Source organism: Vibrio sp. 10N.247.310.24 (assembly GCF_041467175.1).
GTDB lineage: Bacteria > Pseudomonadota > Gammaproteobacteria > Enterobacterales > Vibrionaceae > Vibrio > Vibrio tasmaniensis_A.
Genome location: NZ_JBFSUD010000009.1, coordinates 1 through 57,671 on the forward strand (window position 1 = coordinate 1; position 57,671 = coordinate 57,671).

Genomic DNA, 57,671 nt, shown 5'->3' on the forward strand with positions numbered 1-57,671 from the left:
CCGGTGCTTTCGACCACTCAGCCATCCCTCCAGTGGCGTGAATAATATAAGGGGCAGAGGGTCTTGTAAACCCTTAATTTTCATAATTTTGTTTTGTTGCTTGTTTTCTAATCATTCACGGCAATAAAAAAGGGAAGCCATTGGCTTCCCTTTTCTTTTTGATGATCATTTAGTCATTTTTGGTATAGAACCGCTGTAACTCAGTAAGGCCTTGCATCAACACTGGCAAGCGAGGGCTTACATCTTTCAGACGTTTGTAATTCTGATCGTACAATTTGTAGTTACCAAACTTATCTAACACCGTTGTTTGTTGGTCAGTAACAAGAGCAAGTTCACGTGAGTCTCCTGCAAGAATCCATTTTCTTCTACGCTCATCAAACAGGCTACGTCCACTACTAAAATCTGTAGGGTTCGAAGATACACCTAATAGCTCTTGCATTAGCGTGACTGACACATCTAGGTGACTAGAACGGTGAGTATATTCAGATGCTGACTTACCTGGCCATTTGATGAAAAGAGGCACTTGTAGTTGGTAACGACTGTAATTGGAGTTTGCACCCCAACTGTTGGTTTTCGTCTCGTTAAATTCAGTACCATGGTTAGAGGTAATGATAACCACTGTGTTGTCTTGAAGATCTAGGCGCTCCAACTCTGCGTAGATTTTCGCTAACTGAACATCAGCCGCTTGAGTCGATTTTTGGTAGTCTGCAGTAAAACGTTCAGCGGTAGTCAACGTTACATCTGTTTCGTAACTAGAGAAGTTATCGAGCGTTGTTAGTTCAATAAAGTTAAACCAAGGGCTTTTTGCTTGTGGTGATTGAACCCATTCAGACCAAGCTTGTATTGCGCTTTGGTCATCATCTGTTGCTTGCTCTGGGAGCGCATCACGGCCTCGGAAGATGACTTCCGGGTAAAGGGCGTCGTCAAAGTCATCACCGCTAAAAGCGGCAAGTGTATAATTGTGATGATCTAGCACATCGAGCAGTACTGCGCTCGAACCTTGTGCTTTGATGCTGCTTGCGTAGCTGCTAGGAAGGCCATAGAACAATCCGAAAATACCAAACATGTCGTTACTTGAACTGTAGTGATTGGTGAAGTTGATCGATTGTTGTGCATAGGCATAGCTGCTTGGCATCGCAGTGCTATTGAGTGCATCAGCGCGAAGATTATTCACACTCACAAGCAGAATATTAAGATCAGCACTGCGGCGGTTGTATTGAATTTTTTCTAGCGGGTAGCTAACTAAGTTTACGTTCTCTTGGTTCGCTTCTAAACGCTGTAAATACTCTTCACGGTCTAATAGACCATGCTTTTCCATAAAGCTTTTTGCTGTCATAGGATAAGACAGTGGGAAATTCGCTTTCTGGCTTGTAATTGGGTTGTAGAAATACGCATCAGCCCACATGTAGGTCAAGTGGCTGCTGATGAAACACAAGAAGAAGACGGCAGTAATAGGACGGCCAATGTGTTTATGAGACAGTTTACGTTGCTTACGCCAAACCCACTCAGACAGACCTAGCTGCAATAAGAAGATTAGTGGCATTACAATGAAGAGGTGCTGCAAATCAGAAGTGAGTGCAGACTCCTCTCCACTGAATAAAACCTCCCACACGACAGGTGTCAGGTGGAGGTTTATATTTTGATACGTTTGGGTATCAATCAGTAGGACAGTTAAACCTATGGTTGCGAAGATAACGGCAACCAAACGTAATAACTTCCTCGACGGAAGAATAAAAGTGAGTGGGAACAGCACTAATAGATAGAGCGCGAACACCAAAAATCCAAAATGACCAACCCATGATGCAGCCAAATAGAATTGACCCAATAGGGTTTCTGGCCAAGCAGATTGAGTAATATAACGAGTACCAATCAACATCGCAGCAATGATGTTGAAAAATGCAAACCAGTGGCCCCAACCTACCAGTCGAGATACACGATCGCTATATGAGTTTGCGCTGTCTACCATTTATAATTCTTTTTCCGTCAATCAAACTTAGTGAGACTTTTTATCTTCAAGAGAAGAAATTAAAGCTTCGGCAAATTTTTCAGCAATTCCTTTGCGTTGTGAAGCAGCAACGTTCTGATTTAAGACATTGGTTGCGATATTTCCAGCGATCATCAATGAAAGCTCAGGTGAAGCTTTGTGCTTAGTCAGTACAGCACCTACTTCAGCTAGGATTTTTTCAACTTGATCATCTGTGTATTTAGATATAATCGGCATAAGGACTCTAATAATGATAGTAAAAGCGGCTTATGATAACCTACTATGCACAACAACTGAAACCTGAACGGTAATATTTTCACTATGAGCCTTCACCTTTCCAACGTAATTTTACACCAGCTAAGCAAGAACGATCAGGAAGAGCTGATTGTTAACTATCGTGCTGAATCTCTAGAAAACGATACTGCATCTGAAAACCTAGTCGCTGAACTTCACCGAGTTTTTGATTCAAAAGCAGGTAAAGGATTTGGTTCTTTCAAATCCGACAGCGAATTCCAGCAGTCGTTGCATGAATTTCGAGCTGGAGAACAAAGTTTTTATGATTTCTCTCAAAAAAGTGCGCTACGTCTAAAAGATGAGCTTTCAAAGTATCCTTTTGCTGATGAAGGTACTTTGGTACTGGCTGAATATCAATCACTGGCGACAGACTACCTTTTCATCGGACTACTGCCTTCTAACCAAAGTTTGAAAGTGACCGAAGGGCTAGATATTAGTGCGACGGATTACCTGGATATCTCGAAGATGGATATTGTTGCGCGCCTTGATCTTTCAACATACGACACAGACAAAGAGTCAAACCGTTACCTTACTTATATTAAAGGGCGCGTTGGTCGTAAAGTCGCTGACTTCTTCTTAGACTTCCTTCAAGCAGAAGTAGGCTTGGATGCTAAGCAGCAAAACCAAGTATTGATGCAAGCGGTAGAAGACTTTGTTTCTGACTCTAAGTTAGAGAAAGAAGAAGCGATCAGCTATAAAAAACAAGTTGCGGATTACTGTAACGAACAGCTTAAAGCGGGTGATGAAGTTCAAGTTCGTGAACTTTCTGGAGAATTGCCAGCAAGCACAGATGGTACAAGCTTCTTTGACTATACTAGTGAGCAAGGCTACGAGTTAGAAGACAGCTTCCCAGCAGACCGCGCAACTATGCGTAAACTAACAAAATTTGTTGGTGCTGGTGGCGGTTTGAATGTTAGTTTTGATAGTCTGCTTTTAGGTGAGCGTATCTTCTACGATCCAGAGACAGACACGCTAACCATTAAAGGGACGCCACCGAACTTACGTGATCAACTGACTCGCAATAAGTCATAGTCCGAAGTTATTAGGTAGCAAGCGACAGCAGGTTGTTGTCGCTTGTTTATGTTTAGCAACATAATGGTTTAGAGTTCGCATGAACAAGGAATATCGATGGAACAATCAGTAGCAAAGCCCAATCGCTTTAAAAGACCCGCAACTTTTTTGGTTGCACTCTTGGCTCTGTGGCTACTTCCTTCACTGGCTCTCCTTAATCTAAGCCGTTCTTACTCTCACTCGCTCGCTCAAATTGAAGAACTCGGTATTCGCGTTAATGAATTGAGGCAATCGCTTTATTTCTCTGAGCCGCTGCGAGTCTCTCGCATTAATGATTTAGCACTCGATGCTCAATTGGTTTATTCGATCCGACTGCAGATAGAATCTGATTTCCAACACGCCTTGTTTCGTCCTGATGTGAACCAACTGCTTTACGTTGCCGATCAATTTTTAGAAAAATTTGATGAATTCATTCCGATAGAAAGTCAGGTGCAAGATATCGTCGATAACATCAAAGTGTTACGCACAGATACACAACTTTCCCCTAAGTTAAAGCCGCTACTCAACGAATTTGGTGTCGTCGTTTTTGAAGCGATGTATTCCGATAACCAAAGTTCATCAGCAACTTATCGCGCCTTTGATTCTATACTTGAAAAATCTTATTCATTAAAATCCGAAGAGCAAGATGCACTCCAACAATTACTGGCTGATGCTTCAGCATTGCTGAGTGATTACGCTCAGCTCAATTATTTAGTCGATAAAATTAAGAAGAATTCAGTAAACGAACAGATCATTAAACTTGAAGCTGAGTTCCATGATCGTCAATACAACCTATTATTGATCATGCTAGGTTTAAGCTTAGTGGCAATGATTGCGTTACTGTTGTGGAGCGTTAGGTCCCAAAAATCGAAGAAAGAAGTAGACCAAGCACTCAAACAGGAACCAGTCATCGATTCAAGTCAGGACGATGCTCTCTCTACTTCCAACAAAGATACGTCTTCTCGTAACGATACTGCTTCTCGCAATAATATTGTTTCTCATAGCGATACTGTTTCTTCCGCGGTGACGCCACCAAGTAATCCCCCATCAGTATTAGATATTACGCAAGCGAGTCAACATTCTGATACCCAACCTCAGCAGAGTATTTGTGCGACAAGCCCGCAAGCTATTTCACAAGAACCGATTTTGCAAGAACCTATTCCACATGTTCCGGTTCAGCAAAACTCTATTCAGCAACCCCCAACTCAGCGGACACCAGAACAAGTGCAAGAGCCAGAGAAGCACATTGCCAGTGTGACGGATTCAAAGCCAGCGATTGATATTGAAGAGATGCTAGAGACTCTTGATGGCGATACCGAGTCTGTTGAATTGTTGCTAGGGGTCTTTGTCGAAGATCACGCAGATGACTATACCAGATTCAAATCTCTGCTCACTAAGGATGAAACCTCTGCTGCTCGCATTGTGCACAGCTTAAAAGGTGTGGCTGGCAGCATCAAAGCGTCTCGGCTAGCGATCATTGCAGCGACTATTGAAATGACAATGAAGCAGTCCAGAGCCATCAGTGAGCACGATTTAGCTGAACTAGAGCTAGCGATAAAAGCCTCTGTAGATTCTGCTCATGACTATTTAAATACCCAACGTTAACTTTTACAGGTTTTTTGACAATACTCTGACGAAGCGCTCATACAATCCGCGCCCTTAGTCTTTGTCAGAGGTTTATATGTCACGAGTTTCGAGTCGAAATTGGATCGTGTTGGTGCTTAGCATTGTGCTAAGTGGTTGTTCTCTCTTGGAAGTTAAGCTAGACAGTCAAACGACGCCTCTTACTCAGCAAGAGTTACAGGCTCGGATCATGACGCGTGAATACGCCAAGATTTTTTTTACACGAGTAGAAGACTCGGCCGATCTCATTGCGCAATCTTACCCTGCTGATGACACCTTACATCAATCTTATGTGTTGCTTTGGAAGATCCATGCTGAGCAGGGCTTACAACAAGCGGCGTACCAAACTTCCCCAATGTCAGCATTAATTGACTCATGGGTTTTCACAACACAAATGAATCAGTTTTATAGCCAAGGCGATGGCGCGGATCTGTTCGTGACGGATAATGCGGTAGAGACTGCTCGTTCTCTTGACCAAGAAGCTGAGAAGCTAGCAAAGGGTGTATTGAGCTCGAGTGATTTCAAGAACAGCAAAGCGTTCGTCGAAGAGTTTGCCGCGAGTAATCCTTTTAAAGATCTTACCTTCAGAAGCACACCCGCTTACCGTGAATGGCTAAGTTACCTTGGTAAAGACGAATCTCAAATCGTTCAAAGCCTAGGTACCATGCCGGAGGCGATGGGCGATGCATCAGACCGTTTAAGCCTAATGGCTGACCAAACACCGAAATTGATGACGTGGAAAGCTGAGTTGGTGGCGATGAATAGCTCGCTAACGGGTGAAGACCTATCTATGACGCTGGAAAGCCTTCGTCAAACATCAGCAAGCATGCAGGACTTCATTGAGAATAACCCTGAGTACATGCAAACATTGGCTTCTATTATGTCGACAGAAATGCAGCCTCTGCTCAACGACCTAAGTGATAAGACAGATCAAAAATTGGCGATGCTCACTGAAGAACGTGTAGCCTTAGAAAAAATGGTGACACGAGAGAGAGAAGCTCTGGTCGCGATGATTGCGAAAGAGCGTATTGAAATTGCAGGCATTGTGACTTCTGAAAGGGAACTGTTTACACAAGATCTTGATCGCGTCTCTCAAGAGGTGGTGGTACTCGCTATTGATAAACTGATGGACTTGATCAAAGGTGTGATTATTTACTTCATCCTGTTTATCTTGGTGGTGTTCTTTGCACCGTTAGGCATCGGTTATTGGTTGGGTAAACGAACCGCTAGCAAATAAATTCAGTAATTAAGTAGATCAAAAAAGAGCGCTCTAGAGCGCTCTTTTGGCATTTATATCATCAACATTTTTGTGCTTACGCACTAAAGCCTTAGCTTAAGCTTGTTGCTTGCTCAGTTCAGCGGCTTCTTCAGTTTCAAGCGCTGGTGCTGTTGGTTCACATTTATCAACGAACCAACCCATGTAAGACGTTACGATAGTCACGAGGATACAGATGAAGCTCAACCACATGAACGGAGCATAAGAGAGCGTTGCGACACCAAGAATACTCGCCATGTAGATGCCGTTGTCACTCCAAGGAACCATGCCTGAAGTTAACGTGCCACCGAACTCAGCGTTACGAGATAGATTTTTACGTTGGTAACCTAATCGGTCGTAGTTTTTCGCACAGATTTTTGGCGTTAGGATTAACGATACGTACATTGCAGAACCGAATACGTTACCCATGAAGGCCGTGCCGATCGTGCTTGTTGCTAGAGAGCCTGCGCTATTTACTCGGCGCTCGAACACCTTAGCAATCGTCTCTAATACGCCCACTTTATCCAGTAAGCCACCAAAACCTAAACCAAACACAATTACCGCTACCGAACCAAGCATTGAAGACATGCCGCCACGGTTAAGAATCGAGTCAATAAACTCTACGCCAGAGGAGATAGAGAACGGTGCCCAAGCAGTATTGAATGCCGTTAGGAAATCGATATCTTGGATCATGACTGCCCAGATAATACCTAGCAGAGAACCGAAGCTGATTACCGGGAATGAAGGCATGCGGAAAGCCAACAGACCAAGCACGATCAGTACTGGGACAAATGAGTAAGGCGTGATGTAGAACTGAACTTCCATTGCTTTAATGACAGAATCTACTTGGCTCATGTCAACGTTACCTGCGTAGTGAAAACCAAACGCAGTAAACATGATACCAGTAATCACGTAGCTGATTAACGCAACTGGCAGCATGCCCTTGATGTGCTCAACCACTTCAACACCAGACATTGAAGAAGCCAGAATCACTGAATCAGAAAGTGGAGACATCTTGTCGCCGAAGTAACAACCTGACAGCACTGCACCTGCAGTAATCGGTGCTGGAACACCTAGGCCTTGGCCAATACCCATCATCGCGATACCTGCTGTACCCGCAGCGCCCCAAGAAGTACCAGTTGCCAATGCGGTTAGAGAACAGATAATCATGGTCGCTAAAAGGAAGATAGAAGGGTGGATAGCTTTCAGACCATAGTAAATGATAGTAGGTACGATCCCGCCTGAGATCCAAGTACCAACAAGAGCGCCAACGGCTAAAAGTATTAAAACCGCGCCTAAGCCATTGGATATTCCTTTGAGTGCCGCTTTTTCTAAGTCTTTGTATTCGTGGCCAAGGCGAATACCGAGAACCATGATAATGAACCAGCCAATATACAAGGCAAGTTGAATTGGAAGGTCAAGTTTTGCAGTAAAGGAAAAAGCAAGGGATAGAAATAGTCCTAACGCGATGAATACCTGCAATAGGTTCGGTAGGCGAGTTTTACTCTGCTTCATAAAAGCCTCTTGTGATTTCGAGCATTTATAGTGCTTCGTTATGGTGTGTGGTGCAAAACGGACACTACAGTAATTAGTTTATTATATCGAAAAAATACGTCCAAGTTGTGATATTTGACTGCTAACACAGTTAATCATGGTTTCATTATCTGAAATATTGTTAAATTCATGGTTCTTACATGTTGAAACTTGTCGCACGTTGTTTTCGTTTTGTGAAGTATTATTCTGGATAGTATTGATTAAAAAGAGGGATTTACTGTTTGTGACGCGAGTGGGATTAAGCTGCTTTGGCGATGCAAATGTTTGAATTTGAGGATAATGGGCGTTTTATCAATGAGGTGGATATTAAATGTCGATACAGGGATAACTGCACGATTCATTGCGTTCACTTAAAAGAAACGAAAAAGTTACACTTTTTGACAAAAATCACTTGAGTTCTGTTTCTGAAAAACTTATAGATGGGGGAGAGCAATTTTTAATTTATACATGGAGAGTGAGCGATGAGAGTAGGTCTAGTTGGTTGGCGCGGTATGGTTGGTTCTGTATTGATGCAACGTATGGTTGAAGAGAAAGATTTCGACTTGATTGAACCTGTTTATTACAGCACGTCTCAGATTGGGATTCCTGCCCCTATTTTGGGTGGTAAAGATGCGGGTCTACTTCAAGACGCTTTTGATATTGATAGCCTAAAACAGCTTGATGCGGTGATTACCTGTCAAGGCGGAGACTACACCTCAAAAGTATACCCAGCACTGCGTCAAGCAGGTTGGAAAGGCTACTGGATTGATGCGGCTTCTACCTTACGTATGGACGCGGATTCAATCATCACTCTTGATCCTGTTAACTTGGCTCAAATCCAACAAGGTATCCACGGCGGGACTAATACTTTCGTAGGCGGTAACTGTACTGTGAGCTTAATGCTTATGGCTTTGGGTGGTCTATACGAGAAAGGCATGGTTGAGTGGATGAGTGCCATGACTTACCAAGCCGCTTCAGGTGCGGGCGCTAAGAACATGCGTGAACTGATCTCACAAATGGGTGTGATCAACGACAGCGTAAGTTCTGAGTTAGCGAACCCTTCAAGTTCAATTCTTGATATCGATAAGAAAGTCGCTGATACCATTCGTTCATCTTCATTTCCAACCGATCAGTTCGGTGCTCCGCTTGCGGGCTCACTGATTCCTTGGATCGATGTGAAGCGTGAAAACGGTCAAAGCAAAGAAGAGTGGAAAGCCGGCGTTGAAGCGAACAAGATTCTTGGCCTAGATGGTCAGCCAATCCCAATTGATGGCACTTGTGTACGAATCGGTGCAATGCGTTGTCACGCTCAAGCACTAACGATTAAGCTTAAGCAAGATGTGCCTATGGACGAGATCGAAGAGATCATCGCGACGCACAATGATTGGGTTAAAGTGATTCCTAATGACCGAGACATCACTGCGCAGGAGCTAACACCAGCGAAAGTAACAGGCACAATGTCTGTACCAGTCGGTCGTCTGCGTAAGATGTCGATGGGTAACGATTTCCTGAATGCGTTCACGGTAGGTGACCAACTACTTTGGGGTGCTGCAGAACCACTACGCCGTACTCTGCGCATTATCCTTGCGGAGAAAGCGTAATCGGCAAGATTGCTTAAATTCTATTAGCTGATAAACCGAAAGGGTTGACGATAAACGTCAACCCTTTTTAGTTTATTGATATCTCGTTATTCGGCCCTCGAAACTGCCCTTAAACCTCTTCGCATCTCGAGTCTGCTTTTATTTCTCTTCAGTAACGACACGCTTGTCGGGGTCTGCCAATTCACTCGCACAGTGTTTGCAATACATAGCATCCGAATCATGGCCGGCGCGGTTACAGTTCGGACACTTTACCAACTCTTTGTGCGAGTTCATCTCATTGCTGAGCTCTGCAGTAATAATCCCTGTCGGTACCGCTAAAATAGAGTAACCCAATAGCATGGTCAGAGAAGCGATCGCTTTCCCTAACGCGGTTTGAGGGATCATGTCACCGTAGCCAACCGTCGTAATGGTTACGATTGCCCAATAAATACTGTGGGGAATACTTGTAAAGCCATTTTCTGGCCCTTCAATAACAAAGATAAGCGCGCCGAAGATAACAACTAAGATGCCAACTGTGCTGAAAAAGATCAGTATCTTTCGTCTTGCCATTAAAAGTGAACGTAACAGAATGTTTGAATCTTGCAGGTAGCGAACCAGTTTTAGGATTCGGAAGATACGCATCACACGCAGCAGCCTTACCACACCCATAAATGAAGCGCCTGGGAAGATGATCGCTAAGTAGGTCGGAAGAATCGCCAATAGGTCCACGACACCATAAAAGCTGGTGGCATAAGATTTTGGTTTCGGAGAACAATAGAGCCTCAACAAATACTCAAGAGTGAAGAGAGCAGTAAAAGTGTATTCAATATAACGCAGCTGCTGTGACCATTCGGTCATGACATTAGGGATGGATTCTAAGATCAGAACCAATAGCGAAGCCAAGATTGCAACGATCAGAGAAATATCAAATGCACGTCCGGCTGGCGTGTGAGTACCAAAGATAATGACGTACAAATGATGCTTGAGTGGCTTGCGTGACATAAGGAGAGATTCATCTTTTGTTAAATGCATTAACAGTCATTATACAAGCTTCATAATAACGAGGCGAGTGAAAGCCCAATTGCTTTACTCGCCTCATCTATATTGCAATATTGTTGCCCTTTATAGAGCAACCGGATTACCGTTAAACGTTATGCCAAACCTGGGAACAAATTACGTAGGCCATTGGCGATGAACTCGATGCCCAATGCGCCAAGAATCAAGCCCATGATACGCGTGATCACATTGATACCCGTTTGACCTAAAAAGCGAACGATAACCGGCGCTGAACGGAACAGAAGCCAAGAGCAGGTTGCAAACGCGATGATGCTAATGCCAATTCCCACAGTATCAATGGCTGCAGGGTAACGAGATCCGTAAACAATGGTCGAGCTGATTGCCCCGGGGCCCGCCATTAATGGCATCGCAAGAGGAACAACACCGATTTGCTCTTTGCTGATGTATTCAGATTTCTCTTGTTTATTCTGCTTATCTTCACCGAGCTTACCGCTCATCATCGAAAATGCGATGCTCAATAATAGCAAACCACCTGCAACACGAAATGAATCCAGGGAGATGCTAAACATATCAAGCAGCATTTGCCCCGCGACAAGCGACACAATCAGGATAACGGCAACGGCAATATTTGCTTGTAAGGCTGTCCTGTTCCTCTCTTCTGGCGGCATATGTGCAGTAAGGGAAACAAAAACAGGCATGATGCCGATTGGGTTTACGGCAGCAACAAGCCCAAGGAAGAATTGCATAAAAATTGCGAGTTCTAAGCCTTGCATGAGAGCGATCTCCAGTTAGCGAATTTTAAGGTTGAAGGTTTGATTCGGTGAATAGTCTGAGCGCGTAATGTAAGGGACAAATCGGATTTGCACGAATGAAAAAAACTAACCTGAAATAGGGGATTATTTTTAGAAAAACTAATTGAATATCACTTTTGTATTGGCGGTGTTGCGAGTTGGTTGTTAGTGTTTCATTTTGTAATTTATTATCGAGTAACTGTTAACTGCCGCACGAATTTAATAAAAATTATGTCAAAATCTAGCCCGTGCAACGGTATGGATATACTCTCAGTAGCACGAATATGGCTGTATACATGTAATTTAACTGACTAAAAATGAAACTTTTTTACAGTTTATGACTCTATGTAGAAAAAGTTTGTCTGTTTGCTTGTGTTTTGAACTAACGAAAAATGTGATTTTAATCTATATAAATCATCATCTTAAGCATGTTTTTGCGATTGCCTTACTACTTTTTGGTTAATTCTTTTTGGGTAACTGATCTGGGTCAATTTTTTTCACACTGTGAAATAATATACTCAGTCCTGAAAGCAATTTACTAAGAACGTTGTTGTTTGAGGTTAAAAGCAAGCAGCGAAATTAATAAAAAGTTTTTAATATTTATTATTTTAGGAGATCCACCATGCCTGTAACTAACTTAGCGGAACTTGATGCTCTAGTAGCACGCGTTAAAGCAGCACAAGAAGAGTTTGCAACATTCTCTCAAGAGAAAGTAGACGCAATCTTCCGCGCAGCTTCTCTTGCTGCTAACCACGCTCGTATCCCACTTGCACAACAAGCAGTTGCTGAATCTGGAATGGGTATTGTTGAAGATAAGGTTATCAAAAACCACTTTGCATCTGAATTTATCTACAACAAATACAAAGACGAAAAAACATGTGGCATTCTTGATGAAGATGAAAGCCTAGGCACAATGACTATCGCTGAGCCTGTAGGTATCATCTGTGGTATCGTTCCAACAACGAACCCAACTTCTACAGCAATCTTCAAATCTCTAATCTCTCTTAAAACACGTAACGGCATCATCTTCTCGCCACACCCACGTGCAAAGAACTCAACTAATGACGCAGCGAAGCTTGTTCTAGACGCAGCTGTAGCAGCGGGTGCACCAAAAGACATCATCGGTTGGATCGACCAACCATCTGTAGAGCTTTCTAACGCGCTGATGAAGCACGACGGTATCGCACTTATCCTTGCTACTGGTGGTCCAGGCATGGTTAAAGCAGCATACTCTTCTGGTAAGCCTGCTATCGGTGTTGGTGCTGGTAACGTTCCTGTAGTTATCGATGAAACAGCTGACATCAAACGTGCAGTAGCATCTATCCTTATGTCTAAAACATTCGATAACGGTGTTGTATGTGCTTCTGAGCAAGCTGCAATCGTAGTTAGCGAAGTATATGACGAAGTTAAAGAGCGTTTTGCTTCTCACAAAGCTCACGTTTTATCTAAAGCTGACGCAGATAAAGTACGTAAAGTTCTTCTTATCGACGGCAACCTAAACGCTAAAATCGTAGGTCAACCTGCTCCTGCAATCGCTGAAATGGCGGGTGTTAAAGTTCCTGCTGATACAAAAGTACTTGTAGGTGAAGGCCTTGGTAAAGTTTCTTACGATGACGAATTTGCTCACGAGAAACTGTCTCCAACTCTAGGTCTATTCCGCGCAGACGATTTCGAAGACGCTGTTGCTCAAGCAGTAACTATGGTTGAAATCGGTGGTATCGGTCACACATCTGGTCTTTACACTAACCAAGACGTAAACGCAGATCGCATCCGTTACTTCGGTGACAAGATGAAGACGGCTCGTATCCTAATCAACATCCCGACTACTCACGGTGGTATCGGTGACCTGTACAACTTTAACGTTGCACCTTCTCTAACTCTTGGTTGTGGTTCATGGGGTGGTAACTCTATCTCTGAGAACGTAGGTCCTAAGCACCTTATCAACAAGAAAACTGTAGCGAAGCGAGCTGAAAATATGTTGTGGCACAAACTACCTAAGTCTATCTACTTCCGTCGTGGCAGCCTTCCAATCGCTATGAGCGACCTAGAAGGTAAGAAACGCGCATTCCTAGTAACGGACCGTTTCCTATTCAACAACGGTTACGCAGACGATGTAGTTAGCCTGCTTAAAGCGCAAGGTATTGAAGTTCAAGTATTCTTCGATGTAGAAGCGGATCCAACACTGTCTGTTGTTGAGAAAGGCGCTGAAGCAATGAAGAGCTTCCAACCTGACGTAATCCTTGCTCTAGGTGGCGGTTCTCCAATGGATGCTGCTAAGATCATGTGGGTTATGTACGAGCACCCAGAAACTCACTTCGAAGAACTAGCAATGCGCTTTATGGATATCCGTAAACGTATCTACAAGTTCCCTAAAATGGGTAAAAAAGCTGAGCTAGTATGTATCACTACTACTTCAGGTACGGGTTCAGAAGTTACGCCATTCGCGGTTGTTACTGACGACAAAACAGGTGCTAAGTACCCGCTAGCGGATTACGAAATCACGCCAAACATGGCTGTTGTTGATGCTAACCTAGTAATGAACATGCCTAAGTCTCTAACAGCGTTCGGTGGTTACGATGCAGTAACTCACGCTCTTGAAGCTTACGTATCAGTTCTTGCGAACGAATACTCAGATGGTCAAGCTCTACAAGCTCTTAAGATGCTTAAAGAATACCTACCATCAAGCTACAAAAACGGTTCAGCAGACCCAATCGCTCGTGAGAAAGTACACAACGCTGCAACGATTGCTGGTATTGCCTTTGCGAACGCATTCCTAGGTGTATGTCACTCAATGGCTCACAAAATTGGTGCTGAGTTCCACCTACCACACGGTCTTGCAAACGCACTACTTATCTCAAACGTTGTGCGTTACAACGCGAACGATAACCCAACTAAGCAGACTGCATTCTCTCAGTACGACCGCCCACAAGCACGTCGTCGTTATGCTGAAGTTGCTGACCACCTAGGCCTAAGCCAAGCTGGTGACCGTACTGCTCAGAAGATTGAACGTCTACTGACTTGGTTAGAAGAGCTTAAAGTTGACCTAGACATCCCACTGTCTATCCAGGCTGCGGGTGTTAACGAGTCTGACTTCATCGCTAAACTAGACGAGCTAGCTGTTGAAGCGTTCGATGACCAGTGTACAGGTGCTAACCCACGTTACCCTCTAATCACTGAGCTTAAAGAAGTTCTAACAACGTCTTACTTCGGTAAAGCATACGTTGAAGGTGAAACTTTTGAAGGTACGACTGTAATTTTGAAGAAAGCTGACCAAAAGCCAGCTGAAGAAAAAGCAGCACCAAAAGCTAAAAAAGAAAAAGCTAACGCATAATAAGTAAGCATTAGTTTGAGATAGGTTTTCGCTAGCACGATACTTATCTATCGGGAAATTCAAAGCCCCAACCGAAAGGTTGGGGCTTTTTTTATGTGAATTGAAATAGGTTTATTTTTATTATCCATTTACACCTCCGCAGACGCTTACACCTCTGCAGCTACAACCCGTCCGCTAAAGTAATCATTAGAGACAATGTATTCCGTTGTTCTGGTCAGTTCGTCTTGCAGTTGTGCCCAGTGACACCCATTGAGCTTGCCTTCGGAGTTATGAACGGCAGGGACAACACCGCCGACTCGAATACCAAATGGCGTCAGTTCTTTCGCCCAGCTATGGGTAAAGCCGGTAATCATGGAGTTTGCGCTCTCTAAGCCTGACACATCATGAAAGTCATCGTGAGATATCACATTCACAATTACGCCTTCTTTGTCTTGCTCTCGTAACCTCTCTGCACTGATTTGCCCAAATGCGAAAAGGGTCGATGCCATAGCAGACAGATCATTGATAAAGCTACTGACAGGCTGATCGCCAATTAGACTAGGCATTGGGGAACTTATCCAATTGTTGACCAGAACATCGGGCGTCGTGTTGAAGGTGGTTTGAATAAAATCATACACGCTGAGGATAGCTTGGCTGTCATTCCCTTCGAGCGTGTAATGGTAAACAGAGTCGGAGAAGCGGGCACATTGTAAATAAGTCGCCTGAAGTGCTTTTGCGTCTTTATCACAAAGGATGACAGTGGCTCCAAGGTTAACAAAGTGATTCGCAATCGTTCCTCCCAATCGCGAGCCGGCAGATGTTACCAATATAATTGAGCTTTTTATTTCCATCCCAGTACCTAAGCAAATCGTCCATGTTGGATAAGGATGGGTTAAATTTCATACAGCGGGTGTGAATTGGCTCAAACTAAGGTGTACCCATTGATAACTTTTTATGAACTTTGTGGCAGGTCACATTTTGCAGTAACTTCAAGTGTTAACCGACATCTCCGGTTTTGATGATGACCAAAGGTGATGGTTCATATTGCCTACATCAATCATTAAAAAAGCGAGATCGAACAAAGAGCAGTCGTGAATATTGAGCGAGAAAGAGGAAGGCTAGGCAGCGGCTATACTTGCGCCTGAATCTGATACTGACGTTGAGCTGTCGACAGCTCGTTGTAGAGCGTCGCATTTGGTAAATCAGGTAACTGTTTACTTGCCAGTTTACGCCGGTCATGACCAGAAAGGTTTTGGTAAACCTCTTCGGGGAAGTCGGCTGTATCTTCTGGCATGAAAGCAAGTGCTTCAGGCTTCAAGTAGTGGCTTAGCTTGGCGCTGGCAAGGCTAGCTTGATGAAAGTGATTCGATTGTTGCGCTGAAATTTCATACGACGATTGGTTTGAACGCAGTTGTTGCGGTTCTGCTACGCCAAATTGCTTACGTAAGCGATCTTCAGTCGTTTCAGTGACGTCAATGGTGTCGATGGGAGTACAGTCGCGAACATCATTAGAAAACATAGACAACAGCAACGCAAAATCTGCACGGCGACCTTGCTCAACCGCTTGGCTGATCCCGATGCCGAACTTCAGTTCGTTGATGATTCCTGCTTTGTCTAAAGTATGTATTTGCATGCTGCCTCTCATTGGATACACCTTTAACGGCATGGAGTTGGCAAACTTTAGAGTTTAATTACAGGCAAATAACGAATTTATGTAGGGCGATTGAGAAAGGTAAGAATAGGTTGAAAAGTAGGCTTGATCTGCTAGTTCGTTTCGCAATGTTCGCATTGATTAGAATACGACAGATACAAAAAAGCTCACGCCGAGGCATGAGCTTTCAATAGATAACTTGCTATAAATAGCGCAGCGTAAGTAATAATTACTTAGCTAGGTTCTCTTCTACGAAAGACCAGTTTACTAGGTTCCAGAATGCAGCCATGTAGTCAGGGCGAACATTGCGGAAATCGATGTAGTAAGCGTGTTCCCATAGGTCAACAGTTAGAAGTGGAGTAACACCTTCTTCTGTTAGAGGAGTCGCAGCGTTAGAAGTGTTAACGATGTCTAGAGAACCGTCAGCTTTCTTAACTAACCAAGTCCAAGAAGAACCGAAGTTGTTGATTGCTGAATCTGTGAATTTCGCTTTGAATTCTTCGAAAGAACCGAATGCAGCGTTGATCGCTTCTGCAACCGCGCCTGTTGGTTCGCCGCCTGCTTTAGGAGCAAGACAGTGCCAGTAGAACGTGTGGTTCCAGATTTGAGCAGCGTTATTGAAAACACCACCAGTAGAAGTCTTAACGATTTCTTCTAGTGTTTTGCCTTCAAACTCAGTACCTGGGATAAGACCGTTTAGCTTAACAACGTAAGTGTTGTGGTGCTTACCGTGGTGGAAATCTAGCGTTTCTGCTGAGATGTGTGGTTCTAGCGCGTCTTTCGCGTAAGGAAGAGCCGGTAGTTCAAATGCCATTGCTCAATTCTCCATTGATATGAAAGAGTTAACTCTTTCGATTGCTTCCAGTGATATTATTATTCATGGCTCGCTATATTGCCAACCACGGTCAATTTGCTGACTTGCGATATAGTTTAGCAAGTTTTTACTTTATTAAAAGCTTAATTCATCACTTTTGTGTGAATTGTTAGCTTAACTGGTTAACCTCTTTTTTTATATGGTTTTTATTCTTTTGGTTTGGGGTAGAATAAAGGCAATGAAAGCCGTAATCCATTAACGAGGAAGCAATGGAAACTATCGATAAAATCAAACAGCAAATTGAAGAAAACACTATTCTACTGTACATGAAAGGTTCTCCTAAGCTACCTAGCTGTGGTTTCTCTTCTCAAGCGTCTCAAGCGCTAATGGCATGTGGTGAAAAATTTGCTTACGTAGATATCCTACAAAACCCTGATATCCGTGCAGAGCTTCCAGCTTACGCACAATGGCCAACGTTCCCACAACTTTGGGTTGAAGGTGAGCTAATCGGTGGTTGTGATATCATTCTTGAGATGTTCCAAAAGGGTGAGCTTCAGCCAATCATTAAAGAAGCCGCTGCTAAAGTAGCTGGCGACGACGCTGAGTAAGCTTTAGGCCTTGGTGCTTAAATATTGAATGGAAGGGGCCTTAATTAGGCTCCTTTTTTCGTTTGAATGGTTCAACAAAGACTCGATAAGGAATGAACAATGAACGTAAAACTTCATTATGTGCATGATCCAATGTGCAGCTGGTGTTGGGGCTACAAGCCAACGCTTGAGTTATTAAAACAACAATTGCCAGCGAGCATTGAGTTTAGCTATGTAGTCGGTGGTTTGGCTCCGGATTCTGAAGAGCCGATGTCAGAAGAGATGAAAGGCAAGCTTCAAGCGATTTGGAAGCAGATTGGAGCTAAGCTGGGTACGGAATTTAATCATGAGTTTTGGACGGAATGCCAACCAGTTCGCAGCACTTACCCAGCGTGTCGTGCAGTGATCGCTGCTGGTTTTCAAGATCACTACGAAGCAATGCTTGAAGCGATCCAACACGCTTACTACCTTCGTGCGATGCTGCCTCATAGCCAAGAAACGCATTTGCAGTTAGCTCAAGAGCTAGGGATGAATGTACAACAGTTTGAAAATGACCTTTCTAGTAAGCTATTGGAAAGCGAGTTAGATGATCAGTTAGGTTTCAAAGAAGCGATGGGTGTGCATTCTTACCCAACCTTAATGCTTGAGGTAAACGGTATCTTTAGCGAAGTTGAATTGGATTACCATTCAACTGAAGCGACGCTCAAGTCTATTCGCGAAATTCTAGTGAATAACGCTCCCGCTGTATAATCCAGCGAGAGCTGTCTGTATTGACGCAATAACCTCTAAGGCTTACTCATAAGAGTAAGCCTTTTCTTTTGTCTGACGTAGTTGGTTTATCTCCTCTGTAAACCGTTCGAATGTGTTAGTTGCTTCCGAGATTGATGCTTCAATTTCTGATTCGACTTGATCTAAGTCTGTGGCTTCGGTTACTAGGCCGTTTGCTTGTGCTTCAATGATTGCGAGCGGAGAAGCAATCGCGTCACCTGCCACCATTTTAGCGGCACCTTTGAGTCGGTGTGATGTGGTTTTTAGTCCCTTATATTCCTTATTAGCCCACTGCGCTTTTATCTGTTCATTATCTGCAATAAAACTTGCGGCAAACTCGTCGAGTAAGGTCATCACCACATCGTGATCTTCAAATAGATCGTAGAGTGCGGTGTAGTCGATGATGGGGCTATTGGTCTCGTTGGGTGAATCTTGAGGGGCAGTGGGGTCAACATCTTCGATTGTCTCTGAGTTGTTATTTTCTGCCGATTCCGCAAAGCTCTGTTCAATGCCTTGGAACAGCATCGAAAACTCATTGGTTTCTTGAGCTGCCGGTAAAGCGTTTGACGAAGAGCTTGTGTCCTGATTTTGCGAGTCTGGCTTTTCTGCATCAGAAATATCGGTTTCAAGCGTCGGATCTAAATCGTGGATTGCGGGTAGCCATTTTTCAATGGTCAGCTTCATTTGCTTAATGGAAACGGGTTTAACTAGGAAATCATCCATGCCGTGTGCATAACAGTTGGCATCTTCACCCTGAACCGCATTCGCCGTCAACGCGACGATAGGTAACTTTTGAGTTTCTTGATTTAGTTCTTCATTGCGTTGTTCTATCTGACGAATGCTTGAGGCAAGCGTGTAACCGTCCATCTCCGGCATATGGCAATCGGTGAGAAGCAAACCATAACGTTTATTTTTTAAAGCATTCAGCGCTAGCACTCCGTTATCGAAAATATCAGCGTGGACACCAATACTCTCAAGCTGCTTGGCGATGACTTGCTGATTGATCGGGTGGTCTTCCGCAACAAGAATCAGTCGGCCATTACGCTCGGCTTGTTCGCGAGTCTCGATGGCGATAGGCGCTTTGGTTTCGTTGTCTAATGATGAGAGTAGATTGTTGTGACTGACGGGTTTCGTTAAAACATGAACAAGGTTATCGGGCAGCAGCGGATTTACCGACAAGCACCAAGAGTTACCTAAAGGCTCTGGTGAGAGCATTGGGTTTTGGTTGATTACGGTGAAGCGTGTTGAACCTGTATGCTGCTGAATCCAAGCATCGCTAATCGCCAGTTGTTGCCAAACCGACATCGCCACAAAGATGTGTTTGGGCTGATGTTTGACGACCATCTCTTTGAGTAAGTGCTTTTGATTAATGTGCAGAACTTTTGGTTCAAGATCGAAGTGTTTCAGATATCGACACAGCTCTTCTTGTTGCAGAACGTAGCCGACGACGTATACCTCGCTTGAGTGATTACCGACATCTAGCTCAACAGGGTTCTCACACTCAGAAGGGAAAATCAGCGTTTGTCGTAGAGCCAAAGCGTTGCTTACTGCATGTTCAGGGGTACAAGTTGGGAGGGTGACGGTAACCGTAAAGTGGCTGCCTTTTCCTTCTTCACTCGACAGTTCTATGTTGCCATCCATCTGTTCTATCAATTTCAAAGCGATAGACAGTCCAAGCCCTGTGCCACCAAAACGGCGGCTAGTGGTTTTGTCGACTTGTTCAAAAGGTTGGAACAAGCTTTGTTGTCTGTCTTTCGGGATGCCGATGCCCGTGTCGGAAACCGTGAGGCTAACTTTCTGCTGATGTTCGTTCTGTTCAATCACATCAATATGCAATGAAATAGTGCCATGTTCGGTGAACTTAATCGCATTGTTAAGGAAATTGTTTAGAATCTGATGGAGTCGTATATCGTCTGCAAACAACCACTGAGCGAGGTTTGGGTCTTGCCAATAGTGGAAGGCTAAGCCTTTTTGCTGTGCATGAATGGATTGCGGTTGCACGATACGGGCAAGTACTTTGCCGAGCTCAATTTCGGTCGGGTTAAGATCCAGTTTTCCTGCTTCAATCTTGGAGTAATCGAGTACGTCATTAACGATGTGCAGTAAGTTCCGAGCTGACTGATTCAATCCACCGTGTAAGTTCAGTAACTCTTCACTCAGCTGATGTTCCTGCATTAATTCCAACAGCCCTAAGATCCCACTAATCGGGGTGCGAACCTCGTGGCTAATGGTCGCTAAGAATTGCGACTTTGCAGCCGTTGCACTTTCTGCTTTTTGGCGTGCGTTGTCTAAAGCTTGCTGTTGTTTTTTTAGTAGGGTGATGTCTGTTATCACCGTATTCCACTCAATGGTTTTGCTGTTCGATACTTGGCTATTAAATTTCACCCATTTAGTTTGACCTGATTCTAACTGCATTCGCTGTTCATTTTCCCAATGCCCGGTTTCAATAGCTTCGAGCATACTGGTTTCGAACAGGGGCAAGTCATCCTCTGCGATCAGATCAAACAGACGTTGAGGGTTCTCTTTTACGTTATCCACGGATAAGCCGAACATATCGCTTACACCTGCACTGACAAAGCTAAACCGGATATCTAAAGGCTGTCGAGGGTGCGTTTGAATATGTTTAAGCACGACCCCATCAATGTTGTCGGCCAGCGTTTGCAAGTGGGCTTCTGCTGCTTTTGCTCTCTGCTCGGCGATCTTTCGCTGCTCGATTTCAGCCGCCATTTTTCGGTTCCAAAATACGATCACGAAAATGACCACAAAGATCCCAAGCCCGATGATCACCGACCATTTAGCGACTTCGCGTGGTGATAAGCCTTCTTGGTATTCATAGGTTAACCATTTGTTTTCCAAGCGCTCTAATTCATTGGCAGGCAGTGCTCCAATGGTTTTGTTGAGAATACTCAACAGCATGGGATGGCGGAAGTTCACTGCGAGAGCTAGTGGTGCGCTGTTTTGCTCATTAATGGTGCCAGTGATTTTGAATTGCCCTACATAGTCTTGATGCAATAAAGGTGCAACATGATGAAGTGAAGCAAGCGCGAAACTGATGTCGTCTTTCTGTAATGCTTGGAAAGCGCTGACGTGATTGATGTAAGGGACGGCTAGGCAAGTAAGGCAGAGAGAAGGTAGAACTGTTGAGCCTCCAGAATTTTCAATCACACCAACAGCTTCGGTGCCACTTGGCGCAAAGTTGCCGAAGCGATCAGAGCGACTCAATAACACCCAAGGTTCAAAACTGTAAGCTTGAGTGAAGTCCATGTATCGGGCTTTATCTGTGCTTGGTGTGATGTTGGTTAGCACCATTGTCTCACCATTATTGAACGCGACCTCGGCCGCTTCTGGTGTTAGGTAAGTGGTACTTTCGAATGATACGCCAAGCACATTACTTATTAGGTTTAAGATGTCAGCAGATAAGCCTGAGTGTTGCTGTTGCTCATTGGTAAAGTCGTAAGGGTACCAATTGGAGTGTGCCTACGGGGATGGAAGGGTTGCTGTCGAGCCAGTTCTTTTCATCTTGGGTTAAATTCAATGTTCCATAGTTCAGCAGCATCGAATGTTGCGATGGAGCAAGCCATTGATTATAAATAGATTGTAGTGAGTCTTCCTTAATGTCCTGTAAAGCGAAATTGATTCGGCTAAGCAATCTGTGCTTTCCTTTTTTGACGGCGAAATGCAAGTGATCTGCGGGAAGGTCAGGAAGCACAGATAATGTTAGTGAGTCTCGAGGCTGTTCTCGTAATAACGCAGAAAGTGCAAGCGCATCGCCAATGTACGCATCCACGCTATCCTCCTGAATTGCCGTGAATGCCGCTTGCGTACTGTCTAATGTTGTAATTTGACTATCAGGAAGCAGGCTAGGAAGAAGATCATTGAGCGCAAACCCTTTCTCCAATGCTAGGTTGGCGGTTGCCAACGCACCTAAATCGTTTATTTTTCTATTTCGGGTAATCACCGCTCGTCTTATGGAAAATATCGGCTCACTAAAAGTCATGTAATTATGGCGGTCCTTGGTCGAAGAGACACCGACTAACAGATCTAATTCACCTCTTTCGAATGCACTCAGTACATCACTAAATGTTGAATACAACTTAATCTGATATTGGAAACCTGCATTTACCGCTACCTGATCCAACATACTGATGAGTAGCCCTTCAGAAACAGTGTTGCCTGAGGGAGTCTTATGTTGATAGCTGTAGGGGACCATGTCGTAAGAAGGTAGGCCAACCCGCAATATGACTTGGTCACTCGATGAGTTCTCTGTTTTGTTTGCTAAGGAGCTAGCGGGTGATGTGTTCCCTGGTGGGGTGTTTTCGGCAAAGGTGAGCAGTGGCCACATCAACAGTGAAAGACAACTCAATAAAAAGGCGACACACCACGTTTTCGTTTTTGAAGCGCTGTTTTGCATAAAGACATCCTGTCGTTTGCTTGCTGATTTTAGAGTATCGCCATGCTTAACTAACGGCAGCCAAAGGGGCTTTAGTTAGTGTGGGGAGTGAAAAATTATCAGCTTGCTGCAATGCCATACGTTGAAGTAGAGCAAGGTTCGTGTGATCCGCTTTTAAATGAACGTCAATTTGGCGCTTTATTTGAACGACTTTGTCTTGTAATCCTAAGGCTTGATAACACAGCGCCAACAAGAAGAACGCGTCGACATCATTGCCTGAAAACTCGTTTATCGAAATACTCTCAATGCACTCTGTCGCAACCTCATGTTGATCGAGTTGAATCAGTTGTAAGGTACGACAAAGCTTTAGAAGCGGCTTGCTCAATGCGTAAGACTTTTCAGAGTGAGAAAGCCTCTGCCAAGTCGCTTCAGGTTTCCAAAGTGTTAGTTCTTCGTGGGTGAGCGCTAAACTATCCGCCCATAAGATGAGCGCTCGCTTACCTGTAGAATCCCAAATTGAGTGAGGAATGAGTTGTGCGAGAGATTTGAGATGTTGGGTCGCTTGTGTGACATTTTTATCTAGCAACTGCAACCAGACCATGGTGTTGGTTAACTCAATATTACTGCTGTTCACTGTGAGTACTTGGTCAATCAGTTCGCTCGCGGATTCGAAATCACTGGTATTGAGACAGATCTTGACCTTAAGTTGCTGAAGTTTGATATTGCGAGGGTTACTTTCTATTAGGCCATCGATTTGACGGAGTGCGTCGTGATAGTGCTGCTTGAGGATATGTATTTCAATGAGCTTAACTTTAGCGGGCAGGTAATCATGGAGCTGCAATAGCCCATTCAACATGGCTTGTGCGTCATCGAGTTGTTGGTTTTTTATCAGAATATTCGCCATATAAATAATGGCATCTTTCAGTGTCGACGGGTCAGGGGCTTTGCCAAAGAGTGGCTTTACCGCATTGAGGCCATTCTTTAAAAAGGCCTGCTCTAATGTCGAAAAGTATTGCTGCCGAGAGAGTGCGGATGTGACTCTTTTTATGATGTCATCTGCACGTATTGGCTTAATCAAATAACCATCAGGTTCTAAGTTAGCATAACCAAAGAAGGTATCTTGGCTGTCATTGCCTGTGACGATAAAGACGATCGTTTGTGGCCGGATTAATTCTTTTTGCTGCAAGAACTCAAGCAACTGCAAGCCATTGCTTCCTGAGCCTAAATCGTGGTCAATTAATAAGATGTCGAATCGATGTGCGCGACAAGCCTCAATCGCGTTTTGTGCATTGGATGCGCTAATCACATTGTTGTTAGGCACGCCTAACTTGATAAGTAGTGCGCGGGTAGCACTTTGAATGACGCTGCTGTCATCAACGATGAGGTAGCGCGATCGGGCGAGTATATCCATATAGTAGCCTTCTGACGTATTGAGCCTTGCCACTTTGTTGTCTATGAATTAGCGGCTTATTTATTAAACACTTAAGTGTAGGAGTGAATTCAATGAATAGCCACAAGTTGCACATCAATGCGTACGGAATAATGTATAGGGAGTGATGTTGGTTCAGAAGGTTAGCGTGTTTCTAAAGTTAGAAATAAAAGGGGAAAGAGGTTAGGGTCTGTTGACCTTTCGCGGTTAAATTTTGTTCGATATAGAATCGTTTTAGGCGCGGCAAGGAATATGTAGCCTAGTCACTCTAAGTAAATACTTCTTAACAAAGCATAAAACGATTCTAGCCGAACCCTTCGGGCAGCCTTTGTGGTTCATTTCTACTGCGTTATCGGCTTCTCATGTAGGCTAGCTACACTTCAAAGCCTCTGCCTTGTAGCAATTTCCCACAAAGCGCTGCAAAAATCAGCTCGAAAGGTCAACAGACCCTATATACAAAAAAGACCGCACGAGGCGGTCTTTATAAAAGTTAGCGTAGGACTCTTTAACTACAGAACCTAATTACAGAACCATGGCTGCAATCCAACCGAATACGATCAGTGGTATGTTGTAGTGTAGGAACGTCGGTACTACGGTTTCCCATACGTGCTCGTGTTGACCATCAGCATTAAGACCCGATGTTGGACCTAAGGTTGAGTCAGAAGCTGGAGAGCCTGCATCACCAAGCGCTGCAGCTGTACCTACTAGAGCGATTGTTGCCATTGGTGAGAAACCAAATGCTGCCGCTAGAGGAACGTAGATAGTCGCAAGGATTGGAATCGTTGAGAACGAAGAACCGATACCCATGGTTACCAATAGACCAACAATGAGCATAAGCAGTGCTGCTAGAGGCTTGTTGTCACCGATGCTAGTTGAAAGCGCTTCAACCAAAGATTCAACGCCACCAGTTTGCTTCATTACCGCTGCAAAACCTGCCGCTGCAATCATGATGAAACCGATCATTGCCATCATGTGAACGCCCTTAGTGAAGACATCGTGTGTCTCTTTCCAAGCGATTACACCACCGAAGGTGAATACCATGAAACCAGCCAAAGCACCGATGATCATAGAACCTGTCGATAGTTGCACCGTTAGTGCAGCAACAATACCCGCAGCAGCCACTAGGATGTGCTTCTTGTTGATCTCTTTCACTTCGGTTGAAACAACAGTATGAGACGTTTCTTTGTATTGGCGAGGCTTACGGTAAGTAAAGAATACTGCCGTAAGAAGACCAAAGATCATGCCTGCAGCCGGTAACAACATCGCCATTGGTACTTGGCTTGCTACTACGTTTTCAAGACCGTTGTCGTGAAGGTTTTTAAGCAGGATGTTGTTTAGGAAGATGCCACCAAAACCGATAGGTAGAACCATATACGGAGTAATCAGGCCAAAAGTAAGTACACACGCAACCAGACGACGGTCTAGGTTCATTTTTGCGAATACGCCTAATAGAGGTGGGATTAAAATTGGGATGAAGGCGATATGCACAGGAATCACGTTTTGCGAAGACATGGTCACTAAGATCAAAGACGCAAGGATGCCATATTTTAGACCATTAGATGCCGCACTGTTCTCTTTGCCGTGAATGCGCTTAATGACGCTTTGAGCAAGTAGATCTGTGATACCAGAACGAGAGATAGCAACAGCAAAGGTACCAAGCATTGCGTAGCTAAGTGCGATAGTTGCACCGCCACCTAATCCACTTTCGAACGCTGCTACAGCATCGTTCACACTCATACCAGAGGCTACGCCACCGATAATTGCGCTGAACGTGAGAGCCACGACAACGTTTACGCGCATCAAAGCTAAAACAAGCATGATGCAAACTGAAATTACAACAGGATTCATATTATTCTCGGGATGTTGTGTTTTTTATGAAGGCAATACGAGTGAACGTTTACCGACTCTATTTTTTATTCTTCGTCAACAAGAGGCCAACCACCAAGGGCTTTCCATTTGTTTACTATGCCGCAAAATAACTCTGTGGTTTTTTGCGTATCATACAAAGCAGAGTGTGCTTCTTTGTTGTCAAATTCCATCCCCGCAGTGCGGCAAGCTTTAGCCAAAACGGTTTGACCGTAGGCAAGACCACTAAGGGCTGCAGTGTCAAAAGTTGCAAATGGATGGAAAGGGACGCGTTTAAGCTTACAACGCTCACTTGCTGCATTAACGAAGTTTAAATCGAACGTAGCATTGTGAGCGACCATGATTGCGCGACTGCAATCTGAAGCTTTTTGTTCTTTTCTCACCAGCTTGTAGATTTCTTTAAGGGCTTCTTGTTCCGACACAGCACCACGTAATGGGCTAAATGGGTCTTTAATTCCGTTAAAGTCTAATGCTGCCTGCTCTATATTTGCGCCTTCAAAAGGCTCAATGTGAAAATGAAGCGTTGATGCAGGGTGCAGATCTCCGTTCTCATCCATTCTTAGTGTAATGGCACAGATTTCTAATAATGCATCGGTTTCAGCGTTAAACCCTGCGGTTTCCACGTCGATGACCACTGGGAAATAGCCACGAAAGCGTTTTTTAAGGGTCAGAGCTTCGTTTTCTACAGTCATGTTAGCCCAAATATGTGTGATTAAGGCAGCATTATTGCAGATAATAGCAGTGATAAAAACTAGGGAAGGGCAATAAATCATAAATTAGCTGACCTATTTCGGCTTGATAATTGCATATTCAAACGTGATGGAAAAATGCGGCAATTGGCTGCATTGTTAAACGAATTGCTTAAGAGATACTCCACTTTATGAAGAAACAACTCATAACAGGTTCAATGCTATTTTCGCTACTTATGTCGTCATCGGTATTGGCACAAGAAAAGCGTTACGGAGCATCTCCTCTACAGTCGACATGGGAGATGGTGGCTAACACGCCACTAGAATGTCGCTTGGTTCACCCTATCCCCAACTTTGGTGATGCTGAGTTTTCATCTCGCGCGAGTAAAAAAATCATTTTGGATTTTGAGCTTAAAATGCGTCGCCCAATGGGGGCGACACGCAATGTAAGCTTGATCTCTATGCCACCAGCTTGGCGTCCGGGCGAAAGTGCTGACCGCATGACGACCATTAAGTTCTTCCAACAATTTGATGGCTATGTTGGTGATCAAACCGCTTGGGGTATTTTGAGTGAGTTGGAGAAAGGGCGTTACCCGACATTCAGCTATCAAGAGTGGCAGAGCCGAGATCAGCGAATCGAAGTTGCACTATCATCGGTATTATTCCAAGAAAAGTATAATGTGTTCAGTGACTGTATCGCCAACTTATTGCCTTACAGCTTCGAAGATATCTCTTTTACTATCTTGCACTACGATCGTAACAGCGATCAGTTGAATAAGTCTTCACGTAAGAGACTCAGCCAGATTGCCGACTATGTTCGCTATAACCAAGACATCGACCTTGTGCTGGTGGCTACATACACCGATTCCGTCGATAGCAAAGGTATTAGCCAGAATCTTTCAGAGCGCAGAGCGGAATCATTAAGAGAGTACTTTAAATCTCTAGGCTTGCCAGAAGACCGCATTCAAGTACAAGGTTATGGTAAGCGTCGTCCAATTGCTGACAACAACTCGCCAATTGGTAAAGACAAAAACCGACGTGTTGTTATCTCTTTAGGTCGCACACAGGTGTAATCTGAACAATAGCTCGTTTTGAAATGACAAAGCCCGTCTTCACTGATGACGGGCTTTTTTATATTTTAAATTTGAGTCGTTGTTTAAACGTAATTTGTTTAGTTCAAGCGGAAGCGGGCGATCATTTCACAGTTGGTCGCGGTATCGATCTTTTCCACCATAGAAGCAATTTTAGGGTTGGGATGGCGTTTCATGAAATCGATAAGGGCTTTCTTACAGCAACCAATTGAGTCAATGAAGCTTGAACATTGCGTATTGGGACATTGCGGGATCAGTGTCAGTACTTTTTCTGAAGCCAATTGGAGATACTTGAGTTCATATTCAGTATCGCCGGCCCATCGCCAAAACTGAGCGAGGTTGTGACAAGAAATCACAGAGATAAGTAAGCGCTCGTCCGCTTGGATATCGGTACGTTCAGTAATTTTTTCGCTTAAACTCAATGCTTGCTGATAGTGAAGAATACTTTGTACAGGATCGTCGAGCTGCAATGCCGTATCGGCAAGTAACGTGTGTTTTTCCCATTCGCTAATCATTGTGTTACCTCACTAATCAATAGGGGACTTAATTTAAATGATAATTATTATCATGTAAAGTTTCATCAGTGAGAATGTTGTAATAATTAGTAAAGAATATCGATTATTAATAGAGCTACAAAAAAAGCGAGCTTTATGCTCGCTTATAGTGTTTATTCCATAGCCAAATATTGCAGAGGCTACGAAGGGTTAACCTTCTAGACCAGCACTTGCTTGTTTGTTCTGAATAAGCTCAATCATGTAGCCGTCAGGATCTTTAACGAATGCGATGTGAGTAGAGCCGCCTTTTACAGGGCCCGCTTCACGTGTCACATTACCGCCTGCTGCTTTAATCGCGTCACACGTTGTGTAGATGTCATCAACTCCGATAGCAACGTGACCAAAAGCTGAGCCAAGGTCATATTCAGTCGTGCCCCAGTTGTAAGTCAGCTCAATCACAGCGCCTTGAGATTCGTCACCAAAGCCAACGAAAGCCAGTGTGTATTCGTACTCTTTATTCTCGTTCTTACGTAACAGCTGCATGCCCATTACATTGGTGTAGAACTCGATAGACTTGTCTAGATCACCAACGCGTAGCATGGTGTGTAAAATACGGCCGTTTGACATGATTTGCTCCTAGCTTTAATTATGTATACGTTTTTGTAATTCTGTTTTATGCCGCTAGAAAAATGCGGCATTGTTTAGCTTCTTAGCTTCTTAGCTTCTTAGCTTCTTAGCTTCTTAGCTTCTTAGCTTCTTAGCTTCATTCGCTTAGAGCTAGCCTAGACGTCGGTTTTTTCCTTGAACTCACACAAGTCTTCAATGATACAGCTGCCACAGCGTGGTTTACGTGCGATACAGGTATAACGTCCATGAAGAATGAGCCAATGGTGGACATCCAGTTTGAATTCTTTTGGGATGACTTTAAGTAGCTTTGCTTCGACATCGTCGACGGTTTTACCCATCGCTAGCTTAGTGCGGTTTGATACACGATAGATGTGAGTATCAACCGCAATCGTTGGCCAACCGAAGGCGGTATTTAACACTACGTTTGCAGTTTTGCGGCCAACGCCTGGAAGGGCTTCTAATGCAGCGCGATCTTCCGGCACTTCACCATTATGGAGGTCCAGTAGCATGCGACACGTTTTGATGGTGTTTTCTGCTTTTGAGTTAAACAGGCCGATGGTTTTGATGTACTCTTTTAGGCCATCGACACCTAGGTCGAAAATAGCCTGTGGAGTATTAGCCACAGGATAAAGCTTATCAGTGGCTTTGTTAACGCTGACATCGGTTGCCTGCGCAGATAAGAGCACGGCGATCAGCAACTCGAAAGGGCTGTTCCAGTTAAGCTCGGTTTCTGGATTTGGATTGTTTTCTCTCAAACGCTCAAGTATTTCTACTCGTTTTACATTGTTCATAGCGACATTACTTTCAAATAGTTAGGGCTTGAGTTCCGGCGAAGTTCTTTCAAACTTACTCGTTTTAAAATAACAAGTTTCGCAATGGTTCAGGCTTTATCATCGGTTACGCGCTCTTATGAGCGTCATTATTATGTGTACTTGGTCAATCTATTTACCTTCTGAGCGGTTGAGCTACTCAGCAGGATTTAAGCTACTGTAACTTATCAGGCATTGGTAACGCGAGCGCGTTCAATGACTGGTTTTTCTTGTTTTGGCTGTCTAGATTTAGCTTGGTTGTCGATGATGTTTTTCAAAGCAATCAAGAAACCAACACCAATGAAGGCACCGGGTGGTAGCAGGGCTAACAAGAAGCTGTTATCAAATTGGAATATCTGGATTCGTAACACCGAAGCCCAATCACCAAGGAGTAGGTCTGCGCCATCAAATAGAGTTCCGTTACCAATAACCTCGCGCATCGCACCCAATACAACCAGTACCGATGTCATGCCAAGCCCCATCCAGAAACCATCTTGAGCAGCAGGTAAAACTTCGTTTTTAGACGCGAAGGCTTCCGCTCGGCCAATGATGATACAGTTGGTTACGATCAGTGGGATAAAGATACCCAAAGAGAGGTAAAGGCCATACGCGTAAGCGTTCATCAGAAGTTGAACACAGGTTACTAGTGAAGCAATGATCATCACGAACACTGGAATACGCACTTCTTTTGGCACATGGTTTCGAACCAAAGATACAGACACGTTCGAGCCGACTAGTACAAGCAAGGTAGCGATACCTAATCCAAGAGCGTTAGTCACAGTCGAAGAGACAGCCAACAGCGGACATAAGCCAAGGAGTTGCACTAGGGCAGGGTTATTGGCCCACATGCCATTTTTAATTAGTGTTTTATGGTCACTCATTATTCACCACCACAATTTAGAGGTTGAGCAAGCAATGCTTGGTTGTTTTGATTAACGTATTGCACCGCTTGTTTCACTGACTTAACGACAGCTCTTGGCGTAATGGTTGCGCCAGTGAACTGGTCAAAGTCACCACCATCTTTACGAACCTTCCAACGGTCAAGATTAGAATCCGTCACTTGCTTACCAGCAAATGAGAGAATCCAATCACTCACACGCAAATCAATCTTATCACCCAAACCTGGAGTTTCTTGGTGAGAAAGCACGCGAGTACCTAAAATAGTACCGTCGATCTTCATTCCAACAATCACTTTAATCGCGCCGTTGTAGCCGTCAGGGGCAATCGCTTCGATCGCAATCGCACTCGGCTCACCATTGATTTTAGCAATGTAAGCCGGCATCGCTTGCTCAGTACCAAGCTCTTCTGCTTGAACCAAAGTACAAGACGAAAACAGCTCGTTGTCGTGCAGATCGTGTGGGATCACTTGGTTAAGAACAGACAGTAACTGAGCCTGTTCTTGTTGTTTGATCTGATCTTTGGTCAGGTAGTGAGTAACGGCCACCAAACCTGTCGAAGCGCAGGCAAAAATCGCAAGTACAAGACCGTTTTTCTTAATTGCATTTAGCATAGTATCTGCTTCCTTAGTGGCCGTATGTACGAGGTTTGGTGTAGTAGTCAATCAGTGGAACACACATGTTGGCTAACAATACAGCAAACGCCACGCCATCAGGGAAGCCACCCCAACTGCGGATAATAAAGACTAGCCCGCCAATCAGAGCACCAAACACCAAGCGACCTTTGACTGTTGTGGATGCTGAAACTGGGTCGGTCGCAATGAAAAATGCGCCGAGCATAGTCGCACCAGACAATAGATGAATGGTCGGTGATGCGGTCTCGCCAGGAGTGAACATCAAGAACATTAGGCTAAATAGGGTCAAGCTTCCCAGAAACGCTACTGGGATATGCCATTGAATCACGCGTTGCTTGATAAGCACTAAGCCACCAATAAGGTAAGCAAGGTTTACCCACTCCCAACCCACGCCAGCTAACCAGCTAAATTGAGGTTGAGACAGAGCTTCAGACGCTGTGTTGCCTGCCGTTAATGCGGTTTTGAAGGCATCGAGTGGCGTCGCCATAGTGGTGCCATCAATACCAAGGCGTGCTTGTTGTAAAGACAAGCCTTCATTATTGAAGCCAGTAAAGATCATCAAGAAGGAGTCCACAAAGCTCGTAGTTTCAGCGGTTAAGCTCGCGGGAGCATTCCAACTGGTCATCTGAACTGGGAACGAGATCAGCAAAACAACGTAAGCGACCATCGCTGGGTTAAATGGGTTTTGCCCAAGGCCGCCATAAAGGTGTTTTGCGATGATGATAGCGAAGAACATACCTATGACTAGAATCCACCACGGAGAGTGTGGGGGAATAGCGACACTGAGTAGCCAAGCGGTCACAACCGCACTGTAATCACGCAATGCCATCACTGGCGGGCGTTTTCTTAGCAGCATTACAGCGGCTTCAAAGGTAACAGCAAGTGCAATAGCAAATACTAACTGGATGAGCGTACCCCATCCAAAGAAGTAGGTTTGAGCTAGTAGACCTGGCAATGCACAAATAGCGACCCATTTCATGAGCTCAGGGGTGCTTCTACGATTGTGCGCGTGCGGTGAGCTGGCGATAAAGAAGGCCACTACTCTTTCTCCTCATTATTCTTTTTGTCTTGCTCTTGCTGCGCCTTTCTTGCTTTAGCACGAGCAATCGCTGCAGCAACCGCTGCTTTTTTAGGGTCGACTGGTTCTTGTTGAGTTTCAGCCTTTAATTCAACTACAGGTTCAACCACAGATTCAGGTGTTTCTGCTGATTCTTCCTGTTTCGCTTGTTGTGCCTTTCTTGCTTTAGCGCGAGCTATTGCAGCGGCAACAGCAGCTTTTTTAGGATCCACTGGTTCTGATTGGATTTCAGCTTCCACTTCTATTTCAGGAGCGATTGCTTCTGCTTCGACCTGCTTAGATTGCTGTGCTTTCTTCGCTTTGGCGCGAGCAATAGCGGCAGCGACTGCATCTTTTTTGGCATCACCAGAGCTTTCAGCTGAAGCTTCGCTTTCTGTTGGAGTAGAAGATTCCGCTTGTTGAGCTTTCTTGGCTTTAGCGCGAGCGATAGCTGCAGCAACAGCATCTTTCTTAGCGTCGCCAGTACTTGCAACTGGAGCTTCGCTTTCTGTTTGAGTAGAAGATTCCACTTGTAGAGCCTTCTTTGCTTTAGCGCGAGCAATGGCCGCAGCGACAGCATCTTTCTTGGCATCGCCGGTACTTTCAGCTGGAGCTTCGCTTTCGGTTTGAGTAGCTGATTCAGCTTGTTGAGCCTTCTTGGCTTTAGCGCGAGCAATAGCAGCAGCAACGGCGTCTTTCTTCGCGTTGCCAGAGCTTTCAGCTGGAGCTTCACTTTCGGGTTGAGTAGCTGACTCCGCTTGTTGTGCTTTCTTGGCTTTAGCGCGAGCAATAGCGGCAGCGACTGCATCTTTCTTAGCATCGCCAGAACTTTTAACCGGAGCTTCGCTTGCTGTTGGAGTAGAAGATTCCGCTTGTTGAGCCTTCTTGGCTTTAGCGCGAGCAATGGCCGCAGCGACAGCATCTTTCTTGGTATCGCCGGAACTTTCAGCTGGAGCTTCGCTTTCTGTTTGTGTAGAAGATTCAGCTTGTTGAGCCTTCTTGGCTTTAGCGCGAGCTATTGCAGCAGCAACCGCGTCTTTCTTAGCATCGCCAGAGCTTTCTGCAGGAGCATCAGTTGCTGCTTGTTGTGCCTTGCGCTCTCGAGCTTGTCGTTTACGTTCTTCACGCAGTTTCGACATTTCAGAATTGTCTGGTTCAGCGCTGTCCGCTTTCTGAGCCGCAGCTTGTTTTGCTTTTGCCTTGGCAATCGCAGCCGCAACCGCAGGTTTCACCGCTGGTTCCGCATTAGGAGCTTGGTCTGCTGTCGCTTTTTGTGCCTTAACACGCGCAATCGCCGCAGCAATTGCATCGTCACCGTCGGCTGATTTCATGTCTTTACGACGGTTGTCAGCTGCTTTCTTAAAGCGGTTTTCACGTTCTGCTTTGTCGCGCTCCATACGAGCGTTTTTCTCTTCGAAACGAATCTTGGCGCGCTCTGCTGCAGCGGCTTCATCTTTTCGAGTTTTGATCTCAGCTTTTGCTTGGCGATAGTACTGAACAAGAGGAATTTCACTTGGGCAGACAAATGCACAAGCACCGCATTCAATACAGTCTTTAATATTCAGTTCTTCACACTTATCCAACTCGTTGGCTTTCGCATGCCATTGCAGTTGTTGAGGAAGAAGTGATGCGGGGCAAGCCTCGGCACACGCGCTACAACGAATACATTCCATCTCGTAAGTGCTTGGAGAGATCTCACGACGCGTTGGCGCTAAAATACAGTTCGACGTTTTAGTGATTGGCACATTGGCATGTGGCAAGGTGAAGCCCATCATAGGGCCACCCAAAATCAAACGCGGAAGCTTTTTATCGGCTTTGTAGCCAAACTCTTCAAGTAACTCATGTACTGGTGTGCCTAATAGCGCCCAAACATTACGAGGTTGCTTAAAGGTTTTACCGGTTAATGTCACAACGCGGTTAACCACAGGTTCGCCGTCAATTACCGCTCGCTTAATCGAGTAAAGAGAGCCGACGTTCTGAACCAAAACACCAATGTCTGCAGGGATGCCGCCAGCCGGAACCTCTTTATTAGTAAGGATCTTTATCAGCTGTTTCTCACCACCTGAAGGGTATTTAGTTGGGATAACACGAATGACGATATCTTTGTCTTTCGCTGCAATCTCAAGTGCTTTTATCGCGTCTGGTTTGTTGTCTTCAATGCCGATAACCGTCAGCTTTGGTTGAAGAATGTGTTCAACCACTTCGATGCCTTTTAATACTTCGTCGGCATGTTCTTGAAGCAACTTGTCATCAGAGGTGATGTAAGGTTCACATTCCGCAGCATTGACGATCAAAATGTCGGTACGACCTAAGCCTGATTGAAGTTTCTTAGCCGTAGGGAAGCCTGCGCCGCCCATGCCTGAAATACCAGCTTGGCGAATCACATCAAGCAGTTCGTCAGAGGTCTTTGTCGAGAAATCTTCAACTGGATTTTTTTCAATCCAAGCGTCTAAGCCATCAGGTTTAATAACCACGCACACGTCGCTCAAGCCTGAAGGGTGAGCGGTGGTTCGTGGTTCGATAGCGGTAATCACACCCGATGTTGGTGCATGTACTGGCAAAGTAAAACCAGTCTCTAAGGCCGTCAGTTGCTGACCTTTGAGTACGGCATCACCGACAGCAACCAATAAGTTACCAGGCTTACCTATATGCTGTTTCACTGGAAGAACGATTTCTTCTGGGAGCCTTGCATGCACGATGTCAGTAGTATTCGACTGTTTCTTGTTTTCAGCAGGGTGCACACCGCCCGGGAAGTTCCAAATAGAGCCCGTGCGAATTTGTTCAATTAAAGAGAGCATACTAACCCTATGCCTTAGGCTCTGACGCGGTCGCATCAGTTGCTTGGTTAGTGATATCAGTAACAGGAATGATGTTCATCTGCCATTTCCAATTTTCAGTCGTTGTTGCCACTGGAATCATTTCGATACAGTCAGTAGGGCACGGTGCGACACATAGATCACAACCTGTACATTCATCTTTGATTACTGTGTGGAGTGCCTTGGTGCCACCAACAATGGCGTCAACAGGGCAGGCTTGAATACACTTGGTACAGCCGATACACATATCTTCATGAATGAAGGCAACGGTTTTTACTTTGTTATCTAAGTCATGAGCGGAGTCTTCAACTTCTACGCCCATTAAGTCTGCGAGCTTCTCAATGGTTGCTTGGCCGCCTGGAGGACACTTGTTGATCTTGTCTCCGTTCGCGATCGCCTCCGCGTATGGGCGACAACCAGGGTAGCCACACTGGCCACATTGAGTTTGCGGTAAAATAGTGTCGATTTGATCGACGATCGGATCGGCTTCAACTTTAAAACGGATAGAAGCAAAGCCCAAAATAGCGCCAAAAACAGCGGCTAAAACGGCTAGCGCAATGATCGCAATTAAAATGGTACTCATGCTTATTTCACCAACCCAGTAAAGCCCATAAATGCCAGAGACATTAGGCCAGCTGTGATCATCGCAATCGATGCGCCTTTAAATGGCATTGGAACATCAGCAACCGCAATACGTTCACGCATTGCAGCAAATAGGATCAATACAAGAGAGAAACCCACCGCTGCGCCGAAACCATAGATGATCGACTGAATGAAGTTGTGGTTTTCATTGATGTTCAAAAGTGCCACACCTAACACCGCGCAGTTGGTGGTGATAAGAGGCAGGAAGATACCCAACAGGCGATATAGAGTCGGGCTGGTTTTGTGAACGACCATTTCCGTAAATTGAACAACCACCGCGATAACCAAGATGAAACTCATGGTACGCAGGTATTCAATACCCAGAGGGGTAAGGATGTAGGTTTCTACTAGGTATGCAGATACCGACGCTAACGTTAGAACGAAAGTCGTCGCGAGGCCCATGCCAATAGCAGTCTCCAACTTCTTGGAGACGCCCATAAATGGACATAGCCCTAAAAACTTCACTAGCACAAAGTTATTGACTAGCACTGTGCCAACCAACAACAAAAGGTATTCGGTCATAATGGATTAATTCTTGAGATTCCGATCCCGATATTATCCTGTTTTGCTCACATAATAACAACCAAGGATCACTAGGGATTTAGACACTTGGTGAAAAAAAACATCAGGTAATCGATTGATTACCAAAGCTGCAGTAAGTATAGACATAGATTTTGATGGTGTGAGCGTGCAGCGGTATATCACAATGATCTTTGTCTGATCATTTGAGTACTCAGTGATTTCACTTTTGTCTTCGGCCAAAAGGTCGAAATTGGTTGAAGTAAATAGCGAACTTTTGAGTCAATTGATTGTTGCTAACTCAGGGCTGTTGCTCGGTTGCTTAGAGGGCTTTTAGGAAAGTGAGTACGCTAAAACGCAAGAAGCCGCATCGAGTGATGCGGCTTCTTTAAATTTGGCCCCCTTGTCGAGACTTAAACGCGGGCGGGTAGCACGGTCCGACGATTCGGGTGTGACATTAACTTGGAACAAGTTAGTCGCAGTTATATACGAAAAAAGCCCAATCTTTCGATTGAGCTTTTTTCTGAATTTGGCTCCCCTTGCAAGACTTGAACTTGCGACATACGGATTAACAGTCCGCCGTTCTACCAACTGAACTAAAGGGGAATTGCTTGTTAGCGACGCGAATTCTAATAAGACTCCTATTTTCTGTCAATAAAAAATCACAGAAAAAAATAAGATAAAAAACTTTACTTTCTTGAACGCCTTATCAGATTTAGCTTTGCTTTAGTTATCCACCAAAATTGTGGATAAGTATGTGCGTGAAACTTTAACAACAATAATTGGGATAAATCTGAAAATGTTAAAATCTGCGGTAACGTGATGTATTTAAAAGTTTTATATCGAAACATTACGATTGTATAACTTTTTAAGATTATAAAATAAACAGTAAAACAAGTGCTATTTTAAGATTTTTTGGGGAAAAGTAGTGGATTAAAAATCGAGTAATTTAGCTGAAGAGATCTTGCAGGGGCACGGATAATACCAAGTTCCAAAAATAAAAGCTATAACTGATATCTAATCTTAAGATGCATTTCTCTAGATAATAGTTGCAACGACACTCCTCCTAGAGTGACAATGACCTGATTAAATAAACAGTATGGAAATGGCGACCTATGAGTAAACTCTTTGACTTGGTATCGGACTACAGTCCGTCCGGTGACCAGCCGACGGCAATTACCAAATTATTAGATGGACTAGATTCTGGTTTGGCGCATCAAACTCTATTAGGGGTAACGGGCTCTGGTAAAACCTTTACCCTGGCTAACGTCATTTCCCAATCTCAAAGACCTGCAATATTGTTAGCGCCTAATAAGACTCTGGCAGCTCAACTTTATGGTGAGATGAAGTCATTCTTCCCAAATAATGCCGTTGAGTACTTCGTATCTTACTACGATTATTACCAGCCCGAAGCCTACGTACCAACCACGGATACGTTCATTGAGAAAGATGCGTCGGTGAATGCTCATATCGAGCAGATGAGACTTTCGGCGACCAAGGCCTTATTGGAGCGAAAAGACGCCATCATTGTGGCTTCTGTATCGGCTATTTATGGTCTTGGTGATCCTAAGTCGTATTTGAAAATGATGCTTCACTTGAGTCGTGGTGAGGTCATGGATCAGCGTGATATTTTGCGCCGTTTGGCGGAGCTACAATATTCAAGAAACGACGTCGCATTTGAACGAGGTCAATTCCGCGTGCGTGGTGAAGTGATTGATATCTTCCCGGCTGAATCTGACCAAGATGCCGTGCGAATTGAAATGTTCGATGATGAAGTCGATTGCATCAGCATCTTTGACCCACTAACTGGTGCGGTTAAGCAAAGAGACCTGCCTCGCTTTACGGTTTATCCAAAAACGCACTATGTAACTCCACGAGAGAAAATCCTTGAAGCGATTGAGAAGATTAAGGATGAGTTGCGTGATAGAGCTCAATATTTAAAAGACAATAATAAGCTTCTAGAAGAACAGCGTATCTCTCAAAGAACTCAGTTTGATATCGAGATGATGACCGAGCTTGGCTTCTGTTCTGGTATCGAAAACTATTCACGATACTTGAGTGGCCGTGCTGAAGGGGAAGCGCCTCCGACGTTATTTGATTACTTGCCTGATGATGGTCTGTTGATTATCGATGAGTCACACGTGACCGTGCCGCAAATTGGCGCCATGTATAAAGGTGACCGCTCTCGTAAAGAAACCTTGGTTGAATTTGGTTTCCGTCTGCCTTCGGCACTGGATAACCGTCCGATGAAGTTTGAAGAGTTTGAGTCTATAGCCCCGCAAACGATTTTTGTGTCGGCCACGCCAGGCAATTACGAAATCGAGAAATCAGATGGTGAGATTGCTGATCAAGTGGTGCGTCCTACTGGTTTGTTAGACCCAATTATTGAAGTAAGGCCTGTCGCGACTCAGGTTGATGACCTATTGTCTGAAATCAGAATACGTTCAGTGAAAGAAGAGCGTGTACTTGTCACGACGCTAACTAAGCGAATGGCAGAGGACTTAACTGAATACCTGAGTGAGCATGGCGTTAAAGTTCGTTACTTGCACTCTGATATCGATACCGTTGAACGCGTAGAAATTATCAGAGACCTACGTTTGGGCGAGTTTGACGTGTTAGTGGGCATTAACTTACTTCGAGAAGGTTTAGATATGCCGGAAGTATCGCTGGTGGCGATTCTTGATGCTGATAAAGAGGGCTTCTTACGTTCTGAACGTTCTTTGATACAGACCATTGGCCGTGCAGCTCGTAATTTGGAAGGTCGAGCAATTCTATATGGTGACTCGATTACCAAGTCGATGAGAAAGGCGATTGATGAAACCGACCGCCGTAGAGAGAAACAGCAGGCCTATAACGAAGAGCAAGGTATCACGCCGCAAGCGCTTAAACGTAATATCAAAGACATTATGGAGTTGGGTGACCTGACCAAGTCGAAACAACAGCGACAATCTAAGCAAGTTCCACTATCTAAGGTGGCAGAACCTTCTGAAAACTATGCAGTGCTGACGCCACAACAGCTCGATAAAGAGATCAGTAAACTGGAAGCGGCGATGTATCAGCATGCTCAGAATTTGGAATTTGAATTGGCGGCACAGAAGCGTGATGAAATTGAACAATTGAGAAAGCAGTTTATTTCTAATAGCTAACCTTACTTCTTACTTCTTACTTCTTACTTCTTACTTAAGGCGTTTATACCCATAAAATAAGAATTGAGAGTGCTTCAGACAAAAAAACAGCCAGTAGGAAACGTTCTACTGGCTTACGTTTGTGGACACTCCGTCCACTAACAACGTCAGTTGGCTAGGTGACCCGAAGGTCAGTTAGATAACTGCATCGTTCGTGCCAAATAGATAACACATTGATTGTTTGAAGCAAGCAAACGAACACAGTATAAATAGTGTGGTTAATTTGCATAATGCAAAGCGGAATGCGATTATAATAAGAAATGCAAATTATAAATGGCTAGGATATGCAATCAAAAACGTTAGATAACAAATCGAAGTATTTGTTAATGGTAGAAGATACCGCGTCGGTAGCAGCGTTATATCGATCGTATCTTACACCGCTCGAAATTGATATTAACATTGTTGGTACTGGCCGCGATGCAATCGAGAGTTTGAACCATCGAATCCCAGACCTCATTTTATTAGATCTACGCCTGCCCGATATGACGGGTATGGATGTACTGTTTGCTGTAAAACAAAAATATCCGGAAGTTCCCGTTATCTTCATGACTGCTCACGGCTCTATTGATACCGCAGTAGAAGCCATGCGACATGGCTCCCAAGATTTCCTTATCAAGCCGTGTGAAGCCGACCGACTTCGTATTACGGTGAACAACGCGATCCGCAAAGCCACTAAACTTAAAAATAGCTCGGAACATCCAGGAAATCAGAACTATCAAGGCTTTATTGGCAGTAGTCAAACCATGCAGCAGGTTTACCGAACGATCGATTCTGCCGCATCGAGCAAAGCCAGTATTTTCATCACAGGTGAAAGTGGTACCGGTAAAGAGGTATGTGCTGAAGCCATTCACGCTGCGAGTAAGCGTGGCGATAAGCCATTTATCGCAATTAACTGTGCAGCGATTCCTAAAGATTTGATTGAGAGTGAATTGTTTGGTCACGTTAAAGGGGCCTTTACTGGAGCGGCAACGGATCGACAAGGCGCAGCTGAACTTGCAGATGGTGGAACCCTGTTCCTCGATGAATTGTGCGAAATGGACTTAGAGCTGCAAACTAAGCTACTCCGCTTCATTCAAACTGGTACCTTTCAAAAAGTCGGCTCTTCGAAGATGAAGAGTGTGGATGTTCGTTTCGTATGTGCAACGAACCGCGACCCTTGGAAAGAAGTTCAAGAAGGTCGCTTTAGAGAAGATTTATACTACCGTTTATATGTGATTCCACTGCATTTGCCGCCATTGCGTGAGCGTGGTGAAGATGTCATCGAAATTGCATATTCATTGCTGGGTTATATGTCTGTCGAAGAAGGCAAGGCGTTCGTACGTTTTGCTGAAGAAGTACTCGATCGCTTTAATCAATATGAGTGGCCGGGGAACGTTCGTCAGTTACAAAATGTGTTGCGAAATGTAGTGGTACTGAATAATGGTAAAGAGATTACTCTCAATATGCTTCCACCGCCATTGAACCAACCAATTGAAAACAGTCTCCGTTTAAAAGAGAAGCAGAACGAAGACATCACGGTAAAAGATATTTTCCCATTGTGGATCACTGAGAAAACGGCTATCGAACAGGCCATCAAAGCGTGTGACGGTAACGTTCCTCGTGCGGCAGGTTTCTTGGATGTCAGTCCATCGACGATATACCGAAAATTGCAAACATGGAATGCGAAGCAGTAATCACCAAATAATAAGAAAAGAGCAATGATGATAATATTAAATCAGCAAAAAGTTGATGAGCTTGCCGGTGAAATAGGGCAAGAGAATGTCCCAGTGTTACTGGAAATATTTTTAGGTGAACTGAAGGGATACTACGAACATTTGGAGCTAAATAAAGAGTCAGACACATCTAAGTATTTAGCGGATATTAGCCATGCACTTAAGAGTAGTGCTGCGAGCTTTGGTGCGGACTCTTTGTGTAGTTTCGCGATTAGCCTAGATGCAAAAGTGAAACAAGCGCTGCCAATGACAGAGGTCGACTTTCAAGGTATGCAGGATATTTTGTTATCCACCTACCAAGAGTACCAGCAGTTAATGACAGAGCTCTAAAGTGGTCAGTCATCAATGAACTTAAAAAGGAGCATCGTGCTCCTTTTTGTTTGGTAAATAGATTCAGAAAACCGAGTTAAATCAACTGTTCCCTAATCGCTTGTTGGAGTTTTAAACGGTCGTGTCGCCAATCTCGGTTAGGAGAGGCAAGATCAGTGGTCACACAATTCCATTGCCCTTCTAATTCAGGGTGTGGTTCATTGCCCAGTACAATGTCTATCTTTCTTGCCTTACAGGTACGTTCACACCACTCCAATTGTTCTTGAAGCGTCATTTTTCCTGCAGGGCCGTGCTCTGGCGAAAGGTTTTCAACGAAGATAACTTTTGCCTTGGTATTTTCCGCGATTGCTTTGCCAATTTCTGGCAGTAGCAGCGGGGGCATCACACTGGTTAAAAAGCTTCCTGGTCCAAGGACAATGCAGTCTGCTTGCTCAACTGCAGCAACAGCTTCTTTGGTTGCAGGTACTTCTGGAGATAAGTCCATCATGCGCAGCTTTTCTGTCATGTCATCAACGTTAGTTTCGCCAGTTACCCAACGACCGTCCATTGATAAAGCCGTGAGATCGGAAGGGTGCTCAGTCATCGGGACGATATTGACATCGACCTTGAGCATATTTCGAATTAGGTTAATTGCTTCCAATGGGCGAACGGAAAGGTTGTCTAGTGCCGTTAGCATTAGGTTACCTAAGTTGTGACCATCGAGTTCACCTTGACCGCGAAAGCGATATTCAAACATCATCGAACTGATCGAAGGTTCTGTGATTAATTGGTTGATACAGTTACGAGTATCTCCCCAAGCAATACCACCTTGGCAGTCTCGAATTCTTCCGGTGGAACCACCGTTATCTGTTGTTGCAACAATGCCAGTCGCATTGCTACCAAAGTCTTTTAATGCAGCTAGCATACGACCTAAGCCATGGCCTCCACCGATTGCTACGACTTTCTTTGAAGAGTAAATATTCATTTTTTGTTCTTGTTAGATTATTACCAACTATAATTTAGGTTAAATGCTTCTCGTCAGATACTCAACAAGAGTTATTTTGAGGGTTTGATACGTTTTTTTTGCCGATGTGACCCGTTTTTTGTCATCAGAGCTAGATTCACGTACAAATATTAAGTATTTTATTACTCAGCTACTGTGCGTGTGAATATAACGTGCAGTTGCCATAACTCCGAGCTCTCGCATGCTAAGTCGCACAGTGGTATTTGCTGTACCGATACGCATCAAGAGCCAGTGACATGTTGTCACAAGGGCTTAATTGGAAATGATTATGCCTCCCGTGTTTGGAAAGGTGTTCCGTGGCGCAACAATTCGAAGATAGATTCCATCGCAAGTTTTATTACTTGCGCTTGTCGGTTACAGACGTCTGTAACTTTAAATGTACTTACTGCTTGCCAGATGGTTATAAACCGTCAGGGCAAAAAAACTCGTCTTTTTTAAGTGTTCCCGAGATCAAACGTATTGTGAAAGCGTTTGCAGATTGTGGCACCTCTAAGATCCGCATTACTGGCGGAGAGCCGAGCCTGCGTAAAGACTTTCCTGAAATCATACATACTGTTGCTTCTACTCCAGGCATCGAAAAAGTAGCCACGACAACGAATGGCTACCGCATGGAGAAACAAGTAGGGCAATGGCGTGATGCTGGTTTAACCCATATAAACGTGAGCGTGGATAGCTTAGATTCGCGCATGTTCCATCAGATCACTGGTGAGAATAAGTTTACAGAGGTTATGCGAGGCATTGATAAAGCGTTTGAGGTTGGCTTTGAACAAGTCAAAGTCAACGTCGTATTGATGAAAGACCTCAATAGTCAGGAATTACCAGCCTTCCTTAATTGGATCAAAGACAAACCTATTCAATTACGTTTTATCGAGCTGATGAAAACCGGCGAGATGGACGAGTTGTTCGATAAACACCATGTGTCTGGCGTTGCGATCCGCAACCAGCTTATTGCTAATGGTTGGCTGTTAAAAGTCAAAGCCGTTAATGATGGCCCCGCGCAAGTGTTTGTCCACCCAGACTACAAGGGTGAAATCGGTTTGATCATGCCTTACGAGAAAGACTTTTGTGAGAGTTGTAACCGACTGCGTGTTTCTGCGACCGGTAAACTTCACTTATGTCTGTTTGGCGACCATGGTGTTGAACTGAGAGATCTGATTCAAGAGGATCAACAAGAGCAAGAGCTCATTGATCGAATTCAGGCTCAGCTTCAAACCAAGTCCGTTAGCCACTTCTTACACGATGGCAACAGTGGCATGACTCCAAACTTGGCGTCAATCGGCGGTTAACCCGCTATATACTCTAAAGCATTTTATCGCTCAGCTTCTTTAAGCCGGGCGAATAAGTCTAATCATCGAAAAATTTATATAGGTGAACAAATGGGTCACGCAGAAAGCAAATTTCAAGCAGCAAACATCGCAGTACTAACCGTTTCAGATACTCGTACAGAAGAAAATGACACGTCAGGTGGTTACCTAGCTGAGCATGCTAAAGAAGCAGGCCACAACGTGGTTGATAAGCAAATCGTTATCGATGACATGTACAAGATCCGTGCGATCGTATCTCAGTGGATTGCTGACGAAAGCGTTCAAGCGATTATAATCACTGGTGGTACGGGCTTCACCTCTCGTGACAGCACGCCTGAAGCACTTAAGCCACTGTTCGACAAAGAAGTAGAAGGCTTTGGTGAGCTTTTCCGCCAAGTGTCTTACGAAGAGATTGGTACATCAACGATTCAATCTCGTGCGATTGCGGGTTTTGCTAACCACACGGTTATCTTTGCGATGCCAGGTTCTACAGGTGCGTGCCGTACAGGTTGGACTAAGATCATCAAGCAACAGATGGATGCGAGTCACCGTCCTTGCAATTTCATGCCACATCTTTCTGTATAGGTGGATTGAGCATGAGCCAATTTACACACATTAACGCGTCTGGCGAAGCGAACATGGTCGATGTATCGGCTAAAGCAGAGACAGTACGTGAGGCGAGAGCAGAGGCTTTCGTTCAAATGTCAGCAGAAACGCTAGAGCTGATTGTTTCTGGCAGCCACCATAAAGGTGATGTTTTCGCAACGGCACGTATTGCTGGTATCCAAGCAGCGAAGAAGACGTGGGACTTGATTCCACTGTGTCACCCTTTGCTACTGACTAAAGTAGAAGTACAACTTGAAGCCATTGAGTCTGAAAACAAGGTTCGTATCGAATCGGTATGTAAGCTTGCTGGTAAGACAGGCGTAGAAATGGAAGCGCTAACGGCTGCTTCTGTTGCTGCACTGACGATTTACGATATGTGTAAAGCTGTTCAGAAAGACATTGTTATCGAGAACGTACGTCTGCTAGAGAAGACAGGTGGTAAATCAGGTCACTTCAAGGTGGAATCATGATTACGGTACTTTTCTTTGCACAAACTCGTGAACTTGTCGGTGTTGATAGCCTAGAGGTCGATGCGCAATACAATACTATTGAAGCGATTCGTAGCCACCTTGTAACACAAGAAGGCAAATGGGATATCGCATTGGAAGAGGGCAAGCTGCTGGCAGCACTCAACCAATCAATTGTACCTTTGACGACTGAAGTGAAAGACGGCGACGAAGTGGCTTTCTTCCCACCAGTTACTGGAGGTTAACCATGAATGACTCTCGAGTTATTGATCCAAGAGTATTAGTGACTGCTGAAGACTTTTCTGTGGGTGACGAATACGATTATCTAGCTCAAGGTACGGCTGCGGGAGCGGTTGTGACGTTTGTAGGTAAAGTTCGCGACATGAACCTTGGCGACAACGTGATTGGTTTGTCTCTAGAACATTATCCGGGTATGACAGAGAAGTCTCTGAGTGAGATCTGTGACCAAGCTGAAGCGCGCTGGCCTATCCAGAAGATGCGAGTGATTCACCGCGTTGGTGACCTAGATATCGGTGACCAGATTGTTTACGTTGGTGTATCCAGTGCACATCGTGGCGCTGCCTTCGAAGCGTGTGAGTTTGTTATGGACTTTCTGAAAACCAAAGCGCCGTTTTGGAAAAAAGAACGTACTACTGAGGCGACTCGTTGGGTTGACTCTCGAGACTCCGACGCGAAAGCAGCGGAGCGTTGGAAGAAGTAATCCACTCCATAGCGTGTTTCGATCTTAACGTGAAAGCGTATTTCAGATTGGGACGTAGATAGTAAGAAAGCCGACGTTTGACGTCGGTTTTTTTGTGCGTGCTACAAAGTGATTTATAAATAAAAGGTTCTTTAATAAATGGTTAAGCAGTCAAGTTGCATATGAATTCAACGCGTGATTTAGTCTGTCTTGGTGCATTTCCAAATCTGTTTTGGTGCAGTGCTTTATGCTGTTTTGTATAAAGTGATAATCCTCACAAATAGTGCAGTCTATTTAGGGGATATGTGATGTGCAATTAGATTTCATGTGGCATTAATGTTAATTTGCCGACAGTGTTCTAGCATAAGATGCTAAATAAAAGTATCAATTCAGATACATCAACACTAAAGGCTGTTTTTTAATTAATTCCTATGTGTAATTAACTATTCATTAGGTTTTTATTAGAGATTTACACTGTGACCTTGAGTAATTCGGAGAATTATCCGATTTTTTGCGACTTGTTTATGGCAAATTACTTCAATGGTTGATAGTGTGTGCCTCAATCTTTGTAAGGTTTTAGATTTTTATGCTTAAATTTTGAGCTAAATAAATCTAAATCACTGCCGTTCAGTGAACTTAGCAAAGAAGTCATGGATGCAATACGTAAAACTTGGAGTTTATTAAATGTACAAGAATAAAATCACTCAGGCCCTTCTTCTAGGTGCTGGTTTGGCAGTGGCTGCCACTTCTACTCTTTCTATCGCTGCTGAAGTTCCAGCAGGCACAGAACTAGCAAAAGTTCAGGAACTTGTTCGCGGTAACGGTACTGAAGTTGCGACTATCGACCCACACAAATCTCAAGGTGTACCAGAATCTCACGTAATTCGTGATCTTCTAGAAGGTCTAGTGAACCAAGATGGCGAAGGTAATACAATCCCAGGTGTAGCCGAAAGCTGGGAAACGACGGACAACAAAACATTCACTTTCCACCTACGTAAAGATGCAAAATGGTCTAACGGCGATCCTGTAACAGCTGAAGATTTCGTTTACAGCTGGCAACGTGCAGTCGATCCTGCCACTGCTTCTCCATATGCTTGGTACATGGAATATACCAAGATGGTGAACGCGAAAGACATCGTAGCGGGTAAGAAAGACAAGAGTGAGCTAGGCGTTAAAGCTGTAGATGCGAACACACTTGTTATTGAATTAGAAACAGCGGTGCCATACTTCGTAATGATGATGGGCCACACAACAGTTAAGCCAGTACATAAAGCAACTGTTGAAAAGTACGGTGACCAATGGACTAAGCCAGATCACTTTGTTGGTAATGGTGCATTTGCTGTTGATAAATGGGTTGTTAACGAACGCCTAGTACTTAAGCGTAACGACCAATACTGGAACAATGATAAGACTGTTCTAAACAAAGTAACGTTCCTGCCAATCGAAAACCAAGTAGCGGAAATGAACCGTTTCCTATCTGGTGAAATCGACTTCACAAACGAACTTCCAGTAGAGCATTTCAAGCGTCTTAAGAAAGAACACGCGGAAGATGTATCTGTAGCGGGTAACCTATGTACTTACTACTACATCTTTAACACTAAGAAAGCACCATTTGATGATGTTCGTGTACGTAAGGCTATCTCTTACGCAATTGACCGTAATATCGTGACTGGCGCTATCTTAGCGCAAGGTCAAAAACCAGCATATTTCCTGACGCCTGAAATCACAGCTGGCTTTAACCCTGAACTTCCTGCTTACGGCAAGATGTCTCAAAAAGAACGTAATGCTGAAGCGGCGCGCCTTCTTGAAGAAGCGGGTTACGGTAAAGACAATCCACTTAACTTCAACCTACTTTACAACACTTCTGAGAACCATAAGAAGATTGCTGTAGCGCTGGGTTCTATGTGGAAGAAAACTCTAGGCCTTAAAGTAACGCTTGAAAACCAAGAGTGGAAAACTTACCTATCTTCTAAAGATTCAGGTGATTTCGAAGTAGCACGTGCTGGTTGGTGTGGTGACTACAACGAAGCGTCGTCATTCCTAACGCTAATGAAGAGTAACAACACTACCGGTGGTGTTCACTACGATAGCGCTGAGTACGACCAAATCATTGATAAAGCACTTAACTCTACATCAGCAGAAGAGCGTGAAGCACTTTACCTAGAAGCTGAGGCGTTAATGGCTAAAGACATGCCTATCGCACCTATCTACCAATACGTGAAATCACGTCTACTAAATCCGCACGTTGGTGGCTTCCCTACTAACAACGCGGAAGATAAGATCTTCTCGAAAGACTTATACATCAAAGCTCAATAATAAGAGCTTAGATTCTAAAAAGTTAATATAACTATAACGATACAGACACTACATGCGCAGGGCGCGCATGTAGCGTCTTTCTAATTTTAATTGTCACAGACTGAAAGAGTGAGTTTATGCTTAAATTCATTATGAAAAGGATATTTGAAGCGATTCCAACCATGTTGGTGTTGATCACTATATCTTTCTTTCTCATGCGTTTCGCACCGGGTAACCCGTTTTCAAGCGAGCGTCCATTACCGCCAGAAGTTATGGCTAACATCGAAGCTAAATATGGCTTAGATAAACCTGTATTTGAACAGTACACCACGTACTTGACCAACATCCTTCAGGGTGACTTTGGTCCATCTTTTAAATACCAAGATTACACAGTAAATGAGCTGATTGCTGTTGCACTTCCAGTATCTGCGAAGGTAGGTTTTGTTGCCTTTATCTTCACATTATTGATGGGGGTAACGGTCGGAACCATTGCCGCCTTGAAGCACAACACCTGGATCGACTACACCATAATGTCGACCGCCATGCTCGGGGTGGTGATGCCATCCTTCGTGTTGGCACCAGCGCTTATCTACCTATTCTCTCTACACTGGCATATATTTCCAGCAGGTGGTTGGCACGGTGGTACGTACATGTACATCGTCCTACCCGTTATCGCGATGTCTCTTTTATACGTAGCAACCTTTGCTCGTATCACTCGCGGTAGCATGATTGAAACCCTAAACAGTAACTTTATCCGTACCGCTCGAGCTAAAGGTCTAAGTTACCGTTATATCGTTCTTAAACATGCGCTTAAGCCAGCAATGCTACCTGTTGTTTCATACATGGGGCCTGCGTTTGTAGGTATCATTACAGGTTCAGTTGTTGTTGAAACCATCTTCGGCCTACCGGGTATTGGTAAGCTGTTTGTTAATGCTGCGTTTAACCGTGATTATTCGTTAGTAATGGGTGTAACCATTTTGATTGGTTTCCTATTCATCTTGTTCAACGCAATCGTTGATATTTTACTAGCGCTTATTGACCCGAAAATTCGCTACTAGCAGGGACGCATGGTTATGTTGAAGAAAAAAGAAAACTTAGAAGCGATCGAAAAATTCTCTGAGAGTTTGGAAATTGAAGGTCGTAGCTTGTGGCAGGATGCGCGTATTCGTTTTATGCGCAACAAAGCCGCAATGATCAGTCTGTTCATTCTAATTGTTATGGTGCTATCGGTAATCTTCTTACCTATGTTGGCACAGCATGCTTACGATGATACTGACTGGTACGCAATGCACGTAGGCCCAAATGCTGATCACTGGTTTGGTACCGACAGTTTAGGCCGTGACCTATACGTTCGTACGATGATTGGTGGCCGTATTTCTCTTATGGTTGGTGTGATGGGCGCATTCGTAGCGGTACTGATAGGTACGCTTTACGGTGCGGCTTCAGGCTTCATTGGCGGTCGCACTGACCGAGTGATGATGCGTATCCTAGAGATCCTATACGCAGTGCCATTCATGTTCCTAGTTATCGTACTGGTGACATTCTTTGGTCGTAATATCGTACTTATCTTCGTTGCTATCGGTGCGATTGCTTGGCTCGATATGGCGCGTATTGTACGTGGCCAAACATTGAGTTTACGTAGTAAAGAGTTCATTGAGGCTGCTCACGTATGTGGTGTCAGTAAATGGAAAATCATTACACGTCATATCGTACCGAACGTATTGGGTATTGTTGCGGTTTACTCAACGCTACTTATTCCAAGCATGATCCTTACTGAATCATTCTTATCTTTCCTTGGTCTTGGTGTTCAAGAGCCTATGACAAGTTGGGGCGCGCTGTTACAAGAAGGCTCGCAAACAATGGAAGTTGCTATTTGGCAACTGGCATTCCCAGCGGCATTCATGGTAGTTACGCTGTTCTGCTTTAACTACGTAGGTGATGGTCTGCGCGACGCGCTTGATCCAAAAGACAGATAAAGAAATAGCAATTAAAAGCTATAAAAGATTAAGGAAGCAATAATGAGCTTATTAGATGTCAAAGATCTGCGCGTCGAATTTACCACGCAAGATGGTATCGTAACCGCAGTAAACGACCTGAACTTCTCACTCAATCAAGGCGAAACGCTGGGTATTGTTGGTGAGTCGGGTTCGGGTAAATCTCAAACGGTATTTGCACTGATGGGACTGCTGGCTAAGAACGGCATCATCTCAGGCAGTGCAAAGTTTGAAGGTAATGAGATTCTCAATCTACCTGAGAAAGCACTGAACAAAGTTCGCGCTGAACAGATCGCGATGATCTTCCAAGATCCAATGACGTCACTGAATCCTTACATGAAAGTATGTGATCAGTTGATGGAAGTGCTTATGCTGCATAAAGGCATGGGCAAAGCGGAAGCGTTCGAAGAATCAGTACGCATGCTGGAAGCGGTGAAAATCCCTGAGGCACGTAAACGTATTACCATGTATCCACACGAATTTTCTGGCGGTATGCGTCAACGTGTGATGATTGCAATGGCTTTGCTATGTCGTCCAAAACTACTGATTGCTGATGAACCAACAACGGCGTTGGATGTAACCATTCAAGCGCAAATTATGGAATTGCTGAACGAGCTTAAAGATGAGTTCAATACAGCAATCATCATGATCACCCATGATTTGGGTGTAGTTGCCGGTTCTTGTGACAAAGTACTAGTGATGTACGCTGGCCGTACCATGGAATACGGCACAGTAGATGAAATATTCTATGAGCCTAGCCACCCTTATGCGGAAGGCCTGCTTAAAGCAATTCCTCGTTTGGATACCGAAGGTGAAATTCTGCCGACGATTCCAGGTAACCCACCTAACTTACTTCGCCTGCCAACAGGCTGTCCTTACCAAGATCGTTGTCATCGGGTAATGGACCGTTGTAAGCAAGAAGCACCAATTTTGCAGCCATTTGCGAAAGATCGTCAGCGTGCTTGTTTTTCTGATTGGGAGGCTTGGACAAAATGAGTAAAGAATTACTATTAGATATTAAAAACCTTAAGGTTCACTTTAGCATTGCGGCTAAGTCTGCTTGGCCTTGGGCGAAACCATCAAACCTTAAAGCGGTTGATGGTGTGGATGTTCACCTTTACGAAGGTGAGACTCTGGGGGTAGTAGGGGAGTCTGGCTGTGGTAAGTCAACATTTGCACGCGCAATTATTGGCTTAGTTGAGGCAACTGAAGGCGAAGTTATGTGGTTAGGTCAAGACCTGACTAAGATGCAGGAAGTTAAGCGTCGTGAGACTCGTAAAGAGATTCAGATGATCTTCCAAGACCCACTAGCATCGCTTAACCCACGTATGTCAGTTGGAGACATCATTGCTGAACCTCTACAAACTTTCTATCCAGAGCTTTCTAAACAGGAAGTGAAAGATCGAGTTAAGGAGATGATGGCAAAGGTTGGTTTACTACCCAACGTGATCAACCGTTACCCACATGAATTCTCTGGTGGTCAGTGTCAACGTATCGGTATCGCGCGTGCACTTATCTTGAAGCCTAAGATGATCATCTGTGATGAGCCGGTTTCTGCTCTGGATGTTTCTATCCAAGCTCAAGTAGTTAACCTTCTTATGGAACTACAGAAAGAGTTGGGTTTGTCTTTGGTATTCATCGCGCACGATTTGTCGGTTGTGAAACACATTTCTGACCGTGTCTTGGTGATGTACTTAGGTAATGCTGTTGAGCTAGGTGAATCAGATGCCTTGTTCTCAGATCCTAAACACCCATATACCAAAGCATTGATGTCTGCAGTTCCAATTCCAGACCCTCGCTTAGAGCGCAGCAAAACGATTCAGATGTTGGAAGGTGATTTACCATCGCCAATCAACCCACCATCAGGTTGTGTGTTCCGTACTCGTTGCCCTGAAGCAACTGAGGCCTGCGCGCAAACCAAGCCAACCATTCAAGGCGATGACGTACACGCAGTATCTTGCTTGCACGTACAAGTCTAGAACCCGTTTGATACGGTTCAGCCTGTGACAGGCTTAAGCGCAACTTTTTATAGGTTGCGCTTTTTTTATGCTTACGTATTCGAGCACCTTCACCTTCATCAAATTATTTGAACAACTAAGCCAACTTCTTCTAGTTTTGAAAAAGTTGGCTTTTTTTATAATAGAGAAAAGTTTGGATGACAGAGGTTTGGATATGGGTAAGTTAGTTGAAGGTGTTTGGCATGACGTTTGGTATGACACCAAAGAAAGCGGTGGCAAGTTTGTTCGCGAAGATGCAGGCTTTCGTCACTGGATAGAGAACAAAGCCGGTGCACAATTTCAGCCGGAAAGCGGTCGTTATCACTTATACGTATCATTGGCTTGCCCCTGGGCGCACCGAACTTTAATCTTCCGTGAACTTAAAGATCTAACCGATCATATTGACGTGACGGTAGTCTGCCCTGACATGATGAGTGAAGGGTGGCAAATGGGGCTACCTGAACCTCTATTCGGCCATACTCGTATGCATCAAATTTACACTCAAGCCAAACCTGATTACTCAGGTCGAGTGACGGTTCCAGTATTATGGGACAAGAAAACCAATACCATCGTGAGTAACGAGTCCTCTGAAATTATCCGCATGTTCAACTCAGAATTTAATGAGTTAACAGGCAACACGGATGATTACTATCCGTGGGAATTGGCTAAGAAGGTTGATGAGTGGAACGAGTATATCTATCCAAGCATCAATAACGGCGTTTATCGTACTGGCTTTGCAACGACACAAGAAGCTTATGAAGAAGCGTATGACGCGTTATTTGAGGCGTTAGACAAAGTAGATGCACATCTTAGTGAACATCGTTATCTAGCGGGTAACGAGATTACAGAGGCAGATTGGCGCTTGTTTACCACTCTGGTTCGATTCGATGCGGTGTATGTTGGTCACTTTAAGTGTAACAAGCAGCGAATTTCAGACTACGTCCATATTCAGGGCTACTTAAAAGAGCTCTACCAGGTCGAAGGCATTAAAGAGACGACCGATTTTTATCACATCAAGCGCCACTATTATTACAGCCATACAGGTATAAACCCAACCCAAGTTGTGCCGAAAGGACCTGCGCTAGACTTAGAATCAGTCCATGGGCGAGGTTAGATTAATCTTAAGAGCATCAAGTAACCTTAAGCGTTAGATATAAAAAAACCCTAGATAAGAATCTAGGGTTTTTTGCTTTCTACAAAAGAAAAATTAGTTAATTACTTTTTCTTCAGCTTGAGCTGCTTGGTCTGCTTGGATAGCCGTTAGAGCTACTGTGTAAACGATATCGTCTACTAGAGCGCCACGAGACAAGTCATTTACTGGCTTGCGCATACCTTGAAGCATTGGACCGATAGACACTAGATCTGCTGAACGCTGTACCGCTTTGTAAGTCGTGTTACCCGTGTTTAGGTCTGGGAATACGAATACTGTCGCTTTACCTGCAACTGGAGAGTTAGGCGCTTTAGAAGCGGCTACGTTTTCCATGATTGCTGCGTCGTACTGAAGAGGACCGTCGATCACTAGATCAGGACGTTTCGCTTGAGCAAGTTTGGTTGCTTCACGCACTTTATCTACGTCTGCACCTTTACCAGATTCACCAGTAGAGTAAGAGATCATAGCAACGCGTGGGTCGATACCGAATGCCGCAGCAGAATCTGCAGATTGGATAGCGATTTCAGCAAGCTGTTCAGCTGTTGGATCTGGGTTGATCGCACAGTCACCGTATACAAGCACTTGATCAGGCAGAAGCATGAAGAAGATTGAAGATACGATAGAAGCATCAGGAGCAGTCTTGATGATCTGGAACGGAGGAACGATTGTGTTCGCCGTTGTGTGAACAGCACCAGAAACTAGGCCGTCAACTTCACCAGCTTCAAGCATCATAGTGCCTAGGAATACTGAATCTTCTAGCTTCTCACGAGCAACAACTTCAGTCATACCCTTAGCGCCACGAAGTTCTACTAGACGAGCTACGTAGTTTTCGCGAACTGAAGCAGAATCGATGATCTCAACGCCAGCGCCTAGCTCAACACCTTGCTGTGCAGCAACGCGACGGATTTCTTCAGGGTTACCAAGAAGTACACATGTTGCGATACCGCGTTCAGCACAGATAGATGCAGCTTTAACAGTACGTGGCTCATCACCTTCAGGAAGAACGATGCGCTTAGCCGCTTTACGAGCGAATTCTGTTAACTGGTAACGGAATGCTGGTGGGCTTAAACGGCGAATACCTTGAGTGCCTTCAGATAGAGAATCAATCCAAGGGCCATCAATGTGGCTTGCAACGTGATCGTTAACGAACTCGATACGCTCTTTATCGTCTGCAGGTACTTCTAGGTTGAAGCTCTGTAGGTTAAGAGACGTCTGCCAAGTATTACCTTGCGCCTTAAAGATCGGTAGACCTGAAGCGAATGCAGGTGCACAAAGGTTAGCAATACTTTCTGGAATGTCGTAACCGCCAGTCAGTAGGATTGCGCCAATCTCAACACCGTTTTTCGCAGCAAGAGCCGCAGCAACGATAACGTCAGGACGGTCTGCAGAAGTTACTAGCAGTGAACCTGGTTTGAAGTGCTCAATCATGTGCGGTAGAGAACGTGCACAGAAAGTGATGCTCTTAATACGACGAGTTGAGATTTCACCTTCGTTAACGATTTCAGCGTTAAGGTGCTTAGCCATATCAACCGCACGAGTTGCGATTAGGTCGATGCTCCATGGCACACAGCCAAGAACACGGATAGGGCTAGAGTTGAAGATTTGCATTACTTCAAGGTTCGCTTGCTGAGCGCTGTCTGCATCATCAAAGATTTCAGATAGGTCAGGGCGAGTACGACCAGCTTCATCAACAGGAGCGTTAAGCTTGTTGATGATTACGCCTTTGATATTCTTGTTCTTAGTACCGCCGAAGTTAGAACATGCTACTTCGATACGCTCTTTAAGTTGCGTAGGGTTGTCAGTACCAGGAGTCGCAACGAATACGATCTCTGCGCCAAGCGTTTTTGCGATTTCTGCGTTCACTTGGTTTGCAAACGGGTGCTTACGAGTAGGGACTAGGCCCTCGATTAGCGTTACTTCAGCGTCTTTGTTGATTTTGTTGTATTGCTCAACAACAGATTCAAGAAGCTCATCCGTTTTCTCGCTACCGATCAAAGCTTCAGCTTTTGTCATTGCGATTGGCTCACCAATCTTAATGTCGCTGTTCGCGCTGATGATAGTAGAGGTTAAATCTGGCTGGTTACCACCGCTACGAGGTTGAGCGATTGGCTTGTAGAAAGAAACACTTACGCCCTTACGCTCCATAGCGCGAAGAACACCCATGCTAACACTAGTAAGACCAACACCAGCGCTTGTAGGGATAAGCATAATAGTACGTGACATTGACGAACACCTTTGACTATTGGAAATAAAAAAGCTCAACCGCTATTCCCACCGATAAACATATAGGGGTAGGAATAAAAGTTGAGCCCCATTTTCTTAGATAAAAATCTGACTAGCGTCGAGTGAAGCTAGTCAGAAAATTCGATTAAAGACCTGCTAGTTCAGCTGTATCTTCTGCAATCACTAGCTCTTCATTAGTAGAGATAACCATTGCTGGTACACGGCTGTTTTCAGTCGTGATAGTACCTTCGCCGCCGAAACGAGCTTTAAGGTTAGCTGCGCTATCTACTTCGATACCGAAGAATGCAAGACGGTTAAGAACCATTTCACGGATTGGCGCTGAGTTTTCACCGATGCCACCAGTGAATACGATAGCGTCAAGGCGACCTTCTAGGGTTGCAGTGTAGCTTGCAACGTATTTAGCTAGACGGTGACAGAATACGTCCATTGCACGAGTAGCTTCTTCTTTCTCGCCGTAGTTGTCTTCAACGAAACGACAGTCAGAAGTTACTTGAGTTAGACCTTGTAGGCCAGACTCTTTAGTGAACATTGTGTTGATTTCATCAACGCTCATGCCAAGTTTGTCATGTAGGTGGAACATAACAGCAGGGTCAAGGTCGCCACAGCGAGTACCCATTACAAGACCTTCAAGAGGAGTAAGGCCCATAGAAGTATCTACAGATTGACCATTCTTGACTGCACAAACAGATGCGCCGTTACCTAGGTGACAGTTAATGATGTTAACTTCTTCAATAGGTTTGTCTAGAAGCGTGGCACACTCACGAGTAATAAATAGGTGAGATGTACCATGTGCACCGTAACGACGAATACCGTGATCTGTGTATAGGTTGTATGGAAGCGCGTATAGGTAAGCTTCTTCTGGCATTGTCGTGTGGAAAGCAGTATCAAATACAGCAACGTTTTTTAGTGCTGGGAATGATTTTTGAGCTGCTTTAATACCGATAAGGTGCGCAGGGTTGTGAAGAGGAGCGAAAGTCGCTGCATCTTCGATTCCTTTAATTACTTCATCAGTGATTAGTGCTGATGAAGTAAAGTTTTCACCACCATGCACAACACGGTGACCGATTGCTGCAAGGTTTTCAGAAAGTTCTGGCTTAGAAGCAAGAATAGTTTCTACCATGAAGGCTAGTGCTTCTTCGTGTGCTGCGCCATTACCTAGTTGAGCTTCGTGTTTACCATCAAGTTTCCACTTGATACGAGCTTCAGGAAGATGCAGACATTCTGCAAGACCTGTTAGATGCTCGTCACCAGATACTGCGTCAACTACAGCAAATTTAAGAGAAGAACTACCACAGTTTAAAACTAAAACTAGCTTAGACATTAATGACTACCTGTTTATTTTTCTGATCGAAATCAGTTAAGGATGAAAATTAATCTCAAGAATAGTCGAAGCACATAGGCTTGCGTACTAACCTTGGTCAAAAAAACGTTAATTTCCGTATAAAGTGAAAGCGCTCTTTATCAAAAAGAGGCTTGTGCATTCCTTGCAGAAGTCTTCTCAAAGTTGCTTAAATTGTAAATAAGGGCAACAATGAGATTGAGGCCTGCAAATAATAGCGATATTGTGCAAATATAACAAAAAAATTTGAAAGAATATTATTTTTCGTCAAATTTTTGTGTTTTTAGTTGATGATTTCAACTTTTTTTTAATGGGAGACTCATATGAGCAATAGAGTTGGTTTAGCTAGTAGTTTAAAAGATGGCCAAAAGTACATGGATCTCTGGCCCGTCCGAAAAGAGTTAAACGCGATCTTCCCAGAACAGCGTATTATTAAAGCGACCCGTTTTGGCGTGAAAGTGATGCCTGCGATTGCTGCTATTAGTGTTCTTACACAAATGGTCTTTAATAATTACCAAGCGATGCCACAAGCTGTGGTCATGGCTTTGTTTGCAATCAGCTTACCGCTTCAAGGCATGTGGTGGTTAGGTAATCGCTCAAACACACAACTTCCACCTGCGCTAGTCTCGTGGTATCGCGAACTTCATGAGAAGATCACTGAAACGGGTTTTGCGTTAGAGCCAATGAAGTCGCGCCCTCGTTATAAAGAATTGGCGATCATTTTAAATCGCGCATTTCGTCAGCTGGATAAATCCTCAATGGAACGTTGGTTCTAATGAGTTTCAACTCTCCTCTTGTCTGAGAGCAACTATTCTTCATTGATGGTTTGTTCTCAGGTTTGACTTTAATATTTTCACTTCGTTTTTATTCATCTCGCTCCCCCTCATTCCTTTTTTCTCTTACTACTCATGTAGTTTCTTACTTTTCAAATTCTGCCTTTCACTATTTCACGCATTTTTCGAGCCTTGTTGTGTTTTTGTTAAATATAACTTCAAGTCATCAATGGTTACAGGTAATAATATCAATAGTGATGTTGTTCTCTTTGAGCGAGCAATAATGAGCAGAGCTTGATTCAGGGAGCGATAATGAGTTCTGTAAAAAAGGTATTGGCAGCGGTCGTAAGTTGTC

General features: G+C 44.2%; 49 protein-coding genes, 1 tRNA gene and 1 riboswitch (1 of these 51 running past the window's edge). Of the genes, 24 read left to right on the forward strand and 26 right to left on the reverse strand.

Annotation, left to right across the window (positions count from 1 at the left end; translation table 11 throughout):
• Positions 1 to 169 precede the first annotated feature (169 nt).
• Positions 170 to 1,966, reverse strand: a complete 1,797-nt coding sequence (locus AB6E08_RS04355) for a DUF3413 domain-containing protein (protein WP_065677925.1) — start codon at positions 1,964 to 1,966, stop codon at positions 170 to 172.
• A 27-nt stretch (positions 1,967 to 1,993) separates the two neighbouring features.
• The gene (locus AB6E08_RS04360) at positions 1,994 to 2,221 is read right to left on the reverse strand and encodes a YejL family protein (protein WP_004734063.1); all 228 of its coding nucleotides are present in this window, start codon (positions 2,219 to 2,221) and stop codon (positions 1,994 to 1,996) included.
• 84 nt (positions 2,222 to 2,305) lie between these two features.
• Here AB6E08_RS04360 and yejK point away from each other — a divergent pair, with 84 nt between their 5' ends.
• The 3 genes from yejK to AB6E08_RS04375 all read left to right on the forward strand — a co-directional run bounded on the left by yejK (position 2,306) and on the right by AB6E08_RS04375 (position 6,188).
• The gene (gene yejK / locus AB6E08_RS04365) at positions 2,306 to 3,310 is read left to right on the forward strand and encodes a nucleoid-associated protein YejK (RefSeq protein WP_372063791.1); all 1,005 of its coding nucleotides are present in this window, start codon (positions 2,306 to 2,308) and stop codon (positions 3,308 to 3,310) included.
• Between the two features lie 96 nt (positions 3,311 to 3,406).
• Positions 3,407 to 4,933 carry an Hpt domain-containing protein gene (locus tag AB6E08_RS04370; protein ID WP_372063793.1) on the forward strand — a complete coding sequence of 509 codons (1,527 nt, stop codon included), beginning with the start codon at positions 3,407 to 3,409 and terminating at the stop codon, positions 4,931 to 4,933.
• A gap of 76 nt (positions 4,934 to 5,009) precedes the next feature.
• Complete coding sequence (locus AB6E08_RS04375) at positions 5,010 to 6,188, forward strand: chemotaxis protein (RefSeq protein ID WP_371701333.1); 1,179 nt, start codon at positions 5,010 to 5,012, stop codon at positions 6,186 to 6,188.
• A 96-nt stretch (positions 6,189 to 6,284) separates the two neighbouring features.
• Here the strand turns inward: AB6E08_RS04375 and nhaC are convergent, their stop codons facing one another.
• Complete coding sequence (gene nhaC, locus AB6E08_RS04380) at positions 6,285 to 7,721, reverse strand: Na+/H+ antiporter NhaC (protein ID WP_017098219.1); 1,437 nt, start codon at positions 7,719 to 7,721, stop codon at positions 6,285 to 6,287.
• Positions 7,722 to 8,221: 500 nt separating this feature from the next.
• On the opposite strand from nhaC, the gene asd reads away from it, so the two are divergent.
• Complete coding sequence (gene asd / locus AB6E08_RS04385) at positions 8,222 to 9,340, forward strand: aspartate-semialdehyde dehydrogenase (protein WP_372063796.1); 1,119 nt, start codon at positions 8,222 to 8,224, stop codon at positions 9,338 to 9,340.
• A gap of 138 nt (positions 9,341 to 9,478) precedes the next feature.
• On the opposite strand, the gene AB6E08_RS04390 is transcribed toward asd, so the two are convergent.
• Both AB6E08_RS04390 and AB6E08_RS04395 read right to left on the reverse strand, forming a co-directional pair.
• Entirely contained in the window at positions 9,479 to 10,321 is an 843-nt protein-coding gene (locus AB6E08_RS04390; RefSeq protein ID WP_032500845.1) for an ion transporter, read from the reverse strand.
• A gap of 149 nt (positions 10,322 to 10,470) precedes the next feature.
• Positions 10,471 to 11,109, reverse strand: a complete 639-nt coding sequence (locus AB6E08_RS04395; protein ID WP_004734056.1) for a YchE family NAAT transporter — start codon at positions 11,107 to 11,109, stop codon at positions 10,471 to 10,473.
• A gap of 640 nt (positions 11,110 to 11,749) precedes the next feature.
• On the opposite strand from AB6E08_RS04395, the gene adhE reads away from it, so the two are divergent.
• Positions 11,750 to 14,458: a bifunctional acetaldehyde-CoA/alcohol dehydrogenase gene (gene adhE / locus AB6E08_RS04400; RefSeq protein WP_017099472.1), complete on the forward strand. Its 2,709-nt coding sequence runs from the start codon at positions 11,750 to 11,752 to the stop codon at positions 14,456 to 14,458.
• A gap of 146 nt (positions 14,459 to 14,604) precedes the next feature.
• On the opposite strand, the gene AB6E08_RS04405 is transcribed toward adhE, so the two are convergent.
• The 3 genes from AB6E08_RS04405 to sodB form a co-directional block, all read right to left on the reverse strand.
• Positions 14,605 to 15,288: an SDR family oxidoreductase gene (locus AB6E08_RS04405; RefSeq protein ID WP_009848717.1), complete on the reverse strand. Its 684-nt coding sequence runs from the start codon at positions 15,286 to 15,288 to the stop codon at positions 14,605 to 14,607.
• Positions 15,289 to 15,566: 278 nt separating this feature from the next.
• Positions 15,567 to 16,070, reverse strand: a complete 504-nt coding sequence (locus tag AB6E08_RS04410) for a VC2046/SO_2500 family protein (protein ID WP_269146599.1) — start codon at positions 16,068 to 16,070, stop codon at positions 15,567 to 15,569.
• A 247-nt stretch (positions 16,071 to 16,317) separates the two neighbouring features.
• Positions 16,318 to 16,902, reverse strand: coding sequence for a superoxide dismutase [Fe] (gene sodB / locus AB6E08_RS04415; protein WP_004734050.1), 585 nt, complete (start codon positions 16,900 to 16,902; stop codon positions 16,318 to 16,320).
• A 269-nt stretch (positions 16,903 to 17,171) separates the two neighbouring features.
• Between sodB and AB6E08_RS04420 the strand changes: the two genes are divergently transcribed.
• Together AB6E08_RS04420 and AB6E08_RS04425 are read left to right on the forward strand one after the other, a co-directional pair.
• Positions 17,172 to 17,510, forward strand: coding sequence for a Grx4 family monothiol glutaredoxin (locus tag AB6E08_RS04420; protein WP_004741702.1), 339 nt, complete (start codon positions 17,172 to 17,174; stop codon positions 17,508 to 17,510).
• 99 nt (positions 17,511 to 17,609) lie between these two features.
• Entirely contained in the window at positions 17,610 to 18,239 is a 630-nt protein-coding gene (locus AB6E08_RS04425) for a DsbA family protein (RefSeq protein ID WP_017099964.1), read from the forward strand.
• Positions 18,240 to 18,281: 42 nt separating this feature from the next.
• On the opposite strand, the gene AB6E08_RS04430 is transcribed toward AB6E08_RS04425, so the two are convergent.
• The 5 genes from AB6E08_RS04430 to rnt form a co-directional block, all read right to left on the reverse strand.
• Positions 18,282 to 21,644 carry an ATP-binding protein gene (locus tag AB6E08_RS04430; protein WP_372063799.1) on the reverse strand — a complete coding sequence of 1,121 codons (3,363 nt, stop codon included), beginning with the start codon at positions 21,642 to 21,644 and terminating at the stop codon, positions 18,282 to 18,284.
• Positions 21,645 to 21,696: 52 nt separating this feature from the next.
• On the reverse strand, positions 21,697 to 22,668 hold the full coding sequence (locus AB6E08_RS04435; RefSeq protein WP_372063801.1) for a transporter substrate-binding domain-containing protein: 972 nt from the start codon (positions 22,666 to 22,668) through the stop codon (positions 21,697 to 21,699).
• A gap of 46 nt (positions 22,669 to 22,714) precedes the next feature.
• The gene (locus AB6E08_RS04440; protein ID WP_231847883.1) at positions 22,715 to 24,058 is read right to left on the reverse strand and encodes a response regulator; all 1,344 of its coding nucleotides are present in this window, start codon (positions 24,056 to 24,058) and stop codon (positions 22,715 to 22,717) included.
• 540 nt (positions 24,059 to 24,598) lie between these two features.
• The gene (locus AB6E08_RS04445; RefSeq protein WP_012603527.1) at positions 24,599 to 25,924 is read right to left on the reverse strand and encodes a Na+/H+ antiporter family protein; all 1,326 of its coding nucleotides are present in this window, start codon (positions 25,922 to 25,924) and stop codon (positions 24,599 to 24,601) included.
• Positions 25,925 to 25,989: 65 nt separating this feature from the next.
• On the reverse strand, positions 25,990 to 26,634 hold the full coding sequence (gene rnt / locus AB6E08_RS04450; RefSeq protein ID WP_029222960.1) for a ribonuclease T: 645 nt from the start codon (positions 26,632 to 26,634) through the stop codon (positions 25,990 to 25,992).
• Between the two features lie 188 nt (positions 26,635 to 26,822).
• Between rnt and motY the strand changes: the two genes are divergently transcribed.
• A complete protein-coding gene (motY, locus tag AB6E08_RS04455) occupies positions 26,823 to 27,704 on the forward strand; it encodes a flagellar protein MotY (RefSeq protein WP_372063804.1) in 882 nt (293 codons plus the stop codon).
• Positions 27,705 to 27,802: 98 nt separating this feature from the next.
• Here the strand turns inward: motY and AB6E08_RS04460 are convergent, their stop codons facing one another.
• The 10 genes from AB6E08_RS04460 to AB6E08_RS04505 form a co-directional block, all read right to left on the reverse strand.
• On the reverse strand, positions 27,803 to 28,237 hold the full coding sequence (locus tag AB6E08_RS04460; RefSeq protein ID WP_012603530.1) for a DUF2753 domain-containing protein: 435 nt from the start codon (positions 28,235 to 28,237) through the stop codon (positions 27,803 to 27,805).
• 189 nt (positions 28,238 to 28,426) lie between these two features.
• Positions 28,427 to 28,843 carry a lactoylglutathione lyase gene (gene gloA, locus AB6E08_RS04465; RefSeq protein ID WP_004734046.1) on the reverse strand — a complete coding sequence of 139 codons (417 nt, stop codon included), beginning with the start codon at positions 28,841 to 28,843 and terminating at the stop codon, positions 28,427 to 28,429.
• A gap of 155 nt (positions 28,844 to 28,998) precedes the next feature.
• A complete protein-coding gene (nth, locus tag AB6E08_RS04470; RefSeq protein WP_017099962.1) occupies positions 28,999 to 29,634 on the reverse strand; it encodes an endonuclease III in 636 nt (211 codons plus the stop codon).
• Positions 29,635 to 29,840: 206 nt separating this feature from the next.
• Positions 29,841 to 30,533 (reverse strand): electron transport complex subunit E, encoded by a 693-nt coding sequence (locus AB6E08_RS04475; protein WP_017099961.1) that lies wholly within the window; start codon positions 30,531 to 30,533, stop codon positions 29,841 to 29,843.
• Positions 30,533 to 31,162 (reverse strand): electron transport complex subunit RsxG, encoded by a 630-nt coding sequence (rsxG, locus tag AB6E08_RS04480; protein ID WP_012603532.1) that lies wholly within the window; start codon positions 31,160 to 31,162, stop codon positions 30,533 to 30,535. Before rsxG ends, AB6E08_RS04475 begins: the two co-directional genes overlap by 1 nt.
• 13 nt (positions 31,163 to 31,175) lie before the next feature.
• Positions 31,176 to 32,222 carry an electron transport complex subunit RsxD gene (gene rsxD / locus AB6E08_RS04485; RefSeq protein ID WP_372063807.1) on the reverse strand — a complete coding sequence of 349 codons (1,047 nt, stop codon included), beginning with the start codon at positions 32,220 to 32,222 and terminating at the stop codon, positions 31,176 to 31,178.
• Positions 32,222 to 35,038, reverse strand: a complete 2,817-nt coding sequence (gene rsxC, locus AB6E08_RS04490; RefSeq protein WP_372063809.1) for an electron transport complex subunit RsxC — start codon at positions 35,036 to 35,038, stop codon at positions 32,222 to 32,224. Before rsxC ends, rsxD begins: the two co-directional genes overlap by 1 nt.
• A gap of 7 nt (positions 35,039 to 35,045) precedes the next feature.
• A complete protein-coding gene (gene rsxB / locus AB6E08_RS04495; RefSeq protein WP_004734040.1) occupies positions 35,046 to 35,639 on the reverse strand; it encodes an electron transport complex subunit RsxB in 594 nt (197 codons plus the stop codon).
• Positions 35,640 to 35,641: 2 nt separating this feature from the next.
• Positions 35,642 to 36,220 (reverse strand): electron transport complex subunit RsxA, encoded by a 579-nt coding sequence (gene rsxA / locus AB6E08_RS04500; protein ID WP_004734039.1) that lies wholly within the window; start codon positions 36,218 to 36,220, stop codon positions 35,642 to 35,644.
• Between the two features lie 527 nt (positions 36,221 to 36,747).
• Positions 36,748 to 36,823 (reverse strand) — tRNA-Asn (locus AB6E08_RS04505).
• 509 nt (positions 36,824 to 37,332) lie between these two features.
• Between AB6E08_RS04505 and uvrB the strand changes: the two genes are divergently transcribed.
• The 3 genes from uvrB (at position 37,333) to luxU (ending at position 41,444) form a co-directional block, all read left to right on the forward strand.
• The gene (gene uvrB / locus AB6E08_RS04510) at positions 37,333 to 39,363 is read left to right on the forward strand and encodes an excinuclease ABC subunit UvrB (protein ID WP_017103578.1); all 2,031 of its coding nucleotides are present in this window, start codon (positions 37,333 to 37,335) and stop codon (positions 39,361 to 39,363) included.
• Between the two features lie 323 nt (positions 39,364 to 39,686).
• Positions 39,687 to 41,075, forward strand: coding sequence for a quorum-sensing sigma-54 dependent transcriptional regulator LuxO (gene luxO / locus AB6E08_RS04515; protein ID WP_009848645.1), 1,389 nt, complete (start codon positions 39,687 to 39,689; stop codon positions 41,073 to 41,075).
• Positions 41,076 to 41,099: 24 nt separating this feature from the next.
• Entirely contained in the window at positions 41,100 to 41,444 is a 345-nt protein-coding gene (gene luxU / locus AB6E08_RS04520; RefSeq protein WP_009848644.1) for a quorum-sensing phosphorelay protein LuxU, read from the forward strand.
• A gap of 76 nt (positions 41,445 to 41,520) precedes the next feature.
• On the opposite strand, the gene AB6E08_RS04525 is transcribed toward luxU, so the two are convergent.
• Positions 41,521 to 42,408 carry a YvcK family protein gene (locus AB6E08_RS04525; RefSeq protein ID WP_372063812.1) on the reverse strand — a complete coding sequence of 296 codons (888 nt, stop codon included), beginning with the start codon at positions 42,406 to 42,408 and terminating at the stop codon, positions 41,521 to 41,523.
• 194 nt (positions 42,409 to 42,602) lie between these two features.
• Positions 42,603 to 42,755, forward strand: a riboswitch (molybdenum cofactor riboswitch).
• On the opposite strand from AB6E08_RS04525, the gene moaA reads away from it, so the two are divergent.
• The 11 genes from moaA (at position 42,744) to AB6E08_RS04580 (ending at position 52,924) form a co-directional block, all read left to right on the forward strand.
• Positions 42,744 to 43,733, forward strand: a complete 990-nt coding sequence (moaA, locus tag AB6E08_RS04530) for a GTP 3',8-cyclase MoaA (protein WP_026012219.1) — start codon at positions 42,744 to 42,746, stop codon at positions 43,731 to 43,733. (Overlaps the previous riboswitch by 12 nt.)
• 90 nt (positions 43,734 to 43,823) lie before the next feature.
• Positions 43,824 to 44,336: a molybdenum cofactor biosynthesis protein B gene (gene moaB / locus AB6E08_RS04535; RefSeq protein WP_017099055.1), complete on the forward strand. Its 513-nt coding sequence runs from the start codon at positions 43,824 to 43,826 to the stop codon at positions 44,334 to 44,336.
• Between the two features lie 11 nt (positions 44,337 to 44,347).
• On the forward strand, positions 44,348 to 44,827 hold the full coding sequence (gene moaC, locus AB6E08_RS04540) for a cyclic pyranopterin monophosphate synthase MoaC (protein ID WP_004734026.1): 480 nt from the start codon (positions 44,348 to 44,350) through the stop codon (positions 44,825 to 44,827).
• Complete coding sequence (moaD, locus tag AB6E08_RS04545) at positions 44,824 to 45,069, forward strand: molybdopterin synthase sulfur carrier subunit (RefSeq protein WP_017085813.1); 246 nt, start codon at positions 44,824 to 44,826, stop codon at positions 45,067 to 45,069. The genes moaC and moaD overlap by 4 nt, the downstream gene beginning before the upstream one ends.
• 2 nt (positions 45,070 to 45,071) lie before the next feature.
• Positions 45,072 to 45,545 carry a molybdopterin synthase catalytic subunit MoaE gene (gene moaE / locus AB6E08_RS04550; RefSeq protein ID WP_102248946.1) on the forward strand — a complete coding sequence of 158 codons (474 nt, stop codon included), beginning with the start codon at positions 45,072 to 45,074 and terminating at the stop codon, positions 45,543 to 45,545.
• A gap of 663 nt (positions 45,546 to 46,208) precedes the next feature.
• The gene (locus tag AB6E08_RS04555; protein WP_372063815.1) at positions 46,209 to 47,840 is read left to right on the forward strand and encodes an ABC transporter substrate-binding protein; all 1,632 of its coding nucleotides are present in this window, start codon (positions 46,209 to 46,211) and stop codon (positions 47,838 to 47,840) included.
• A 116-nt stretch (positions 47,841 to 47,956) separates the two neighbouring features.
• A complete protein-coding gene (gene oppB / locus AB6E08_RS04560) occupies positions 47,957 to 48,877 on the forward strand; it encodes an oligopeptide ABC transporter permease OppB (RefSeq protein WP_004734022.1) in 921 nt (306 codons plus the stop codon).
• Positions 48,878 to 48,892: 15 nt separating this feature from the next.
• Complete coding sequence (oppC, locus tag AB6E08_RS04565; protein ID WP_004734021.1) at positions 48,893 to 49,795, forward strand: oligopeptide ABC transporter permease OppC; 903 nt, start codon at positions 48,893 to 48,895, stop codon at positions 49,793 to 49,795.
• 42 nt (positions 49,796 to 49,837) lie between these two features.
• Entirely contained in the window at positions 49,838 to 50,809 is a 972-nt protein-coding gene (locus AB6E08_RS04570; protein ID WP_372063817.1) for an ABC transporter ATP-binding protein, read from the forward strand.
• Positions 50,806 to 51,792 (forward strand): murein tripeptide/oligopeptide ABC transporter ATP binding protein OppF, encoded by a 987-nt coding sequence (gene oppF / locus AB6E08_RS04575; protein WP_004734019.1) that lies wholly within the window; start codon positions 50,806 to 50,808, stop codon positions 51,790 to 51,792. The genes AB6E08_RS04570 and oppF overlap by 4 nt, the downstream gene beginning before the upstream one ends.
• Before the next feature lie 193 nt (positions 51,793 to 51,985).
• On the forward strand, positions 51,986 to 52,924 hold the full coding sequence (locus AB6E08_RS04580; RefSeq protein WP_029225516.1) for a glutathione S-transferase family protein: 939 nt from the start codon (positions 51,986 to 51,988) through the stop codon (positions 52,922 to 52,924).
• A gap of 93 nt (positions 52,925 to 53,017) precedes the next feature.
• Here AB6E08_RS04580 and pta read toward each other — a convergent pair whose 3' ends face one another.
• Positions 53,018 to 55,183: a phosphate acetyltransferase gene (gene pta / locus AB6E08_RS04585; RefSeq protein ID WP_029225515.1), complete on the reverse strand. Its 2,166-nt coding sequence runs from the start codon at positions 55,181 to 55,183 to the stop codon at positions 53,018 to 53,020.
• 145 nt (positions 55,184 to 55,328) lie between these two features.
• Complete coding sequence (locus tag AB6E08_RS04590; RefSeq protein ID WP_017099050.1) at positions 55,329 to 56,525, reverse strand: acetate kinase; 1,197 nt, start codon at positions 56,523 to 56,525, stop codon at positions 55,329 to 55,331.
• Between the two features lie 341 nt (positions 56,526 to 56,866).
• On the opposite strand from AB6E08_RS04590, the gene yfbV reads away from it, so the two are divergent.
• Positions 56,867 to 57,319, forward strand: coding sequence for a terminus macrodomain insulation protein YfbV (yfbV, locus tag AB6E08_RS04595; RefSeq protein ID WP_017099049.1), 453 nt, complete (start codon positions 56,867 to 56,869; stop codon positions 57,317 to 57,319).
• A 309-nt stretch (positions 57,320 to 57,628) separates the two neighbouring features.
• A protein-coding gene (locus tag AB6E08_RS04600) for an ABC transporter substrate-binding protein (protein WP_372043838.1) crosses the window boundary here: on the forward strand, positions 57,629 to 57,671 show its start. The gene runs 923 nt beyond the window's last position; 43 of the gene's 966 nt are visible here — the first part of the coding sequence; it begins with the start codon at positions 57,629 to 57,631; its stop codon lies off the right edge, out of view.

Coding starts and splice junctions, on each gene's coding strand:
- motY (WP_372063804.1), top strand. CDS start 26,823: ATGAAGAAACAACTCATAACAGGTTCAATGCTATTTTCGCTACTTATG.
- oppC (WP_004734021.1), top strand. CDS start 48,893: ATGTTGAAGAAAAAAGAAAACTTAGAAGCGATCGAAAAATTCTCTGAG.
- asd (WP_372063796.1), top strand. CDS start 8,222: ATGAGAGTAGGTCTAGTTGGTTGGCGCGGTATGGTTGGTTCTGTATTG.
- AB6E08_RS04405 (WP_009848717.1), bottom strand. CDS start 15,288: ATGGAAATAAAAAGCTCAATTATATTGGTAACATCTGCCGGCTCGCGA.
- rsxC (WP_372063809.1), bottom strand. CDS start 35,038: ATGCTCTCTTTAATTGAACAAATTCGCACGGGCTCTATTTGGAACTTC.
- AB6E08_RS04360 (WP_004734063.1), bottom strand. CDS start 2,221: ATGCCGATTATATCTAAATACACAGATGATCAAGTTGAAAAAATCCTA.
- AB6E08_RS04525 (WP_372063812.1), bottom strand. CDS start 42,408: ATGAATATTTACTCTTCAAAGAAAGTCGTAGCAATCGGTGGAGGCCAT.
- yejK (WP_372063791.1), top strand. CDS start 2,306: ATGAGCCTTCACCTTTCCAACGTAATTTTACACCAGCTAAGCAAGAAC.
- AB6E08_RS04435 (WP_372063801.1), bottom strand. CDS start 22,668: ATGCAAAACAGCGCTTCAAAAACGAAAACGTGGTGTGTCGCCTTTTTA.
- adhE (WP_017099472.1), top strand. CDS start 11,750: ATGCCTGTAACTAACTTAGCGGAACTTGATGCTCTAGTAGCACGCGTT.
- pta (WP_029225515.1), bottom strand. CDS start 55,183: ATGTCACGTACTATTATGCTTATCCCTACAAGCGCTGGTGTTGGTCTT.
- uvrB (WP_017103578.1), top strand. CDS start 37,333: ATGAGTAAACTCTTTGACTTGGTATCGGACTACAGTCCGTCCGGTGAC.
- moaD (WP_017085813.1), top strand. CDS start 44,824: ATGATTACGGTACTTTTCTTTGCACAAACTCGTGAACTTGTCGGTGTT.
- AB6E08_RS04440 (WP_231847883.1), bottom strand. CDS start 24,058: ATGGATATACTCGCCCGATCGCGCTACCTCATCGTTGATGACAGCAGC.
- AB6E08_RS04410 (WP_269146599.1), bottom strand. CDS start 16,070: ATGCAAATACATACTTTAGACAAAGCAGGAATCATCAACGAACTGAAG.
- AB6E08_RS04570 (WP_372063817.1), top strand. CDS start 49,838: ATGAGCTTATTAGATGTCAAAGATCTGCGCGTCGAATTTACCACGCAA.
- oppF (WP_004734019.1), top strand. CDS start 50,806: ATGAGTAAAGAATTACTATTAGATATTAAAAACCTTAAGGTTCACTTT.
- moaB (WP_017099055.1), top strand. CDS start 43,824: ATGGGTCACGCAGAAAGCAAATTTCAAGCAGCAAACATCGCAGTACTA.
- nhaC (WP_017098219.1), bottom strand. CDS start 7,721: ATGAAGCAGAGTAAAACTCGCCTACCGAACCTATTGCAGGTATTCATC.
- AB6E08_RS04355 (WP_065677925.1), bottom strand. CDS start 1,966: ATGGTAGACAGCGCAAACTCATATAGCGATCGTGTATCTCGACTGGTA.
- luxU (WP_009848644.1), top strand. CDS start 41,100: ATGATGATAATATTAAATCAGCAAAAAGTTGATGAGCTTGCCGGTGAA.
- nth (WP_017099962.1), bottom strand. CDS start 29,634: ATGAACAATGTAAAACGAGTAGAAATACTTGAGCGTTTGAGAGAAAAC.
- AB6E08_RS04460 (WP_012603530.1), bottom strand. CDS start 28,237: ATGATTAGCGAATGGGAAAAACACACGTTACTTGCCGATACGGCATTG.
- AB6E08_RS04475 (WP_017099961.1), bottom strand. CDS start 30,533: ATGAGTGACCATAAAACACTAATTAAAAATGGCATGTGGGCCAATAAC.
- sodB (WP_004734050.1), bottom strand. CDS start 16,902: ATGGCATTTGAACTACCGGCTCTTCCTTACGCGAAAGACGCGCTAGAA.
- AB6E08_RS04390 (WP_032500845.1), bottom strand. CDS start 10,321: ATGTCACGCAAGCCACTCAAGCATCATTTGTACGTCATTATCTTTGGT.
- moaC (WP_004734026.1), top strand. CDS start 44,348: ATGAGCCAATTTACACACATTAACGCGTCTGGCGAAGCGAACATGGTC.
- gloA (WP_004734046.1), bottom strand. CDS start 28,843: ATGTCAAACGGCCGTATTTTACACACCATGCTACGCGTTGGTGATCTA.
- rsxG (WP_012603532.1), bottom strand. CDS start 31,162: ATGCTAAATGCAATTAAGAAAAACGGTCTTGTACTTGCGATTTTTGCC.
- AB6E08_RS04590 (WP_017099050.1), bottom strand. CDS start 56,525: ATGTCTAAGCTAGTTTTAGTTTTAAACTGTGGTAGTTCTTCTCTTAAA.
- AB6E08_RS04445 (WP_012603527.1), bottom strand. CDS start 25,924: ATGAATCCTGTTGTAATTTCAGTTTGCATCATGCTTGTTTTAGCTTTG.
- luxO (WP_009848645.1), top strand. CDS start 39,687: ATGCAATCAAAAACGTTAGATAACAAATCGAAGTATTTGTTAATGGTA.
- AB6E08_RS04420 (WP_004741702.1), top strand. CDS start 17,172: ATGGAAACTATCGATAAAATCAAACAGCAAATTGAAGAAAACACTATT.
- AB6E08_RS04375 (WP_371701333.1), top strand. CDS start 5,010: ATGTCACGAGTTTCGAGTCGAAATTGGATCGTGTTGGTGCTTAGCATT.
- oppB (WP_004734022.1), top strand. CDS start 47,957: ATGCTTAAATTCATTATGAAAAGGATATTTGAAGCGATTCCAACCATG.
- AB6E08_RS04425 (WP_017099964.1), top strand. CDS start 17,610: ATGAACGTAAAACTTCATTATGTGCATGATCCAATGTGCAGCTGGTGT.
- yfbV (WP_017099049.1), top strand. CDS start 56,867: ATGAGCAATAGAGTTGGTTTAGCTAGTAGTTTAAAAGATGGCCAAAAG.
- AB6E08_RS04555 (WP_372063815.1), top strand. CDS start 46,209: ATGTACAAGAATAAAATCACTCAGGCCCTTCTTCTAGGTGCTGGTTTG.
- AB6E08_RS04580 (WP_029225516.1), top strand. CDS start 51,986: ATGGGTAAGTTAGTTGAAGGTGTTTGGCATGACGTTTGGTATGACACC.
- rsxA (WP_004734039.1), bottom strand. CDS start 36,220: ATGACCGAATACCTTTTGTTGTTGGTTGGCACAGTGCTAGTCAATAAC.
- moaE (WP_102248946.1), top strand. CDS start 45,072: ATGAATGACTCTCGAGTTATTGATCCAAGAGTATTAGTGACTGCTGAA.
- rsxB (WP_004734040.1), bottom strand. CDS start 35,639: ATGAGTACCATTTTAATTGCGATCATTGCGCTAGCCGTTTTAGCCGCT.
- AB6E08_RS04370 (WP_372063793.1), top strand. CDS start 3,407: ATGGAACAATCAGTAGCAAAGCCCAATCGCTTTAAAAGACCCGCAACT.
- AB6E08_RS04395 (WP_004734056.1), bottom strand. CDS start 11,109: ATGCAAGGCTTAGAACTCGCAATTTTTATGCAATTCTTCCTTGGGCTT.
- rnt (WP_029222960.1), bottom strand. CDS start 26,634: ATGACTGTAGAAAACGAAGCTCTGACCCTTAAAAAACGCTTTCGTGGC.